This is a genomic window from Methylobacterium sp. ARG-1 (assembly GCF_001262595.1).
Classification (GTDB): Bacteria; Pseudomonadota; Alphaproteobacteria; order Rhizobiales; family Beijerinckiaceae; genus Methylobacterium; species Methylobacterium brachiatum.
Genome location: NZ_LHCD01000005.1, coordinates 110,547 through 165,467, shown reverse-complemented (window position 1 = coordinate 165,467; position 54,921 = coordinate 110,547). Strand labels below are relative to the sequence as shown.

At 70.1% G+C, this 54,921-nt stretch carries 56 protein-coding genes (1 of these 56 cut by a window edge); 32 read left to right on the top strand and 24 right to left on the bottom strand.

Going from position 1 to position 54,921, the window contains the following annotated elements; all coding sequences use genetic code 11:
- The 7 genes from AKJ13_RS08125 to AKJ13_RS08095 all read left to right on the top strand — a co-directional run.
- Positions 1-584 carry the 3' portion of an ABC transporter ATP-binding protein gene (locus AKJ13_RS08125; protein ID WP_050732896.1) on the top strand. The gene continues 214 nt to the left of window position 1, outside the view, so the window shows 584 of its 798 coding nt (coding positions 215-798); its start codon lies beyond the left edge, outside the window; its stop codon occupies positions 582-584.
- Positions 585-589: 5 nt separating this feature from the next.
- Entirely contained in the window at positions 590-958 is a 369-nt protein-coding gene (locus AKJ13_RS08120) for a DUF6867 family protein (RefSeq protein WP_050732948.1), read from the top strand.
- 50 nt (positions 959-1,008) lie between these two features.
- Positions 1,009-2,130 carry a branched-chain amino acid ABC transporter substrate-binding protein gene (locus AKJ13_RS08115; RefSeq protein ID WP_050732947.1) on the top strand — a complete coding sequence of 374 codons (1,122 nt, stop codon included), beginning with the start codon at positions 1,009-1,011 and terminating at the stop codon, positions 2,128-2,130.
- A 380-nt stretch (positions 2,131-2,510) separates the two neighbouring features.
- Entirely contained in the window at positions 2,511-3,434 is a 924-nt protein-coding gene (locus AKJ13_RS08110) for an amino acid ABC transporter substrate-binding protein (protein ID WP_007562547.1), read from the top strand.
- Between the two features lie 77 nt (positions 3,435-3,511).
- Positions 3,512-4,234, top strand: a complete 723-nt coding sequence (locus AKJ13_RS08105) for an amino acid ABC transporter permease (RefSeq protein ID WP_050732895.1) — start codon at positions 3,512-3,514, stop codon at positions 4,232-4,234.
- A 63-nt stretch (positions 4,235-4,297) separates the two neighbouring features.
- The gene (locus AKJ13_RS08100; protein WP_050732894.1) at positions 4,298-4,990 is read left to right on the top strand and encodes an ABC transporter permease subunit; all 693 of its coding nucleotides are present in this window, start codon (positions 4,298-4,300) and stop codon (positions 4,988-4,990) included.
- A gap of 152 nt (positions 4,991-5,142) precedes the next feature.
- Positions 5,143-5,871 carry an amino acid ABC transporter ATP-binding protein gene (locus AKJ13_RS08095; RefSeq protein ID WP_039902772.1) on the top strand — a complete coding sequence of 243 codons (729 nt, stop codon included), beginning with the start codon at positions 5,143-5,145 and terminating at the stop codon, positions 5,869-5,871.
- Positions 5,872-5,919: 48 nt separating this feature from the next.
- Here AKJ13_RS08095 and AKJ13_RS08090 read toward each other — a convergent pair whose 3' ends face one another.
- The 3 genes from AKJ13_RS08090 to AKJ13_RS08085 form a co-directional block, all read right to left on the bottom strand.
- Positions 5,920-6,252, bottom strand: coding sequence for a BrnA antitoxin family protein (locus AKJ13_RS08090; protein WP_050732893.1), 333 nt, complete (start codon positions 6,250-6,252; stop codon positions 5,920-5,922).
- A gap of 100 nt (positions 6,253-6,352) precedes the next feature.
- Positions 6,353-6,523, bottom strand: coding sequence for a hypothetical protein (locus AKJ13_RS32580; protein WP_244471544.1), 171 nt, complete (start codon positions 6,521-6,523; stop codon positions 6,353-6,355).
- Between the two features lie 107 nt (positions 6,524-6,630).
- Positions 6,631-7,650: a gamma carbonic anhydrase family protein gene (locus tag AKJ13_RS08085; protein ID WP_050732892.1), complete on the bottom strand. Its 1,020-nt coding sequence runs from the start codon at positions 7,648-7,650 to the stop codon at positions 6,631-6,633.
- 150 nt (positions 7,651-7,800) lie between these two features.
- Between AKJ13_RS08085 and AKJ13_RS08080 the strand changes: the two genes are divergently transcribed.
- Positions 7,801-8,268, top strand: a complete 468-nt coding sequence (locus tag AKJ13_RS08080) for a molybdenum cofactor biosynthesis protein MoaE (protein ID WP_050732891.1) — start codon at positions 7,801-7,803, stop codon at positions 8,266-8,268.
- A gap of 6 nt (positions 8,269-8,274) precedes the next feature.
- Here the strand turns inward: AKJ13_RS08080 and AKJ13_RS32220 are convergent, their stop codons facing one another.
- Positions 8,275-8,415 carry a hypothetical protein gene (locus AKJ13_RS32220; RefSeq protein WP_200905604.1) on the bottom strand — a complete coding sequence of 47 codons (141 nt, stop codon included), beginning with the start codon at positions 8,413-8,415 and terminating at the stop codon, positions 8,275-8,277.
- A 164-nt stretch (positions 8,416-8,579) separates the two neighbouring features.
- On the opposite strand from AKJ13_RS32220, the gene AKJ13_RS08075 reads away from it, so the two are divergent.
- Positions 8,580-9,725 carry an AI-2E family transporter gene (locus tag AKJ13_RS08075; protein ID WP_050732890.1) on the top strand — a complete coding sequence of 382 codons (1,146 nt, stop codon included), beginning with the start codon at positions 8,580-8,582 and terminating at the stop codon, positions 9,723-9,725.
- A gap of 19 nt (positions 9,726-9,744) precedes the next feature.
- Here the strand turns inward: AKJ13_RS08075 and argC are convergent, their stop codons facing one another.
- The gene (gene argC / locus AKJ13_RS08070) at positions 9,745-10,722 is read right to left on the bottom strand and encodes an N-acetyl-gamma-glutamyl-phosphate reductase (protein ID WP_050732946.1); all 978 of its coding nucleotides are present in this window, start codon (positions 10,720-10,722) and stop codon (positions 9,745-9,747) included.
- 403 nt (positions 10,723-11,125) lie between these two features.
- Positions 11,126-11,881: an SDR family oxidoreductase gene (locus tag AKJ13_RS08065; RefSeq protein WP_050732945.1), complete on the bottom strand. Its 756-nt coding sequence runs from the start codon at positions 11,879-11,881 to the stop codon at positions 11,126-11,128.
- A 111-nt stretch (positions 11,882-11,992) separates the two neighbouring features.
- On the opposite strand from AKJ13_RS08065, the gene AKJ13_RS08060 reads away from it, so the two are divergent.
- Positions 11,993-12,886 (top strand): LysR substrate-binding domain-containing protein, encoded by an 894-nt coding sequence (locus tag AKJ13_RS08060; RefSeq protein WP_050732889.1) that lies wholly within the window; start codon positions 11,993-11,995, stop codon positions 12,884-12,886.
- A gap of 39 nt (positions 12,887-12,925) precedes the next feature.
- On the opposite strand, the gene AKJ13_RS08055 is transcribed toward AKJ13_RS08060, so the two are convergent.
- Entirely contained in the window at positions 12,926-14,158 is a 1,233-nt protein-coding gene (locus AKJ13_RS08055) for an amidase (RefSeq protein ID WP_050732888.1), read from the bottom strand.
- A gap of 213 nt (positions 14,159-14,371) precedes the next feature.
- Between AKJ13_RS08055 and AKJ13_RS08050 the strand changes: the two genes are divergently transcribed.
- From AKJ13_RS08050 to AKJ13_RS08025, 6 genes are all read left to right on the top strand, one after another.
- Complete coding sequence (locus AKJ13_RS08050) at positions 14,372-15,358, top strand: extensin family protein (RefSeq protein WP_050732944.1); 987 nt, start codon at positions 14,372-14,374, stop codon at positions 15,356-15,358.
- Positions 15,359-15,520: 162 nt separating this feature from the next.
- On the top strand, positions 15,521-15,982 hold the full coding sequence (locus AKJ13_RS08045) for a hypothetical protein (protein ID WP_007562510.1): 462 nt from the start codon (positions 15,521-15,523) through the stop codon (positions 15,980-15,982).
- Between the two features lie 2 nt (positions 15,983-15,984).
- A complete protein-coding gene (locus AKJ13_RS08040) occupies positions 15,985-16,644 on the top strand; it encodes a ribonuclease T2 (RefSeq protein WP_050732887.1) in 660 nt (219 codons plus the stop codon).
- A 66-nt stretch (positions 16,645-16,710) separates the two neighbouring features.
- Entirely contained in the window at positions 16,711-17,559 is an 849-nt protein-coding gene (rlmJ, locus tag AKJ13_RS08035) for a 23S rRNA (adenine(2030)-N(6))-methyltransferase RlmJ (protein ID WP_050732886.1), read from the top strand.
- A gap of 224 nt (positions 17,560-17,783) precedes the next feature.
- Positions 17,784-19,070 (top strand): porin, encoded by a 1,287-nt coding sequence (locus AKJ13_RS08030; protein WP_050732885.1) that lies wholly within the window; start codon positions 17,784-17,786, stop codon positions 19,068-19,070.
- A 295-nt stretch (positions 19,071-19,365) separates the two neighbouring features.
- Positions 19,366-19,680: a hypothetical protein gene (locus AKJ13_RS08025; RefSeq protein ID WP_050732884.1), complete on the top strand. Its 315-nt coding sequence runs from the start codon at positions 19,366-19,368 to the stop codon at positions 19,678-19,680.
- 54 nt (positions 19,681-19,734) lie between these two features.
- On the opposite strand, the gene AKJ13_RS08020 is transcribed toward AKJ13_RS08025, so the two are convergent.
- Entirely contained in the window at positions 19,735-20,301 is a 567-nt protein-coding gene (locus AKJ13_RS08020; RefSeq protein WP_050732943.1) for a GNAT family N-acetyltransferase, read from the bottom strand.
- A 190-nt stretch (positions 20,302-20,491) separates the two neighbouring features.
- Between AKJ13_RS08020 and AKJ13_RS08015 the strand changes: the two genes are divergently transcribed.
- On the top strand, positions 20,492-21,952 hold the full coding sequence (locus AKJ13_RS08015; RefSeq protein ID WP_050732883.1) for a peptidoglycan DD-metalloendopeptidase family protein: 1,461 nt from the start codon (positions 20,492-20,494) through the stop codon (positions 21,950-21,952).
- Positions 21,953-22,024: 72 nt separating this feature from the next.
- Here the strand turns inward: AKJ13_RS08015 and AKJ13_RS08010 are convergent, their stop codons facing one another.
- On the bottom strand, positions 22,025-22,486 hold the full coding sequence (locus AKJ13_RS08010; RefSeq protein WP_280137104.1) for a YidB family protein: 462 nt from the start codon (positions 22,484-22,486) through the stop codon (positions 22,025-22,027).
- A 54-nt stretch (positions 22,487-22,540) separates the two neighbouring features.
- On the opposite strand from AKJ13_RS08010, the gene AKJ13_RS08005 reads away from it, so the two are divergent.
- The 6 genes from AKJ13_RS08005 to AKJ13_RS07980 all read left to right on the top strand — a co-directional run bounded on the left by AKJ13_RS08005 (position 22,541) and on the right by AKJ13_RS07980 (position 27,962).
- The gene (locus AKJ13_RS08005) at positions 22,541-23,425 is read left to right on the top strand and encodes an alpha/beta hydrolase (RefSeq protein ID WP_050732881.1); all 885 of its coding nucleotides are present in this window, start codon (positions 22,541-22,543) and stop codon (positions 23,423-23,425) included.
- A gap of 120 nt (positions 23,426-23,545) precedes the next feature.
- Positions 23,546-23,881 (top strand): preprotein translocase subunit YajC, encoded by a 336-nt coding sequence (gene yajC, locus AKJ13_RS08000; RefSeq protein WP_007562493.1) that lies wholly within the window; start codon positions 23,546-23,548, stop codon positions 23,879-23,881.
- Between the two features lie 57 nt (positions 23,882-23,938).
- The gene (gene secD / locus AKJ13_RS07995) at positions 23,939-25,543 is read left to right on the top strand and encodes a protein translocase subunit SecD (RefSeq protein ID WP_050732880.1); all 1,605 of its coding nucleotides are present in this window, start codon (positions 23,939-23,941) and stop codon (positions 25,541-25,543) included.
- 189 nt (positions 25,544-25,732) lie between these two features.
- Positions 25,733-26,674: a protein translocase subunit SecF gene (secF, locus tag AKJ13_RS07990; protein WP_050732879.1), complete on the top strand. Its 942-nt coding sequence runs from the start codon at positions 25,733-25,735 to the stop codon at positions 26,672-26,674.
- Positions 26,675-26,685: 11 nt separating this feature from the next.
- The gene (locus AKJ13_RS07985; protein WP_050732878.1) at positions 26,686-27,084 is read left to right on the top strand and encodes an MTH938/NDUFAF3 family protein; all 399 of its coding nucleotides are present in this window, start codon (positions 26,686-26,688) and stop codon (positions 27,082-27,084) included.
- Positions 27,084-27,962 carry a phytoene/squalene synthase family protein gene (locus AKJ13_RS07980; protein ID WP_050732877.1) on the top strand — a complete coding sequence of 293 codons (879 nt, stop codon included), beginning with the start codon at positions 27,084-27,086 and terminating at the stop codon, positions 27,960-27,962. The genes AKJ13_RS07985 and AKJ13_RS07980 overlap by 1 nt, the downstream gene beginning before the upstream one ends.
- Positions 27,963-28,141: 179 nt before the next feature.
- Here AKJ13_RS07980 and AKJ13_RS07975 read toward each other — a convergent pair whose 3' ends face one another.
- From AKJ13_RS07975 to AKJ13_RS07955, 5 genes are all read right to left on the bottom strand, one after another.
- Positions 28,142-28,789: a methyltransferase domain-containing protein gene (locus AKJ13_RS07975; protein WP_082316888.1), complete on the bottom strand. Its 648-nt coding sequence runs from the start codon at positions 28,787-28,789 to the stop codon at positions 28,142-28,144.
- Positions 28,786-29,550, bottom strand: a complete 765-nt coding sequence (surE, locus tag AKJ13_RS07970) for a 5'/3'-nucleotidase SurE (protein WP_050732876.1) — start codon at positions 29,548-29,550, stop codon at positions 28,786-28,788. Before surE ends, AKJ13_RS07975 begins: the two co-directional genes overlap by 4 nt.
- Positions 29,550-30,941 (bottom strand): serine--tRNA ligase, encoded by a 1,392-nt coding sequence (gene serS, locus AKJ13_RS07965; protein WP_050732875.1) that lies wholly within the window; start codon positions 30,939-30,941, stop codon positions 29,550-29,552. Before serS ends, surE begins: the two co-directional genes overlap by 1 nt.
- 88 nt (positions 30,942-31,029) lie before the next feature.
- Positions 31,030-31,395, bottom strand: a complete 366-nt coding sequence (locus tag AKJ13_RS07960) for a nuclear transport factor 2 family protein (RefSeq protein ID WP_050732874.1) — start codon at positions 31,393-31,395, stop codon at positions 31,030-31,032.
- 122 nt (positions 31,396-31,517) lie between these two features.
- Positions 31,518-31,961, bottom strand: coding sequence for an OsmC family protein (locus AKJ13_RS07955; protein ID WP_050732873.1), 444 nt, complete (start codon positions 31,959-31,961; stop codon positions 31,518-31,520).
- 154 nt (positions 31,962-32,115) lie between these two features.
- On the opposite strand from AKJ13_RS07955, the gene AKJ13_RS07950 reads away from it, so the two are divergent.
- The gene (locus tag AKJ13_RS07950) at positions 32,116-32,982 is read left to right on the top strand and encodes an ATP-binding protein (protein WP_050732872.1); all 867 of its coding nucleotides are present in this window, start codon (positions 32,116-32,118) and stop codon (positions 32,980-32,982) included.
- Positions 32,983-33,124: 142 nt separating this feature from the next.
- On the opposite strand, the gene AKJ13_RS07945 is transcribed toward AKJ13_RS07950, so the two are convergent.
- The 3 genes from AKJ13_RS07945 to AKJ13_RS07935 form a co-directional block, all read right to left on the bottom strand.
- Positions 33,125-35,341: a TonB-dependent receptor gene (locus AKJ13_RS07945; RefSeq protein WP_050732871.1), complete on the bottom strand. Its 2,217-nt coding sequence runs from the start codon at positions 35,339-35,341 to the stop codon at positions 33,125-33,127.
- A gap of 349 nt (positions 35,342-35,690) precedes the next feature.
- On the bottom strand, positions 35,691-36,161 hold the full coding sequence (gene dut, locus AKJ13_RS07940) for a dUTP diphosphatase (RefSeq protein ID WP_050732870.1): 471 nt from the start codon (positions 36,159-36,161) through the stop codon (positions 35,691-35,693).
- Positions 36,158-37,039, bottom strand: coding sequence for a CoA ester lyase (locus AKJ13_RS07935; protein WP_050732869.1), 882 nt, complete (start codon positions 37,037-37,039; stop codon positions 36,158-36,160). Before AKJ13_RS07935 ends, dut begins: the two co-directional genes overlap by 4 nt.
- Positions 37,040-37,142: 103 nt before the next feature.
- Here AKJ13_RS07935 and AKJ13_RS07930 point away from each other — a divergent pair, with 103 nt between their 5' ends.
- The 3 genes from AKJ13_RS07930 to AKJ13_RS07920 all read left to right on the top strand — a co-directional run bounded on the left by AKJ13_RS07930 (position 37,143) and on the right by AKJ13_RS07920 (position 39,197).
- Positions 37,143-37,883, top strand: coding sequence for a DUF429 domain-containing protein (locus tag AKJ13_RS07930; RefSeq protein ID WP_050732868.1), 741 nt, complete (start codon positions 37,143-37,145; stop codon positions 37,881-37,883).
- Positions 37,884-37,973: 90 nt separating this feature from the next.
- Positions 37,974-38,489, top strand: coding sequence for an NUDIX domain-containing protein (locus tag AKJ13_RS07925; protein WP_050732867.1), 516 nt, complete (start codon positions 37,974-37,976; stop codon positions 38,487-38,489).
- Between the two features lie 45 nt (positions 38,490-38,534).
- A complete protein-coding gene (locus tag AKJ13_RS07920; RefSeq protein WP_007562470.1) occupies positions 38,535-39,197 on the top strand; it encodes a carbonic anhydrase in 663 nt (220 codons plus the stop codon).
- Positions 39,198-39,439: 242 nt separating this feature from the next.
- Here AKJ13_RS07920 and AKJ13_RS07915 read toward each other — a convergent pair whose 3' ends face one another.
- On the bottom strand, positions 39,440-40,144 hold the full coding sequence (locus AKJ13_RS07915; protein WP_007562468.1) for a DUF4142 domain-containing protein: 705 nt from the start codon (positions 40,142-40,144) through the stop codon (positions 39,440-39,442).
- 211 nt (positions 40,145-40,355) lie between these two features.
- Here AKJ13_RS07915 and AKJ13_RS07910 point away from each other — a divergent pair, with 211 nt between their 5' ends.
- From AKJ13_RS07910 to nudC, 5 genes are all read left to right on the top strand, one after another.
- Positions 40,356-41,504, top strand: a complete 1,149-nt coding sequence (locus AKJ13_RS07910) for an acyltransferase (RefSeq protein ID WP_082316886.1) — start codon at positions 40,356-40,358, stop codon at positions 41,502-41,504.
- A gap of 27 nt (positions 41,505-41,531) precedes the next feature.
- Entirely contained in the window at positions 41,532-42,395 is an 864-nt protein-coding gene (locus AKJ13_RS07905; protein WP_050732866.1) for a universal stress protein, read from the top strand.
- A 61-nt stretch (positions 42,396-42,456) separates the two neighbouring features.
- The gene (locus AKJ13_RS07900) at positions 42,457-43,062 is read left to right on the top strand and encodes a hypothetical protein (protein ID WP_050732865.1); all 606 of its coding nucleotides are present in this window, start codon (positions 42,457-42,459) and stop codon (positions 43,060-43,062) included.
- An 87-nt stretch (positions 43,063-43,149) separates the two neighbouring features.
- Positions 43,150-43,569: an HIT family protein gene (locus AKJ13_RS07895; RefSeq protein WP_050732864.1), complete on the top strand. Its 420-nt coding sequence runs from the start codon at positions 43,150-43,152 to the stop codon at positions 43,567-43,569.
- Positions 43,570-43,575: 6 nt separating this feature from the next.
- Entirely contained in the window at positions 43,576-44,475 is a 900-nt protein-coding gene (gene nudC, locus AKJ13_RS07890) for an NAD(+) diphosphatase (RefSeq protein ID WP_050732863.1), read from the top strand.
- Positions 44,476-44,490: 15 nt separating this feature from the next.
- Here nudC and AKJ13_RS07885 read toward each other — a convergent pair whose 3' ends face one another.
- The 6 genes from AKJ13_RS07885 to AKJ13_RS07860 form a co-directional block, all read right to left on the bottom strand.
- On the bottom strand, positions 44,491-44,985 hold the full coding sequence (locus AKJ13_RS07885) for a cupin domain-containing protein (RefSeq protein ID WP_007562459.1): 495 nt from the start codon (positions 44,983-44,985) through the stop codon (positions 44,491-44,493).
- A 267-nt stretch (positions 44,986-45,252) separates the two neighbouring features.
- The gene (gene cysG, locus AKJ13_RS07880) at positions 45,253-46,767 is read right to left on the bottom strand and encodes a siroheme synthase CysG (protein ID WP_244471543.1); all 1,515 of its coding nucleotides are present in this window, start codon (positions 46,765-46,767) and stop codon (positions 45,253-45,255) included.
- Between the two features lie 177 nt (positions 46,768-46,944).
- Complete coding sequence (locus tag AKJ13_RS07875) at positions 46,945-49,641, bottom strand: nitrate reductase (RefSeq protein WP_050732862.1); 2,697 nt, start codon at positions 49,639-49,641, stop codon at positions 46,945-46,947.
- Between the two features lie 193 nt (positions 49,642-49,834).
- Positions 49,835-51,442, bottom strand: a complete 1,608-nt coding sequence (locus AKJ13_RS07870) for a sulfite reductase subunit alpha (RefSeq protein WP_050732861.1) — start codon at positions 51,440-51,442, stop codon at positions 49,835-49,837.
- Positions 51,439-53,250 carry a NirA family protein gene (locus AKJ13_RS07865; RefSeq protein ID WP_050732860.1) on the bottom strand — a complete coding sequence of 604 codons (1,812 nt, stop codon included), beginning with the start codon at positions 53,248-53,250 and terminating at the stop codon, positions 51,439-51,441. Before AKJ13_RS07865 ends, AKJ13_RS07870 begins: the two co-directional genes overlap by 4 nt.
- Positions 53,251-53,260: 10 nt before the next feature.
- Positions 53,261-54,529 (bottom strand): FAD-dependent oxidoreductase, encoded by a 1,269-nt coding sequence (locus AKJ13_RS07860; RefSeq protein WP_050732859.1) that lies wholly within the window; start codon positions 54,527-54,529, stop codon positions 53,261-53,263.
- Positions 54,530-54,921 lie beyond the last annotated feature (392 nt).

The window sequence follows — 54,921 nt, the reverse complement described above, 5'->3', positions numbered from 1 at the left end:
GCAGTCCGCAGGCGCGCACGGGGACGATCACCTATGACGGGCGCGACATCACCCGGATGCCCACCCACGCCATCGCCCGGCTCGGCGTCGCCCAGTCGCCGGAGGGCCGCCGGGTCTTCGCGCGCATGAGCGTGTTCGAGAACCTCCAGATGGGCGCCTCGCTCCACGGCGAGCGCTACTTCCAGGAGGATCTCGAGAAGGTCTGCACCCTGTTCCCGCGCGTGAAGGAGCGCCTGCACCAGCGCGCCGGCACGATGTCGGGCGGTGAGCAGCAGATGCTCGCCATCGCCCGCGCCCTGATGAGCCGGCCGCGCCTGCTGCTTCTGGACGAGCCGTCGCTCGGCCTGGCACCGCTCGTGGTGAAGGGCATCTTCGACGCGATTCGGGAGCTGAACCGCACGGACGGCATGACGATCTTCCTGGTTGAGCAGAACGCCTACCACGCCCTCAAGCTCGCCCATCGCGGCTACGTGCTGGTCAACGGCCGGGTCACGATGAGCGGGACCGGGCGGGCGCTGCTCGACGATCCGAACGTGAAGGCCGCCTATCTGGAGGGGGGCCATACCGGCCCGGTCGGGGCATGAGCATGCTGCAGGGGATCCTGTACGAGGAGCAATCGGCCTGGCTGTTCCTGCTCGTCACCGTGGTGATGGGCGGCTGGGCCGGCTGGATGGCCGCCCGCGCGATCGCCCGGGGCTGGCGACCGTTCTGGCAATGCCTGGGGGCCCTGCTCCTCGTGGCCGCAGCCGTGCGCTTCATCCATTTCGCGCTGTTTTCGGGCACGCTGGTCTCGCTGCACTACTATGCGATCGACGCGATCGTGGTCATGATCATCGGCACGGTAGGCTTTCGGGTCACACGCACGCGCCAGATGACGAGCCAGTATCGCTGGCTCTACGAGAAGACCTCTCCGCTGACGTGGCGCGAACGCACGCCCGTCTCCGGCGGGGTCGGGTGAGTTCGGCCGGATCCACCGGGGCGGACCGAGTATCGAAGGGGATGTTCGCGATGAGATCGATTCTTCTGGCCGGGCTCGCCCTCGGCGCGATGATCGCTGCGGCCCAGGCCGCGGAGGTCAAGCTCGGCGTCGCCGCGCCGATCACCGGCAACAGCGCCGCCATCGGCGCGCAGATCAAGAACGGCGCCAGCCAGGCCGTCGAGGATCTCAACAAGGCCGGGACCCTGAAGGGCACGACCCTGACCGTCACGGTCGGCGACGACGCCTCCGACCCGAAGCAGGGCGTCTCGGTCGCCAACAAGTTCGCCAGCGATGGCGTGAAGATGGTGGTCGGCGACTATAATTCGGGTGTGTCGATCCCGGCCTCCGACGTCTATCTCGACGCCGGCATCATCCAGGTCACCCCGGCCTCCACCAACGTGAAGTTCACCGAGCGCGGGATGTGGAACACGTTCCGCACCTGCGGCCGCGACGACCAGCAGGGCGCGGTGGCGGGCGCCTATCTCGTGGCAAACTTCAAGGACAAGAAGATCGCCTTCGTCCACGACAAGACCCCCTACGGCAAGGGCCTGGTCGACGAGACCCTGATGGTGCTCAAGGCCAAGGGCGTGAAACCGGTGATGTTCGAGGGCATCAACCCGGGTGAGAAGGACTACTCGGCGCTGGTCTCGAAGCTGAAATCAGCCAATGTCGATGTCGTCTATTTCGGCGGCTACTACACCGAGGCCGGGCTGATCCTGCGTCAGATGCGCGACCAGGGCCTCAAAGCTCCGATGATGGGCGGCGACGGCATGGTCGACCGCGAGCTGGTGGCGATCGCCGGCCCGGCCGCCGAGGGCACGCTGACCACCTTCCCGCCGGATGCCCGCAAGAACCCGAACGCCAAGGCGGCGCTGGCGGCGTTCAAGGCCAAGAACATCGATCCCGAGGGCTACACGCTCTACTCCTACGCGGCCGTGCAGGTTCTGGCGAAGGCGATGGCCGAGACCGGCTCCAGCGACGGCAAGAAGCTCGCCGAGTGGCTGCACCAGGGCAAGCCGGTCGACACGGTGGTCGGCCCGATCGCCTACGACAAGAAGGGCGACATCACACGGCCGGACTACGTCCTATACGAGTGGAAGAAGGGCGCCGACGGCAAGATCGACTATGCCGGCAACGAACTGACCAAGTAGTCCGACCCGCATTCCGGGCCGACGCCGTCCTGCATCGCTGTGCGGGGCGGCGTCTGTGTGTTCGGCGCAGTGGATTCGTCAGCCTTAATCGTTATTGCGGCCGCACCGCCGCGTGCGTACGCCCAAGAATTATGCATGATGCCGGCGGCACGGGAGCAGGGTGTCTCGACGGGCCGGAGGAGGCCGAATGATGGCGGAAGGGCACGCAACCGTGGACGCTCGCGCGGCGGCGGCTGGTCTTGCGTCGTTTGCCACGGTCCCGCGCGGAACCGCGGCCGCCCTCCCGGCACCATCATTGCAAAGGCCTCGCCCGAGCGGGCGGGCCCGAGCGCCGAGCCGCCAGCCGATCCCGTTCGGCCTGATCCAGGAGTTCCGTACCGATGCAGTCTGATATCGCTCGCCGCGGCCTTGCCGCGGCGCTCGGCCTGAGCCTCGCCCTGGCCCCCCTCAGCCTGCGGGCCGAGGAACTGACCGGTACCCTCAAGAAGGTGAAGGATAGCGGGGCCATCGTCATCGGCTACCGCGACGCCTCGGTGCCGTTCTCGTATCTCGGCGGCGACCAGAAGCCGATCGGCTATGCCCTCGACATCTGCTTCAAGATCGCCGACGCCGTGAAGGCCAATCTCGGCCTGCCGAACCTCGAGGTGAAGCTCAACCCGGTCACCTCCGCCACCCGCATCCCGCTGATGGCGAACGGCACGATCGACCTCGAATGCGGCTCGACCACCAACAACGCCGAGCGCGAGAAGCAGGTGAACTTCACCAACTCGCACTTCCTGACCGCGACCCGCTACGTCTCGAAGAAGTCGGCCAACCTGCACACGATCGACGACCTGAAGGGCAAGACCGTCGTGTCGACCTCGGGCACCACGAACATCAAGCAGATCAACGAGGCCAACACCGAGCGCAAGCTCGGCCTGACGATCCTGCCCGCCAAGGACCATGCCGAGGCGTTCCTGATGGTCGAGACCGGCCGCGCCGTGGCCTTCGTGATGGACGACGTGCTGCTCGCCTCGCTGGCGGCCTCCGCCAAGGACCCCTCGGCCTACGAGATCTCCACCGAGGCCCTGTCGAAGCCCGAGCCCTACGGCATCATGGTGCGCAAGGACGACCCGGCCTTCAAGAAGGTCGCGGACGAGGCCACCGCCAAGCTCTACACGAGCCCCGAGGGCAAGGCGCTCTACGACAAGTGGTTCACCAAGCCGATCCCGCCGCGCAACATCAACCTCAACCTGCCGATGAGCGCGGAGATGAAGAAGCAGTTCACCACGCCGATCGCCAGCCCCGATCCGGCCGCCTACTGAGCGTTCGCCGCGAATGATGCGCACCGCGGGACGGATCCCGCGGTGCGTGTTTGCAAGATCAGGATAGAACCGGCGCGATGAACTACAATTGGAACTGGCGGATCTTCTTCGACGCCTCGCCGGAGGGTAACGGCACCTATCTCGACATGCTGCTCTCCGGGCTCATGTGGACGATCGCGACCGCCCTCTGCTCCTGGATCATCGCGTTCTTCCTCGGCTCCCTGATCGGGGTGATGCGGACTCTGCCGTCCAAGACCGCCAACGCGATCGGCACGGCCTATGTCGAGCTGTTCCGCAACGTGCCGCTGCTGGTGCAGATGTTCCTCTGGTATTTCGTGCTGCCCGAGGTGGTGCCGACGCAGTTCGGCGACGCGATCAAGCAATTGCCCGATGCGCCGTTCTACACCGCGGTGGTGTGCCTGGGCTTCTTCACCGCCTCGCGGGTGGCCGAGCAGGTCCGGGCGGGCATCCAGTCGCTGCCGCGCGGCCAGCGCATGGCCGGCACCGCGATGGGCTTCACGGTCTACCAGACCTACCGGTACGTCCTGCTGCCGAACGCCTACCGGATCATCTTGCCGCCGATGACCTCGGAATTCCTGAATAACCTGAAGAACACTTCCGTGGCCCTGACCATCGGTCTCCTGGAGCTGACCGCCCGGGCCCGCTCGATGCAGGAATTCTCGTTCCAGGTGTTCGAGGCGTTCACGGCGGCGACGCTGCTCTACGTGATCATCAACCTCGTGGTTGTCACCGCCGCGACCTTCCTGGAGCGCGCCGTCACGATCCCGGGCCAGCGCTGAGGCGCCGGCCCGCCCCCCGACCTCCCCGCTCCGCCGGCGCACGGCCACCGCGAACAGGCCCCGATGCTCTCGAATTTCGACTTCAACGTCATCCTCTCGTCCCTGCCCTACCTGTTCGGTCAGGGCATGGTCTTCACGGTGACGCTCACCGCCATGGCGGCGATCGGCGGCGTGATCATCGGCACGCTGCTGGCGATGGCCCGGCTGTCGAGCGTGCCGGGGCTCAGCCACATCGCCAAAGGCTATGTCGAGCTATGCCGCTCGCTGCCGCTCGTGCTGGTGATCTTCTGGTTCTACTTCCTGGTGCCGTATATCGGCGCCTACCTGACCGGCGCCTCGACCCCGATCCAGGTCGGCGCCTTCCCGTCGGCCCTGATCACCTTCATGGCCTTCGAGGCGGCCTACTTCTCTGAGATCATGCGCGCGGGCATCCAGTCGATCCCCAAGGGGCAGACCGGGGCGGCCTTGGCGCTCGGCATGAACTACTGGCAGACCATGGCCAACGTCGTGCTGCCCCAGGCCTTCCGCAACATGCTGCCGCTGCTGCTGACGCAGACCGTGGTGTTGTTCCAGGATACCTCGCTGGTCTACGTGCTCTCGCTCACCGATTTCATGGGCGCCGCCTCGAAGGTGGCCCAGCGCGACGGCCGCCTCGTCGAGATGTATATCTTCGCCGCCATCGTCTACTTCGTGATCTGCTTCACGGCCTCGTTCCTGGTGCGTCGCCTGCAGCGCCGCGTCGCCATCATCCGCTGACCGACACTGGAGTCCGCGCCATGACCTCGACCCCGATGCCGGCCCCGTCCGTCAAGGAGCCCGTCGCCGACGCCGCCCACGCCCCCCGGGATGCCGGGCTGCAGCCCGGCACCCTCGTCGCCGGCGTGCCGGATGCGGCCCCCGGCGAGACGATGATCGCCATCGACAACATCAGCAAATGGTACGGCGACTTCCAGGTGCTGACCAACTGCACCACCAAGGTCGCCAAAGGCGAGGTCGTGGTGGTCTGCGGCCCGTCGGGTTCGGGCAAGTCGACCCTGATCAAGTGCGTCAACGCCCTCGAGCCGTTCCAGAAGGGCCAGATCACGGTGGCCGGCACCAAGGTCGCCGACAAGGCGACCAACCTGCCCAAGCTCCGCTCCCGGGTCGGCATGGTGTTCCAGCATTTCGAGCTGTTCCCGCACCTGTCGATCACCGACAACCTGACCATCGCCCAGCGCAAGGTCCTGGGGCGCAGCGCCGAGGACGCGAAGAAGCGCGGCCTCGACCTGCTGGCCCGGGTGGGCCTGAGCGCCCATGCCGACAAGTTCCCGGGCCAGCTCTCGGGCGGCCAACAGCAGCGTGTGGCGATCGCCCGGGCGCTCGCCATGAACCCGGTGGTGATGCTGTTCGACGAGCCGACTTCGGCGCTGGACCCGGAGATGGTCGGCGAGGTGCTCGACGTGATGGTCGAGCTCGCCAAGGAGGGCATGACCATGATGGTCGTGACCCACGAGATGGGCTTCGCCCGCAAGGTCGCCGATCGGGTGATCTTCATGGATCGCGGCGAGATCGTCGAGGATGCCAAGAAGGAGGACTTCTTCGGCAGCCCCCGCTCCGAGCGCGCCCAGACCTTCCTGTCGAAGATCCTGCAGCACTAATTTTTTGCGCTGGTCATCTTGGCGTGACAGGGGCGATGCCCGCCCGCGTCACGCTGTCCGCTTGCGACCGCGGGTGCTGGTCCTGAGGCCGGCCGCGAGAACCTCCCCCATCCGCACCTGCCAGCCTGGGCCGGTGGCCTGATAGCCCTCGATCACGTCCGGCGGCAGGCGCAGGGTCACGAGCTTCTTGCGTGTCTCCGATCTCGGACGGCCACGCTGCGTGAGTCTCGCGAAGAGTGCCGGATCCAGGGCCTCGGAGGCCGGACGTGCCTGCGCGGCCTGTTCGTCGGTGATCTCCGGTGCGTCCGGATCGCGGGCGATCGCGGCCTGGATCCGGGCCTCCTCGGCGTCGCTAATCGGGCCTGCCTTACGCTTGGTCATAGAGGCTCCTCTCCTTGCGGCTGGCCGGGCGGAGGCTGATGGCCGTCACCGCCTCCGTCCCGAGCGGCGAGAACACCAGCGCCCGCAAATGCTCGTCGAGTCAGCCGATGGCGATGAATTGCGGGCGGCCGTCCGGCCCCGGATAGGTCGGAACGATGACGGCGCTGTCCCATTCGAAACGGTCGCGGGCATCGATGAAATCAAGACCATGCCCCTCCGGCTCGGGGCGCAGGTTGATCGCGCGCTTGCGCTCATCCCAGACCAAATGCACGGTAATATCGTAGTTACAGAATAACCCGTCGGCAAGGACGTTCGCACAGCGATTCCCGTGCCCTGTCCGGGCTCATCGATCGGCCGCACAGGAGATGCAAGACGGTCTTAACCCACCCCCGCCTGCGCGGCCCGATACTCGCGGCCGTGCTGGCAATAGCCCTCGACGATGCGGATCATCATCGCGCGCTTCTCGGCGTCGAGGGGGGACAGGATCCGGGCCGGGCGGCCGCCCCAAAGATAGCCGGCCTCCAGGATCTGGCCGGGATCCGTGGTGGCGCCGGCCGCCAGCATGACGTCGTCGGCGATCAGCGTGCCGGGCGCCACCGTGGCGCCGATCCCGATCAGCGCCCGGGCGCCGATCCGGCAATCGGCGATCCGGACGTTGTGCGCGATGGTCGTGTCGCGCCCGATCACCACGCCCTCGGCCCGGGTGCGGATCGTGGTGTTGTCCTGGATGTTGGTGTCGGCCCCGACCACGATCGGCCCGACCTCGGCGTTCAGGTCGCAGCAGAACAGCACGCTGGCGCCGGCGCCGAGGCTGACCCGGCCGCGCAGGCGCGCGGTGCGGGCGACGAACACGCTGTTCTCGACCTCGGGCGGCTGCCTGGGTTCGGCGGCCGCGCCGTCGCCCATCCGCTCGCGCAGGCGCTCGGCCCGCTCGGCGACCTCGTCCGGACCCACCGGCCGGCTCGGCCGCGCCGGGCTGCCGGCATAGGCGTGGCCGCCTTCGAGCTTCATGCGGGGGAACACGGTCGCGCCGGCCTCGATGACCGCGTGGTCGCCGATCTCGGCCCCGTCGAGGATCACCACGTCGTCCTCGATCACGACGTCGGAGCCCACCGTGCAGGCATGCACGACGCTGTTGCGCCCGACCGTGACCCGGTCACCCACCTGCGTCCCGTGGGTGAGCGTGGCGATATGCACCGTCGAGCGGTGACCGAGCCAGAACCGGTCCCCGAGGGTGATGGTCTGCCCGTCGGCGCGGATCACCGCTTCGTCGCCGATCCAGGCCTGCGTGCCGATGCGGGCGGCGCCGATCACCGTGCTGCCGCGCCCGCACCAGACCGGGCGGCTCGTGAAATCCGGCAGGACGCCCGCGTAGGGCAGGATCAGGTCGGGGGTCACACGGTCATCCTTCTCCGCCGATTGCCAACCGATCGCGCCCGCGGGCGAATGCGGCTCAGCGTGCCATATAGAGGCGCGGCCGGGTGTGACAGGCGCGGGAGCATCCCGCGCCGCCCGAGGACCGCCGGACGAGGATCGTTGGACCCGACCATGAGTGCCCCCGCCCCGAGCGTCGCCATCCAGGCCGAGCCCTTCAACACCGCCGCCGAGATCGCCCGGATCGGCGCGGAACTCGGCGGCCGGGCCGGCGCGATCGTCACCTTTACGGGCCTGTGCCGGGACGAGGGCGGGCGCCTCGCCGCCCTGGAGCTCGAACATTACCCCGGCATGGCCGAGGCCGAGATCCTCCGGGTCGCCGAGGCGGCCGTCGCCCGCTGGCCGCTCCAGGCCTTGCGGGTGATCCACCGGCACGGCTTGGTGTCGCCGGGCGACGGCATCGTGCTGGTGGTGACCGCCTCGAGCCACCGGGTCGCGGCCTTCGAGGCGGCGGATTTCCTGATGGATTATCTCAAGACCCGCGCGCCGTTCTGGAAGCGCGAGCACTTGGCCGACGGCACCACCGGCGGCTGGGTCGAGGCCGCCGCCCACGACGATGCGGCGGCCGAGCGCTGGAGCTGATCCGGTCTACAGGATCGCGTTGAGCAGCACGGCCGCGAGGCCGCCCGCGATCGCCAGGCCGAGGAGAACCACGCTGCTGAGCTGGTCCCCCGTATCCACGGTCCGGCCGGGGCCGAGGGAATGGGTATGGGGCTCGTTGCTGCTCACGCGGTCTCTCCTGGGGGCGCCCGGCTCCCTGCGGGAGCGGCTGCGCGGGCGGACAACGCGCGAAACGCCGTCCGGTCTCGGCGCACCGCACACAAGCTGGTAGAGAGCCACACTTGACCATGGCCGGCCCGCGGCGTTCGTGAGCCCGCGGTACGGGAGCGGTGATGACGGACGGTCAATCTCGGGACTTGGACGGCCCGGTCGGGCCCTGGCAGGGAGCCTTGCCGCTGGCGGCCTCGGGCATCGCCGTCGTCTGCTTCGCGGCGGCGCTGGCGCTCGCCTGGATGTCGGTGGGCACGCTGCTGCTGATCTTCGCGGGCGTGCTGCTCGGCGTGTTCCTCGACGGCCTGACCCGGGGGCTCGGTCGCGTCCTGCCCCTGCCCCGGGGCGTGCGCCTGACCATCGCGAGCCTCGCGGTCGCGGTCGCGGCGATCGGCTTCGGGACCTATGGCGGCGCCACCATCGTGCAGCAGGGGCGCGACCTCGGCACCACGATCAAGGACCAGGCCGGCACCGTGTCGAGCTGGCTGTCCGAGCGCGGCATCGACGTGCCGAGCCTCGCCCCGCAGGGCGGCGGCAAGGACGGCTCCACCGACGCGAGCCAGCGGGAGGGCGGTCTCGGCGGCCTCGCCAACGGCCTGCTCAAGGGCAGCAGCTCGATCGTGTCCGATGCGGGCAGCGTCCTGGGGCCGGCGGCGGCCGTGATCCTCGGGCTGTTCGACGCGCTCGGCAACCTGCTGGTGATCGCCTTCCTGGGGCTCGCCTTCGCGGCCGACCCGGAGGCCTACCGCGACGGGGTGCTGCGCTTCGTGCCTCCGCAGAAGCGCCGCCGCGCGGCCAAGGTCCTCGACGGCGCCGGCGAGACCCTGCGGCACTGGCTGTTCGGCCAGCTGATCATCATGGCGGTGATCTTCGTCTGCACCTGGGCTGGGCTGGCCTTCCTGGGGATCGGCGGCGCGCTGATCCTCGGCCTCCAGGCCGGGCTGCTGGCCTTCGTGCCGACTGTGGGCCCGCTGGTGGCGGGTCTCGTGATCATCCTGGCGGCCCTGGCCTCGGGCCTGAAGGCGGTCATCGGCTCCATCGGCGTCTACCTGGCGGTGCAGTGCCTGGAGAGCTACGGGCTGACGCCGTTCATCCAGAAGCGGGCGCTGGACATCCCGCCGGCCACGATCTTCGCCGGTCAGCTGATCCTGGGCGTGATCTTCGGCCTCTGGGGCATCGCCCTCGCGCTGCCCCTGATGGCGGTGATCAAGGTCTTGCTGGAGCAGCTCTACGTGGAGGACACTCTCCACGAGCAGCCGAGCAGTTGAGGCGCGCGGCGCGCCGCGGTCACGGCCAGATCGGCGCGCCGTCCAACCCCGCGGTTTCCGGCAGGCCGCAGATCAGGTTCGCGTTCTGCACCGCCTGACCGGCGGCGCCCTTGCCGAGATTGTCGACCACGCCCATCGCGATCACCAGGTTGCGCGCGGGGTCGGCCGCATAGCTGATGAAGGCTAGGTTCGAGCCGGTCGCCCATTTGGTCTGCGGCGGCCTGTCGGTCACGCGGACGAAGGCCCGACCGGCATAGAAGCGCCGGGCCGCGTCCAGGCACTGGCTCGCGGTGGCCTGGCCGCGGCCATAGATCGTGACGAGGATGCCGCGGGTCATCGGCACCAGATGGGGCGTGAACACCAGTCCGGCCGCGCTTCCGCCGCTCAGCCGCTCGATCGTCTCGGCGATCTCGGGCATGTGGACATGGTCGAGCAGGCCGTAGGGCACGAGGTTCTCGTTGGTCTCGGCGTAGCCGAACCGGCTGTCGGCGCCACCCCGGCCGGCTCCGGAGAGACCGGTCTTGGCGTCGATCACGATGTTGCCGGGCTCGATCAGCCTGTCGGCCAGCAGCGGTGCCAGCGCGGTCAGCGTCGCCGCGGGGAAGCAGCCTGGGTTGGCGACGCGGGTCCGGCCCGCGATCTGAGCTGGCCAGACATCGGCCAGGCCGTAGACCCAATTCCCGACGTAGCGGTGGTCGCCGCCGATATCGACGATCTTCACATCCGTGGGGACGCGCGCCAGCGCCGCTTCCGACGTGCCCGTGGGCAGCGACGCGAACAGCACGTCGAGTTTTGGCAGGGCCTCGGGGTCCCATGGCTCGATCCTCAGCTGCGCGAGCCTGGCCGGGACGCCGGGAAAGCGCTCCACCAAGCGGCTGCCGGCGCTGCCCTCGCCCGCGGCGTAGACCAACTCGAAAGACGGGTGGCTCGCGATCAGGCGCATCGCCTCGCCGCCGCCAAACCCGCTGATCCCGACAATGCCGACGCGGAAGCTCATGGTGGTGTCCTTCTGGAGTTCGGGCAAAAGAAAACCCCCGGAGCCGAGGGCTGCGGAGGTTCAGGAACGCGGGCCTGGGCCGGTCCGGCGGGCGGGGCTTACGGTGAGGCCGTCACGACGCGGAAGGACACGGATCGACGCGCAGCCCGAGGAGCCGCCGGTTGGGTGCAGCGACGTCGGCGTCGGTTACAGAGGGGCCGGTTCCTGGGCATGGGGGGCGAGCATGTTGCCGCCCGCCTGCCTCGTCAACCGGAATGTCGGCCCAGCGCCCGGGCAGGACTCGGGCAGCGGCCGCGCCAGGACCCCTTCTGGGAGGCCCTGGCAATCTTCGGGATGCCAGGCGGGGGTTGGAGCCGGCGACCGGACCAGTGGGAGCGATCGCCCCGGGCCTCGCCCGGTTCGGTCAGACCTGCGCTTGGCCGCCATCGACAAAGAACTCGGCGCCGTTGACGAAGCTCGCCGCGTCCGAAGCCAGGAAGAGAACCACCTTCGCGATCTCCTCCGGCTCACCGACACGCCCGAGCGGGATCCGCGAGCCCAGGGCGTCGAGAAGGCCCTGCTGCTTCTGCGCATCCTCGCCGGCCAGGCCGACGAGCCCCGGCGTGCGCGTCGCGCCGGGGCTGACGACGTTGACGCGGATGCCGCGATCCTTGAGGTCGAGGATCCAGCTGCGGGCGAAGTTGCGCACCGCCGCCTTGCTGGCCGAGTAGACGCTGAAGGCGGGCGTCCCCTCGATGCCCGCGGTCGAGCCGGTCAGCACGATCGCGCCGCCATCCTTCAGGAGCGGAAGGGCTTTCTGGACGGTGAAGAGCGTGCCCTTCACGTTGGTGTCGAAGGTCTGGTCGAACTGTTCCTCGGTAATGGCACCGAGCGGGGCGAACCCGCCGCCACCCGCATTGGCGAAGACGACATCGATCTGCGCGTGCTTCTGCTGGACCGCATCGTAGAGGCGGTCGATATCGGCGAAGTTCGCCATGTCGCCGCGCACGCCCGTCACGCGGCCGCCGATCGCCATCACGGCCGCGTCCAGCGCATCCTGACGGCGTCCGGTGATGAAGACGGACGCGCCTTCCTGCGAGAAGGCCTTGGCGGTCGCGAGGCCGATGCCGCTCGTGGCGCCGGTCACCACCACCACCTTGTTCTCAAATCGGTTGGTCATCGTCATTCCCTTGGGTCCAGCGGCGCTGCGGCCGATGCCGAGAGAGATGCGCCGACAACGATGATCCTTGCAGAAGGCAAAACTGGCACTTAGCGTTCCACTTGGGGAACGATGATGCGCCACGATCTCAACGACTACGTCTACTTCGCGGAGGTGGTGGCCCATGGCGGCTATGCCGCGGCCGGCCGGGCGCTGCGCGAGCCCAAATCGAAGCTCAGCCGCCGCATCTCGGCGCTGGAGGCACGGCTCGGCGTGCGGCTGATCGAGCGCTCCAGCCGGCGCTTCCGCGTGACCGAGGTCGGGCAGAGCTTCTACGAGCGCTGCCGCGCGATGATGCTGGAGGCGGAGCGGGCTGAGGCGCTGGTCGCCGAAGCGCAGGCCGAGCCGCATGGCCGCATCCGGATGAGCTGCCCGGCGAATCTGGCGAAGGTGATTTCCGCGATCGCGCGCGGCTTCCTCGCCCGTTACCCGAAGGTTCAGCTCCAGCTCGTCGTGACGGATCGGGCCGTCGATCTCATCGAGGAGCGGGTCGATCTCGCCCTGCGCGTTCGCCGCGCGCTGACGAGCGATGCCTCGCTCACCATGCGCGTGCTCGGCAACTCGCGCTGGATACTCGTCGCCAGCCCGCAGACAGCGAGCCAGCTCGGCGCCGACATCGCGGATCTTGCGTCCTTCGCGACGCTCGGCACCAACGACGAGGCGGGCGAAGTCACCTGGACCCTCGAGCGCGACGACGGGGCCGTGCATGTGCTGCGCCACGAGCCGCGCATGGCCTGCGCCGATTACGCCGTTCTCTGCGACGCGGCCGCGGACGGGCTGGGCGTCGCCTTCCTCCCCGACCATGCCTGCGCGGCGCATATGGCCTCCGGCAAGCTGGTCCGCATCTTCCGGGACTGGCGGAGCAAGGACGGCATCGTCCACCTCGTCTTCACGACGCGGCGCGGCCTGCCGCCCGCCGTACGGGCCCTCATCGACCACGTCGCGAAGGAGTTTCCCGAGCTGTGAGCGAAGGGTTTCGGACGTGCGCTCCCAGCTGGCGACCCGTCAGCCGCGCAGGGCGTCCTCGATCATCCGGGCCACCGCCAGCGCGCGGCCGTCGTCGCCGAAGCGGCCGATCACCTGGACGCCCACCGGCAGGCGTTCGCCCGGCACCGGCACGTTCACGCAGGGCACGCCCATCAGGGTCCAGAGCTGGTTGAAGCGCGGATCGCCCGTGGAGGCCAGGGTCGCGGGGGCCGGGCCCGGGGCCGAGAAGGTCAGGATCGCGTCGTACGCGGAAAACAGGCCCTTGAGCACGCGGCGAGCCCGGTGGGCGTGGCGGCGGGCGTCGTCGTATTCGGCAGCCGCAATCGCCGCGCCGGCATCGAGATGCTCCCGGACCCGCGGCGGCAGCGCGTCGCGGTGGCCGTCGTATTCCCAGGCCAGCGCCAGCCGGCCCTCGAAATTCTGGATGATGCGGTGGCGCTCCCAGGCGAGCGCCAGCTCCGGCGGCAGCGCGAGGTCGGTGACCTGCGCCCCGGACCGCTCGACCGCCTGACGGGCGCGGGCCAGGGCGGCCTCGGCTTCCGGCTCCGGCGCCTCGGCGAAATCCTGCCGCACCAGGCCGATGCGCGGCGCCGAGCCGGGCTCGGCCCGGGCGATCTCCGGACGGCCGGTGACCAGCGCCAGGGCGTGGGCGACGTCCGCGACCCCGGCGGCGAACAGCCCGACCGTGTCGAGTGCCCAAGAATAGGTCTTCACCCCGACCGTCGGGATCAGCCGGAAGGACGGCTTCACCGCCGCGCAGCCGCAATAGCTCGCCGGCCGGATCACCGAGCCCGCCGTCTGGGTGCCGAGCGCGAGGGGCAGCAGCCCCGCCCCTACCGCGGCGGCCGAGCCCGCCGAGGATCCGCCCGGGCTGTGGCCGGGATCGTGCGGGTTGACCGTCGCGGTCGGGTCGCTGCTGGCAAACGCCGTGGTTGTGGTCTTGGCCAGGGCCACCGCGCCGAGGCCCTTCAAGCGCGCCACCACCGCGGAATCGCCCCGGGGCCGCCAGCCTTCATAGAGCGCGGAGCCCATCTGGGTCGGCAGCCCGGCGCTGTCGATGATGTCCTTCACGCCGACCGCGATGCCGGCGAGCGGCCCGGAATCCGGGATGGCCGGGTCGTCGTCCAGGGTGACCAGCGCCCGCAACTCCGGCTCCCGTGCGGCGAGGGCCGCGCGGCACAGGTCGATCGCGCCCGCGGGCGTCAGGGTGCCGGCTTCGATGCGGGCGCGGAGGTCGAGGATTGACAGCATACTGTATTCAGTCCCTGGGCCGGGTCGCTGTCAACTCAAGCGCTCGCCGCCGAAGTGGAGGCCGGTTCGGCCTCAGCGAGCGCGTGACATCGAGGATTGAGAACCGCCCCCGATCGCACGGCGACCGGGGGCGGTTCTCGAAGGCCACAGGCCGGGCCATTCGCGAATCGGCGTTGACGAACGCTTTACGCGACCGTGCGCATCGTCTGGGTCATGTGGCGTGGCGTATCCCTGTTCTCCGCCCTGGCGCTGTTCGGCGCGGGGCTCACCGCTTGCTCGATCAACCGGTTCGAGCGGCGCGACCCGTGGCGCGACCAGGCGGAGCAAGTCTGCCTGGCCAAGAAGCTCGTCGAGCCCACCGAGTTCATCACGCCGATCGCGGCGATGGACGGGCCCGGCCCGTGCGGCATGCAGCAGCCCTTCCGGGTGACGCGGCTGGCCGGCGGCACGGTTGTGATGAAGCAGCGGATGACCCTGGGCTGCCCGGCGCTCGCCGAGGCCGAGGCCTGGCTCGCCGACACGATCCAGCCCGCCGCGAACCTGTATTTCGGCGTCCCGGTGGCCGAGATCAACGCCGGCTCCTATTCCTGCCGGGGGCGCAACAACCAGCCCGGCGCCAAGCTCTCCGAGCACGGCTTCGGCAACGCGATCGACGTGATGTCGATCAAGCTCGCCGACGGCCACGTCATCACGATCAAGGGTGGATGGCGTGGCACGGAAGCCGAGCAGGGCTTCCTGCGTGAGATCTTCCTGGGCGCCTGCCAGCGCTTCACCACGGTGCTGGCCCCGGGCTCGAACGTGTTCCACTACGACCACATCCACGTCGACCTCGCCCGGCACGACCCGCGCGGCCTGAAGCGGATCTGCCAGCCGCTGATCAAGTTCACGCCCCAGCTCGGGACCGGCGCCGAGCGGCCCCTGTCGCGCCCGCTGCCGCCGCCGCGCCAGCCGGCCGCCCCGCAGGCCCCGGTGGATATCGAGGAGGACGATCCCTACGGCGTCGCGCCGATGTCGAAGGCCGCGAGCCCGACCCAGGTCGCCCGCGCCCCGGCCCGCCTGCCCGCGGCCTCGGCCTATACCGCCGCGCCGCCGGTCCGCCCCGCCCCCCGGATCGCCGCCGCCCCCGAGGAGCCGGCGCAGGATTACGACGAGCCGCTGCAGCTCGGCGCGCCGCCGCCGAGCACGGGGCCGATCTACTGAGACGGTCGGTCTTCGGCGACCCGAAAAGAGGTCCGGACCTGTAGCGGCCGAGCCGCACAGATCGGCTAAAGCGTGCCTGTTTGCATGCGGGAGCTTGACTGGCGCCCCGGCGGGGCCATCGTCTCGCGCATGCAGGACAGCACCCCCGCCGAGGCACGCGCCATGCGCCCGATCCTTCACAGCCTGGCCCTCGGGCTGGCCCTCCTCTCCGTCGCGCAGCCGGCCCTGGCCCGCTCGGCCCGGGAGGATATCGAGCCCGCCGAGGAGCGGATTTTCCCGTTCGACGCCCAGATCCCGGGCTGCCAGGATCCGAGCGTCCTGGAGCGGGTCTCGACCAACTTCGCCGAGAAGGAGGCGAAGTACTGGAATTCGTCGATGACGATCCGGTCCTTCGACACGATCGAGCGCACCGCCTGGCGGCCCTGGGGGCTGGACACCTATCCGCGCCGGTTCTGCTCGGCCACCGTCACCACGTCGGACGGCGTGCGCCGCAAGGTCGATTACTCGGTCCGCGAGAGCCTTGGCATCATCGGGGCGACCTGGGGTGTCGAGTTCTGCGTCCACGGCCTCGACCGCGACCTGGCCTACGCCTACGCCACCGCCTGCCGGATGGCGCGGCCCTGATCATGCGCGTCGGCGCCGCCTGCCTGGCCGGCCTGCTGCTCGCGGGGCCGGCCGCCGCCCAGGATTATGGTGGCTTCAGCCGCCGGGGCGAGCCTGGCGCGTTCGATTTCTACGTGCTGGCCCTGTCGTGGTCGCCGACCTACTGCGCCGGCGTCGGCGAACGCCGGAACGACGTGCAATGCACCCCCGGCCGCGGCCTCGGCTTCGTGGTGCACGGGCTCTGGCCGCAATACACCCGCGGCTACCCGCAGAACTGCTCCGCCGTGGAGCGGGCGCCGACCCGGCAGGCGCTCGAGGTGGCCGGCCAGGTCTATCCGAGCGAAGGCCTCGCCCGGCACGAGTGGCGCGCCCACGGCACCTGCTCCGGCCTCGACCCGGCCCGCTACTTCCAGGCCGCCCGCGACGCGCGCCTCGCCGTGACGATTCCCGACGGCCTGAAGGGCGGCGCCCCGCAGAGTCTGGCGCCGATCGAGATCGCCCGGCAATTCGTCGCCGCCAATCGCGGCCTGCGCCCGGACATGATGGCGGTGACCTGCACCCGCGGGCAGCTGCAGGAGGTGCGGATCTGCTTCTCCAAGGACCTGCGCGGCTTTACCCCCTGCCCCGAGGTCGCCCGCGGCAATTGCCGCGCGCCCGAAATCACCCTCGACGCCGCCCGCTGACTTTTTTGACCGTTTTCGCGGTTCGAGGCTGGACCCGGACCGCGGGATCCGCTTGAGGGCGACGCCATGAACTATCGGCACGCCTTCCACGCCGGCAACCATGCCGACGTGCTCAAGCACCTCGTCCTGGCGCGGGTGCTCGCCCATCTCTGCCTCAAGGACAAGCCGTTCCGGGCGCTCGACGCCTTCGCGGGCCTGGGCGTCTACGACCTGACTGCCGACGAGGCCTCCCGCACCGGCGAGTGGCGGGACGGATGGGGCCGCATGGACGAACCCTTCGCGCCCGAGGTCGAGCTGTTGCTCGCGCCCTACCGGGAGGCGGTGGCGGCGGTGCAGGCCCGCTATGGCGCCACTGCCTATCCCGGCTCGCCCGCGGTGATCCGCGAGGCCCTGCGGCCCGGCGACAAGGGCGTGTTCGTCGAGCTCCACCCGGAGGACGCCGCGACCCTGCGGGAGCGCTACGAGCGCGACGGGCGCACCAAGGTCCTGAGCCTCGACGGGTGGACGGCGGTGAACGCGCAGATCCCGCCCCCGGAGCGGCGCGGCCTCGTGCTGATCGACCCGCCCTACGAGGTGCCGGGCGAGATCGAGCGGCTCGGGACCCACCTCGCCCGGGCGGTGGCGAAATGGCCGACCGGCCTGTTCCTGGCCTGGTACCCGATCAAGGATGCGGCCGCGATCGACCGCATGGTCCGGGATCTCGACGCCGCCCTGCCCCGCCCGGCCCTGCGCCTCGACCTCCTGATCGACCGGCCGGACGACCCGACGCGGCTGTGCGGCAGCGGGTTGATCGTGGTCAATCCGCCCTGGCGTCTGGCCGAGGAGGCGCTGCTGTTCTTGCCGGCCCTAGCTCAGCGCCTGGCCCGCGGGGAGTTCGGCGGGTTTCGCTGCGATCCGATCGGCCCGCGGGACTGATTCGTTACTATTGATCCGGGCCCGCGTCGGCGTCACACTTCCTTAAGAGGTTTCGCGCAGGCGCCGGACAAGCTGTTGTGGCGACAAAGCCACATTTCTCTGCAGACCCGCGGCGGCCCTGCAAGAATGACTAAAAACTAGGCAAGTGCCATTTGTTTGCTTTTGTGTCATCGGCGGGCCGGTGTCAGCTTAACCGGGAACCAATTCCAACGAGCTGCGACACCATGCTGAAGCGATCCACCCTGGCCGGCTTGGCCACCGTGCTGCTCTCCTCGACCGGCATCCTCGCGGCCGACCTGCAAGCCTCCGCCCCCGTGCCCGTGCCGCCCCCGGCCGAACCCTGCAAGGCCACGCTGATCGGCCCGGCCTATGGCGGCGTGATCAAGGCCAACCCGAACCCGACCTGCTTCTCGGCCGGCCCGCTGGGGGATCTCTATGTCGGCGGCGCCGTCACCGGCTACGCCTACACCCAGACCAACCCGTTCGCGTCGTTCTCGACGCCCGCCGCCCCGAACGACCGCGACCGCTCGGCGCGGGTCGACTTCTCGAATCTCCAGGGCATCATCCAGAAGCCCGAAGGCGCATTCCAGTTCTACGTTCAGGCGGGCGCCTACTCGATCCCGCAGCTCGGCTTCCCGACCCTCGGGACGTTCACCCAGACCGATCTGCTGTTCGGACCGGTCCCGGTGGCCTTCGGCCGGATCCAGATCAACGATGAATGGTCGGTCCAGGGCGGGCGGATGTTCACCCTGATCGGCACGGAGCTGCTGTTCACCTACCAGAACCTGAACATCAACCGCGGCCTCCTGTTCGTGCAGGAGAACTTCATCAACCACGGCGTGCAAGTCAATTACAGCAGCGGCCCGCTCTCGGTCTCGCTCGCGGGCACCGACGGCTTCTTCTCCAACGAGATCAGCTGGCTGACCGGCAACGTCGCCTACAAGCTCGACGACTACAACACGATCGGCGTGAACGGCGGCCTCAACCTCGGCCGCACCAACGCCCTCGACCGCAGCCCGCGCTACCAGTTCGCCACTCCGAACTTCCAGCAGAATAGCGGCATCTTCAACATCAACTACACCTACGCGAACGGCCCATGGATCGTCTCGCCCTACTTCCAGTTCACCAACGTCGAGCGGGATGAGCGCGTCGGGATCACGAGCAGCGCGTCGACCTTCGGCGGCGCGCTTCTGGCCGCCTACTCCTTCAACGACATCTTCTCCCTGGCCGGGCGCGTCGAGTACACCGAGCAGACCGGCGTGCGCGGTGGGACCACCCCCAACCTGCTCGGCTTCGGCCCCGGCAGCAACGCCTTCTCGGTGACCGTCACGCCGACCTTCACGTTCGACCGCTACTTCTTCCGGGTCGAATACGCCCATGTCGAGCTCGGGGGCATCACGCGCGCGTCCGTCTTGGACGGCGGGACGATCGCGCCCGGTACCGGCTTCGGCCGCTACGGCAACCGCACCTCGCAGGACCGCTACATGGTCGAGACCGGCATCACGTTCTGATCCGATTCTCCGGACCGGCCTCCGGGCTGGGCTTTTCGACGACCCCCGGGCACCCGCCCGGGGGTTTTTTCATGCGCGACGACACATTCGGATGCCTGGCGGGGAACGGATCGAATTCCGGCTTCCTCTGTGAGTTAAAGTATAGAGTATCTTTATCGTCATAGATGCCGGGATGTAGATCTCCGATAACGGAAGGGGTTATCCGTGCCGATGAGCGCGCGGAACTTGCGATGTGGGCGCGGAGTCACGTATTGTCCTTTGCTGTTGTGCATGAGTGGGTTGGGGGCATCTGGAAATGCCGCAGATCAAGGCTTTGTCGGACACGTTGCGGAGTGTTGCCGCGCCCGGCATGACGCCGAAGGCGTTGCGCGCGGCCGTCCGCGAGAAGCATCCCGATGCGACCAAGAAGGATATCGTGCGGGCCGCCTTCTATGCCTTGACCGAAGAGCACTCGAAGGATCTGGCTTGCCTCGCCGAGCTGCACGGCTTCGCCCTGGTCGAGCGCGTGTCCGAGGATGAGCGGACGATCAAGGTCGACGGTCACAAGAAGAAGCGTCGGCAAAAGCCCGTCGAGGCGGCGCCCGTTGAGGCGGTTCAGGCCGCGAGTTAACGGTACCTGCCGGGAGGCTGCCCGCCGGGCCGGCGTGATCGCGCCGGGTGCCGCTCAGCCCCTCTGGAGCAGGCGTCGGCCGGGACGATGCCCCTCCTCCCCGGTGTCGCGGAAGCCGAGCTTCTGCAGCAGCCCCCAGGAGGCGACGTTGCCGGGGCGGCATTCCGCCACGATGATCCGCGCCGGGAAACGCCGGACGAGAAGCCCGATGATCGCCGAGACCGCCTCGAAGGCGTAGCCGCGCCCGCGCGCCGCTCCGCCGATCCAGTAGCCGATCTCGATCGCCCCGGGGCCGCGCAGATGGGTGCCGACCACGCCGACGAGGTCGGGTCCGGCTAGGTCCGGGGAGGTCCCTTCGCCCGTCTGCAGCACCCCCGCGGGGCGCGTCCAGGCCCCGAGGAAGTGGTCCTGGCCGCGCGAGCCGCTGCGGATCAGCTGCTCGGCATCGCGCACCGTGAACGGGGCCGGCAGGAAATCGACCGCCGCGGTGATCGCCGGGTCGTCGGTGAGCCGGCGCAGATCCTGGGCATCCTCGGGCCGCAACGCCGCGATCGACAGGCGCGCGGTCTCGATCCGGGGCAGGTCGGCGAGGCTGTCGCGGGTGGCGCGAATGGTAAACATCGCTGCGATGTGGGGTCGCGGCCGGGCCGGGAAAGGTACGGTCATACCCCCGCGTTTCATCCCGCGAAGACTTTGACGACCTGTCGAACAGAGCGCGGCGGCGTCACGGATATGCCGGACGGGAACGGTTGCTTAACCTGAATCCGTCTTCATTGGGGCATCAAGTTGCGTCAGGCAAACGGGTGCGTCGATGCGGGTGCGTGGTACGGGTCGAGGGTTACGGACGCTGTCGCGCGTCGCCCTCATCGGCATCATCGGCGGCGGTGCCGCCGCCTGTTCCTCGGACGCATCGCGCCTGAGCAACCCATTCTCCAACCCCTTCTCGTCGGAGCCTGCCGCCACCGGCAGCCTGCCGGAGGGCGGCCTCAAGCCGGCGCCGGCGATCCGCACGGGCCGGATCCAGTCCGAGGCGCTCGGCGCCCCCGGTGCGGCTCCCCGCCCGGCCGCCACGGCGATCCCGGCCCCGACCCCGGCGGCCGCGCCGGCCACCCGCGTCGCCTCCACCGGCACCCCCGGCTGGAGCGCGCAGGGCGGCACGCAGATCACCGTGTCGAAGAACGACAGCCTGAACCAGATGTCGACGCGCTTCGGGGTGCCCGCCTCCGCGATCCTGTCGGCCAACGGCCTGTCCAATGCCAGCCAGATCACCCCCGGCCGGCAGATCGTGATCCCGGTCTACAATGCCTCCGGTCTGAACCCGGCCGCCGCCCCGATGACCGCGCGTCCGGCCCGGGCCGCCGAGGAGAAGCGCGAGGACGCGCGCCAGGTCGAGGCCAAGGTCGCCTCGAAGCGCGAGGAGGCCAAGGAGGCTGCCAAGCGTGAGGAAGCCAAGCGCGAGGAGGCCAAGGAGGCCGCCAAGCGTGCCGCCGCCGAGAAGGAGGCGGACCGCAAGGAGGCGCTCGCCCGGGATACCGCCGCCCGCAAGGCCGCGGACGAGAAGTCCCGCAAGGAGGCGTCCGTGAAGGAGGCCGACAAGAAGCAGCATGTCCGCCCCGGCCAGGTCGCCAAGGCGGACGAGAAGAAGGCCGATCCGAAGGCGGACGCGAAGGCCAAGGCCGAGGCGAAGGCCCAGGAAGCCAAGGCCGAAGCCAAGGCGGCCGCGAAGGCCGAGGCCGCCCAGAAGCTCGCCGAGGCGAAGGCCGCCAAGGAGGCGGCCCAGAAGGCCGCCGCTGCCGAGAAGCCCGAGAAGGTCGCCGTCAAGGAGACGCCGAAGCCGGTCGCCGCCGCAGCGCCCGCCAAGCCCGAGCCCGCCGCCACCGGGTCGGTCGCCGACGCGACGCCGTCGGAGAGCTTCCGCTGGCCCGCCAAGGGCCGGGTGATCTCGGGCTATGGCACCTCGGGCAACGAGGGCATCAACATCGCGGTGCCGGAAGGCACGCCGGTCAAGGCCGCCGAGGAGGGCACCGTGGCCTATGCCGGCTCGGACGTGAAGGGCTACGGCAAGCTGGTTCTGGTGCGCCACGCCAACGGCTTCGTCTCGGCCTACGCCCATAACGGCGAAATCGACGTGAAGCCCGGCGACAAGGTCAAGCGCGGCCAGACCATCGCCAAGTCCGGCGCCTCCGGCAACGTGACCTCGCCGCAGTTGCACTTCGAGATCCGCAAGGGCGGCTCGCCCGTGGACCCGATGTCCCAGCTCGCCAGCAACTGAGACGATACGACGAGGGTTGAGGCGGCGGTCCCGGGAGGGGCCGCCGTTTCTTTGTCAGCGCGTCGGCGCGGCTCAGCGCACCTGCATGCTGAAGTTCGGCTGCGGTTTCAGGCGGCCATCCTCGCTCTGGGCCGCGACCGCCGCGGGCAGGAACTCGGCGAGCGCCGTCGCCACCCGCCCGGCGGGCAGGTTAAGATCGTAGGCCAGCCGCTCGGTGACCGCATCCGGCAGGCACGCCGCGATGGCGTTGACCGGGACCGGGCGGTTCTCCCCGGGCCCGATCCAGGACTCGACGGCCTCGCCGTGACCGGACTCGCGCAGCCGGTCCAGGAAGGCGACCAGGCCGCCCGGGTAGAACTTGGCCAGCGCCAAAGCGAGCTTGCCGCTGCCGGTGCTCACGACCGCCCGGTCGGCCGCCGCGACCACGTCGCCGATCATGGTCTTCACACCGTCGAGCAGGCCCATCGCGTCGTGTCCCCCGGTTCCGTCAGCGCGCCCAAGGTCGGGCGGATCGGGCCGCCGGCAAGAGCGCATGCGGCAATTGCGCGGGGGTCGTATAGGGTGGCGTCGTCATCGAGGGCGTGATCTATGAAGCGCGTGCAGGCCGGTGTACTCGACGTCGCCTACCGGGAGGTCGGCCCCCCGGACGGCAAGCCGGCCGTGCTGCTCCACGGTTTCCCCTACGACATCCACGCCTACGACGCGGTGGCCGAGCGCCTCGCCGCGGACGGCGTGCGCTGCCTGATCCCGTATCTGCGGGGCTACGGGCCCACCCGGTTCCGCGACGACGCCACCCTGCGCTCCGGCGAGCAGGCAGCCCTCGGCGCCGACCTCCTGGCCTTCCTGGACGCCCTCAGGATCGAGCGGGCCGTGCTCGCCGGCTACGATTGGGGCGGCCGGGCGGCCTGCGTGGTGGCCGCGCTTTGGCCGGCCCGGGCGGCCGGGCTGGTCAGCGGCGGCGTGGCCTACAACATCCAGGATATCCCGGCCGCGGGCAATCCGGCCCCGCCGGAAATCGAGCACAGGTTGTGGTACCAGTACTATCTCCACGGCGAGCGCGGCCGCGCCGGCCTGGCGGCCAACCGCGCGTCATTCTGCGCCTTGTTGTGGCGGCTCTGGTCCCCGACCTGGCAATTCTCCGAGGAGATGTACGCCCGGACCGCCCGATCCTTCGAAGATAACCCAGATTTTGTGGACGTGGTGGTCCATTCCTACCGCCACCGCTTCGGATTGGTCCCCGGTGACCCGGCGCTCGTCGAGATCGAGGCCCTTCTGGCGGCCCAGCCGGAGATCACGGTCCCATCGGTCGCGCTGCTCGGCGCCGATGACGGCGTCGGCCCGCCCCCGGCAGAGGATACCGATGCCCGGCACTTCACCGGGCCCTACCGGCGCGCCATCGTCGCGGGGGTCGGCCACAACGTTCCCCAGGAGGCGCCGGACGCCTTCGCGGAGGCCGTGCTCGGCCTGCTGTGACGGCCTGAGCGCGGGGCGTTGCTTTCGGGAAGCCCCTGGCTATAGTCCGCGCGCTTTCAGACAGGTCTGCGGACGCCGTATCCGGCGGCAGGCCTGCGTGCCAATCGCAGGAGACGCTCGTTGATCACCCCCGCCTTCGCGCAAGGGGCCGCTTCGGCCGCTGGCGGAGCGGAGATCGCCTTTCAGGTGATCCCGTTCGTCCTGATCTTCGTGATCATGTATTTCCTGATCCTGCGACCGCAGCAGAAGCGGGTCAAGGACCACCAGGCGCTGATCCGGGCGGTGCGCCGGGACGACACGATCGTCACCAATGGCGGCCTGGTCGGGCGCGTGGTGAAGGCCGTGGACGACCAGCCCGAGATCGAGGTCGAGATCGCCCCGAACGTCCGCGTGCGGGTCGTGCGGACGATGATCTCCGAGGTCCGCGCCAAGGGCGGGCCTGCCAAGGCCGCCTGACACCTTCCATGAAGCGGCCGGCGTAACCCGCCGGCCCGAAAGAGAAAACTCCGGCCGATGCTGCGCTTCTCCCGTGCGAAGATCATCACGACCCTCGCGGCGATCCTGATCGGCCTGATGCTGGCGGTGCCGAGCTTCTTCACGCCCGAGCAGCGCAAGGGCTTCGTGGCGAGCCTGCCGTCCTGGTTCCCGACCTGGATCGTCCCGACCCGGGGCATCGTGCTCGGCCTCGATCTCCAGGGCGGCTCGCAGCTGCTGCTGGAGGTCGATCAGAATGAGCTGATCGCCTCCCAGGCCAAGGCCCTGCGCGACGACGTGCGCCGCACCCTCCAGCAGGAAAATGTCCGCGCCGACGGCGGCATCGGCCTGCTCCAGCGCGGCGTCCAGGTGAAGGTCGCGGACGACGCGGCCCGGGCCAAGATCCTGCCGAAGCTGCAGGAACTGTCGCTGCCGATCACCAGCGCGATCGGCCAGACCGCCGCCCGCACCCTCGACATCACCGAGCAGCCCGGCGGCGTGATCCGCCTGACGCTCACCGATGCCGGCATCACCGACCGTACCCGCCGGGCGGTCAGCCAGGGCATCGAGGTCATCCGCCGCCGGCTCGATTCCACCGGCACCACCGAGCCCTCGATCCAGCAGCAGGGCGCCGACCGGATCCTGATCCAGGTCCCGGGCGAGCAGAACCCGGAGCGGCTGGAGAAGCTGCTGGGCTCCACCGCCAAGCTCGAGTTCCGCATGCTCGCCGACAGCCCGTCGGGCGACGTCGACATGCTGCCCTCCAAGGACGAGAAGGGCGCCAAGGTCCCGGTCGAGCGCCGGGTCATGGCGGATGGCGGCGAACTGACCGACGCCCAGCCGGCTTTCGACCAGCAGTCGCATGAGCCGATGGTCAGCTTCAAATTCAACCTGCGCGGCGCCCAGCGCTTCGGCCAGGCGACCTCGGAGAATGTCGGCCGGCGCATGGCGATCGTGCTCGACAACGAGGTGGTCTCCGCTCCCGTGATCCGCTCGGCGATCACCGGCGGTTCGGGCCAGATCACCGGCAACTTCACGGTTCAGCAGGCCAACGACCTGTCGGTGCTGCTCCGGGCCGGCGCCCTGCCGGCGAAGTTCACCGTGGTCGAGCGCCGCGTCGTCGGCCCCGGCCTCGGCCGGGACTCGATCCAGGCCGGCAAGCTCGCGACCCTGGTGGCGGCGGGCCTCGTCGTCTGCTTCATGTTCGCCACTTACGGGACCTTCGGCTTCATCGCCAACATCGCCCTCATGGTCCATGTCGGGCTGATCCTGGGCCTGATGTCGGTGCTGGAGGCGACCATGACCCTGCCGGGCATCGCCGGCATCGTGCTCACCATCGGCACCGCGGTCGATTCCAACGTGCTGATCTACGAGCGCATGCGCGAGGAGAGCCATGCCGGCCGCTCGCTGATCTCGGCGCTCCAGGCCGGTTTCGACCGGGCGTTTGCGACGATCATCGACTCGAACTCGACCATGGCGATCGCCGCGCTGATCCTGTTCTTCCTCGGCTCCGGGCCGGTGAAGGGGTTTGCCGTGGTGTTCATCCTCGGCATCCTCACCACCGTCATCACCGCCGTGACGCTGACCCGGATGATGATCGCGGTGTGGTATAAGACGTTCAGGCCGAAGGCCCTGCCGTTCTGATTATTTGGAGATCGTCGAAGGAAGCGCGGGTGGCGCGACAGGCCCCCTCTCCCGTGCGGGAGAGGGTTGGGGTGAGGGATCAGGTCTCCCCGGACAGGTCGCACCCCTCACCCTATCCCTCTCCCGAACGGGAGAGGGGACCCGCGCCCCGGCTTCCTTCGTCGCGGCTCCTGTAGAAGAGACCCGACCATGCGCTTGCTTCGCCTCTGGCCCGATGAATCGCATTTCGACTTCATGCGCTTCCGGCGGCTGACCTTTCCGCTCTCGGCGGTGCTGTCGCTCGCCACCGTGGTACTGTTCCTCACCATCGGGCTGAACTTCGGCATCGACTTCAAGGGCGGCACCCTGGTCGAGCTGCAGGCCAAGTCCGGGACCGCCGACGTGGCCGCGATCCGGCACACCGCGGTGGGCTTCGGCTTCGGCGAGCCGGAGGTGCAGGAACTCGGCAACCAGGGCACCGTGCTGGTGCGCCTGCCGCTTCAGCCCGGCGAGCAGGGCCAGACCGCGGTGATGAACAAGGCGCACGCCGCCTTTGACGCGGATTACGACTTCCGCCGCACCGAGACCGTCGGCCCGCGCGTCTCGGGCGAGCTGGTCCAGTCCGGCACCCTCGGCGTCGTGCTGTCGGTGGTCGCGGTGCTGCTGTACCTGTGGTTCCGGTTCGAGCGGGAGCTGGCGCTCGGTGCCATCGTCGGCACGCTCCACGACATCGTGCTGACGGTCGGGGTGTTCATCATCACCCGCATCGAGTTCAACATGACCTCGATCGCCGCGATCCTGACCATCGTCGGATACTCGCTCAACGAGACCGTGGTGGTGTTCGACCGAACCCGCGAGCTGATGCGGCGCTACAAGACGATCCCCACAGTCGACCTGCTGAACCTGTCGATCAACTCGACCATGTCGCGCACCGTGATGACCTCGATCTCGTCGGGCCTGTCGCTCCTGGCGCTGGTCCTGTTCGGCGGCGAGGCGATCAAGGGCTTCGCCATCGTGATGCTCTGCGGCGTCGTGATCTGCACCTATTCGGCGATCTTCGTCTCGACTCCGGTGTTGATCTATCTGGGGCTGATGCTCTCGGGCGCCCGGGCGGCGACCGAGCGCTCCGGCGTCCCGCAACCCGCCGAGTAATTTTTGACGCGATGGCCGAACAGGCGACCCCGAAGAACTTCGACGCCGGCTTCGTGCCGGGGCGCCACATCATCGACACCTACGGCAATGGGGGCTTCCGCTTCGCCGGGATGTCGCATCGCGGCTCGCTCCTGCTCCTGCCCTCGGGGGTACGCGCCTGGGACGTGACCTCCCCGAAGGCGATCGACCGCACCTCCCTGCGCCCGGTCCAGGCCGAGGCGGCGGGGATCGAGTTGCTCCTGATCGGCACCGGCCTCGACATCGCGGCGATCGACCCGTCGTTGCGCGGCTGGCTCAAGGATGCCGGCGTCGGGCTGGACGTGATGCAGACCGGGGCGGCGGCCCGGACCTACAACATCCTGGTGGCCGAGAACCGCAAGGTCGCGGCCGCCCTGATCGTGGTCGATTGATGCCGGAGGTCGATGACAAGCCCGCCGAGACCGGCCTGCCCTTCGCGCAGGCCCATTGCGAGCAGCTGGTCCGGGAGGGCGACCCCGACCGCTACTACGCGACCCTGTTCGCCCCGGCCGCCGCCCGCCCGCACCTCTTCGCTCTCTACGCGTTCAGCCTGACCATCGCGCGGGTGCGCGAGGCCGCCTCGAACCCGATGGCCGGGGAGATCCGGCTGCAATGGTGGCGCGATGCGCTTCAGGGCGAGGCCCGGGGCGATGTCCGCGCCAACCCGGTGGCGGCGGCCCTCGAGGAGGCGATCCGGGTGAACCGCCTGCTGCGGCAGCCCTTCGTCGATCTGATCGACGCCCGGGTGTTCGACCTCTACGAGGACCCGATGCCCCGGGTGAACGACCTGAAGGGCTATTGCGGCGAGACCGCCTCGGCCCTGTTCCGTCTGGCGAGCCTGGTGATCGGCAACGGTACCGAGCCGGGTGGCGCGGGCGCCGCCGGCCATGCCGGCGTGGCCTACGGCCTCACCGGCCTGCTCCGGGCCCTGCCCTGGCACGCCCGCTCGGGCCAGGTCTACCTGCCGGCCGACGTGCTCGGCCGCTACGGCGTCACCCGCGAGGACATCACCAGCGGCCGCGGCGGCCCGGGTTTGCGCCGGGCCTGCGCCGACCTGCGCGACCTCGCCCGGACCCATCTCAAGGCCTTCGAGGCCGCCCGCCCGACCATCGCGCCGCTCGCCGGCACGGCGTTCCTGCCGGTGGCCCTGGTGGAGCCCTATCTCGCGACGATGGAGCAGGCGAGCTACGACCCGCTCAATACGATCACCGACCTGCCGCGCTGGCGCAGGCTGTGGCGGCTGTGGCGGGCGTCGCGACGGATCGGGTGAGCACCGTCGGGTGTGCCGTTCTCGCCCGAATCCTGAGGTCGTTCGTCTCTTTCAGTTGACGGACCCTCACCGTCATTGCGAGCGCAGCGAAGCAAGCCAGTGCAGCACGCGATCACAAAACGTGGCGCATCACTGGGTTGCTTCGCTGCGCTCGCAATGACGGCGTGGAACAGTGAACGTCACAGCACCCGAGCCAACCCCGGCACCAGCGCCGCCAAGCGGGTCGGCGGGCCGAGGTCCGGCTCGGCCTCGGGGGTCGCCAGGGTCGCGATCCGGCACTGGCCGTCCTGGATGAGTCCGGTCACCAGGCGGCCACCCGGTTCCAGGGCCGCGCGCCAGTGCGGCGGGATCGCGTCGACGCTGCCATGGACCAGGATCCGGTCGAAGCCGCCATCCGGCAGTTCGGGCGCGAGGCCGTCGGCCTGGACGACATGGACCTCCGATTGGGCGGTGAGCCGGGCGGCGGCCTCCCGGGCCAGCGTCGCGTAGCGCTCGAGGCTCAGGACCGCGCCGGCCCCGAGCTTGGCCAGCAGCGCCGTGGCGTAGCCCGAGCCGGTGCCGATCTCCAGCACCCGGTGCCCGGGCTCGACCCGCAGCAGCGCCAGCATCTGCGCCACTAGGGTCGGCGCGGTCATCGAGGCGCCGCAGGGCAGCGGCAGGGCGATATCGCGCCGGGCCTGGGCGCGATGGGCGGCCGGGGCGAAGGGTTCCCGCGGGACCTGCTCCATGGCCCGCAGGATCGCGGTGTCCCGCATCCCCCGGCCGCGGAGCGCCATGACGAAGGCCGCGTTGCCGGCAGCCTCCTCGAGGCCGCCCAGGTCGATCACGCCGAGAAGGCCTGCGCGAAGCGGGTCAGGGTGGGCTCGTCCGTGAGGTCGAGGCGCAGCGGCGTCACCGAGATCCGCTTCTCGGCGATCGCCTTCAGGTCCGAACCGTGGCCCGGCTCGAACCGGGCCTTGGCGAAGGCCAGCCAGAAATACGGGTTGCCGCGCCCGTCCACCCGGGCATCGATCGACAGCAGCGCCTGGTTGCGGAAACCCTGCGCCGCCACCGCGACGCCCTGCACGTCCGCCGGCTCGCAATCCGGGAAGTTCACGTTGATCAGGATGCCGGGCTCGATGCCGGTCTCCAGGATCTTGCGGACGACCTTCGGGCCGTGCTCGCGGGCGCAATCCCATTTGAGCGCGCTGCGCCCGCCGGCCCCGTAGGCCTGGCTCAGCGCGATCGAGCGGATGCCGAGGATCGTGCCCTCCATGGCGGCCGCGATCGTGCCCGAATAGGTCACGTCCTCGGCGACGTTCTGGCCGCGATTGACCCCCGACAGGATCAGGTCCGGCCCGTGATCGCCCAGGATGTGGCGCACGCCCAGGATCACGCAATCGGACGGCGTGCCCTTCACGGCGAAGCGCGTCTCGGAGACCTGCCGCAGGCGCAGCGGGTCGTTCAGCGAGAGCGAGTGCGAGACGCCGGATTGGTCACTCTCCGGCGCAACCACCCAGACGTCGTCGGACAGCTCCCGGGCGATCTCCTCCAGGGTGGCGAGCCCCGGCGCGTGGATGCCGTCGTCGTTGGTGACTAGGATGCGCATCAGCGGGCCCCTTCGATCCGGTTGAGCCCGCCCATATAGGGGTGGAGCACCGACGGGATCGTGATGCTCCCGTCCGGGTTCTGGTAGTTCTCCATCACGGCGATCAGGGCGCGGCCGACCGCGACGCCCGAGCCGTTCAGCGTGTGGACATAGGCCGGCTTGCCGTCCTTGCCCCGGTAGCGAGCGTTCATCCGGCGGGCCTGAAATTCCCCGCAGACCGAGCAGGAGGAAATCTCCCGGTGCGTGCGCTGGCCCGGCACCCAGACCTCGATGTCGTAGGTCTTCTGGGAGGCGAAGCCCATGTCGCCGGTGCAGAGCGTCATCACCCGGTAGGGCAGATCGAGCTTCTTGAGGACCGCCTCCGCGCAGGTGAGCATCCGCTCGTGCTCGTTGTCGGACTCGTCCGGCGTGGTGATCGAGACCATCTCCACCTTGTTGAACTGGTGCTGGCGCAGCATGCCCCGCGTATCCCGCCCCGCCGCCCCGGCCTCGGCCCGGAAGCAGGGCGTGAGCGCGGTGAAGCGCAGGGGCAACTCTTCTTCGCGCAGGATCGACTCGCGCACGAGGTTGGTCAGCGGGACCTCGGCGGTGGGGATGAGCCAGCGCCGCCCCTGCTCCATTCCGGCGCGGACATCCTCGCCGAGGGCGTCGCCATTACGGTGCGCTTCCGTGGGCTCAGTGGCGGACAGAGCGTCGTGGACCTTCCTCAGGGAGGAGCCATCGACAACAGCGAACTGATCGTCCTCGAACTTTGGCAGCTGCGCCGTCCCGAACATCGCGTCGTCCTTGACGAGCACCGGCGGCGCGACTTCCAGATATCCGTGCTCCTGCGTGTGCAGGTCGAGCATGAACTGGCCAAGCGCCCGCTCCAGCCGGGCGAGCTGGCCTTTGAGTACCACGAAGCGCGAGCCGGAGAGCTTGGCGGCGGATTCGAAATCCATCAGCCCACAGGCCTCGCCGAGCTCGAAATGCTCCTTGCCCTCGGTCAGGCGCTCCCGGGTTGAGGCGTGGCTGCGGTAGAGCACGTTGCCGTGCTCGTCGGCGCCGTCCGGCACGTCGGGCTTGGGCCGGTTCGGGATCGCGGCGAGCTTTTCCGCGAGCGCCTTGTCGGCCGCGCCTTCCGCCGCCTTCAGCGCGGGTTCGGCGGCCTTGAGGGCGGCGACCTCCGCCATCAGGGCGGCGGCGCGATCCTCGTCCTTGGCCTTCTTGGCGCCGCCGATCTCCTTGGCGAGCGCGTTGCGCCGCTCCTGGTTGGCCTGGGCCGCCGACACGGACGATTTCCGCGCCTCGTCGAGGGCGATCAGCTCGGCCGAGAGCGGCGCGAGGCCCCGGCGGGCGAGGTCGCGGTCGAAGGCGTCCGGGTTGTCCCGGATGGCGCGGATGTCGTGCATCGTGTCGGCTCGGATCGGCGCGCAGGCTCGGGGCGCGCGGCCCCCGCTTTGCCGCATCGCGTCCGGTGGGACAAGCGCGGGGCCGCCCTCAGGCTTTCGGCGGCGCGATCTTCAGCTGGTCGATCGCCCAGAGCCAGGTGCCGTCCGGCTGCGCGCGGGCGACCTCCACCGAGAGCGTGCCATTGGGTAGACGGGCGAAGGTCAGGGCGAGATCGCCGTTGCGCACGGGCTCGAGCGCCTCGGCGGCCGGGAAGTCGGATTTGCGCCCCAGCAGGTTGGCGTAGAAGGCCCGGATCTCATCATGCCCGGTGGCGACCACCCGCCCGGCGGCCAGGACCGCCCCCGGCTCGTAGAGCGCCACCAGCCCCTCGACATCGCCGGCATTGGCGCGTTGGTTGAACAAGTGGGCCAACGCCCCCGGCTCGGTTGCAGCGTCCCGGTTGTCTTGGGCCATGCGTCGCTCCTGTGCAGGCAAGGGGATAACGGTCTCGGGGCGAAGGGCGGATCATCCCGGCCGCAGAAACGAGGCGTGGCGGTCTCCGCCCGCGGGACATTCGAGATCCGTCCCGGGGCCGGTCATGCGAGCCGGCGCCCGGCGCCATCCTCGACCGTGACGGCGACCGGGATCCCGGCCTTCACGCTCTCCGAAACCGTGCAGAAGCGCTGGAACTGCTCCAGCACCCGGTCGATCCGGGGCATCACCGCGGCCTGCGCGCCGAGCCGGATATGCACGTCGATCCCGCTGATCCGCAGCCGGCCCTCCGCATTGCGCGTGACCCGGCAGGCGGCCTCGGCGGCGACGCCCTGAGCGTCCTGCCGGAACTTGCCCAAGGCGAAGACCAGGCTGGCGCACAGGCAGTTCGCAACCCCGGCGATCAGCATCTGCTCCGGGACCGGGCCGGTGCCGCCGCCGATCGGGGGCGCCTCGTCGGTGAGGAGGCCGGGCAAAGCGGCGCCGAAATCGACGGTGAAGACGTAAGCCCCGACCTGGGCGATCCGGATCGTCGGTCCCGCTTCCATCCGCGCCCTCCCGGGGTCGACCTGGGCCGCCCTCGCGGAAGGTCCAACGCCCGATTCGGCTTCGCGTTCGGAACGCCCCGAGACGGATGATTTCCGTAACCGAACGCCGTAGTACGGTTGCTTCGCCGACCCGGCAGCCAAACCCCCCGATCCGATGACGAGCCTCGAGACTCTGATGCCGCTCCTGGAGCGGATCGCTACCGCGCTGGAGCGGGCCGCGCCGCCCGCGGCGCCGGCCTTCGACCCGAACGCCGCCGACGCCTTCCTATGGGGGCCCGAGCGGCGGCTGACCCCGGTGCCGCAGGTGGCCCGGGTGGAGATCGGCCTGCTCACCGGCATCGACCGGGCCCGCGACACGCTGATCGAGAATACCGAGCGCTTCGCCCGCGGCCTGCCGGCCAACAACGCCCTACTGTGGGGCGCCCGCGGCATGGGCAAGTCCTCGCTGGTCAAGGCGGCTCATGCCGAGATCAACGCCCGCCGGCCCGCGGGGACGCGGCCGATGAAGCTCGTCGAGATCCACCGGGAGGATATCGAGGCCCTGCCCGACCTGATGGCGCTCCTGCGACCCGATCCACATCGCTGGCTGGTCTATTGCGACGACCTCTCCTTCGACGGCGACGACACCTCGTACAAGTCGCTCAAGACCGCGCTCGACGGCGGCATCGAGGGCCGGCCCGGCAACGTGCTGTTCTACGCCACCTCCAACCGCCGGCACCTGCTCGCCCGTGACATGGTCGAGAACGAGCGCTCCACGGCGATCAATCCCGGCGAGGCCGTGGAGGAGAAGGTCTCCCTTTCGGACCGGTTCGGTCTCTGGCTCGGCTTCCACAAATGCAGCCAGGACGAGTTCCTGGCGATGATCCGCGCCTATGCGGAGCGCTACGGCCTCGACCTGCCGCCCGAGCGCCTGCGCGCCGAGGCGCTGGAATGGGCCACCACCCGCGGCTCCCGCTCCGGCCGCACCGCCTTCCAGTTCATCCAGGATCTCGCCGGGCGGATGGGGAAGGTGCTGGATTGAGACGGTCCGGCGCCTGAAGCATCCGGCCCACGCTTGCCCCCGTCATTGCGAGCGGAGCGAAGCAACCCAGGGCTACGCACCCTCCTGGGATCGCGCGCTGCGCTGGGTCGCTTCGTTCCGCTCGCGATGACGGCTTGGCATCTTAAAAGTCGATGGAAGCCGACAGCCAAACCGTGCGCGGGGCGCCCAGGATGAGGGCGCCGTTCGGGTTGGCAATCCAAAAGTGGTTGTCGGTGACGTTGGACATCGTCGCGCGCAGCGTGACCGGCCTGTCCTGCAGGAGCGTGGCGTAGCGCAGGCCGAGATCCAGGGTCGTCCAGTCCGGGATCTTCGAGAAGGGCAGGTTGGTGAACGTCGTGCCGGCATAGGACGCGCCGGTATAGACAACGGTGGCGATCGCCGTGAGGCCGCGCATCACCGGCGTGTCCCATTCGAGGCCCGCGGTGGCCTGGAAGCGCGGCGCGCCGGTGGCGGGATTGCCGTCGTACAGGCCGCCCCGGGTCCGGCGCCAGCGGGCGTCGAGCAGGGTCGCGCCGGCGATGACGCGCAGGTCCGGGACGACCTCGCCGAAGATCGTCCCCTCGAAGCCGCGGTTCCGCTGCGTGCCACCGACGCTGAAGACGTGGGTCACGGGATCGACATTGCCGGCCGGCTGGGTGATTTGGAAGGCGGCGAGCGTCGCCCCGAAGGTCTTGAAGTCGAGCTTCGTCCCGATCTCGTATTGCCGCGACCGGGCCGGCGGGAAGGTCTGCGCGGTGTTGACCGCGGAGCCGGGCGGCTTCAGCGCCGTCAGGCCCTGGACCGCGTTGGCGTAGACCGACAGCACCTCGGTGGGCCGCACCACCAGGCCGAAGGCCGGAGTCGTCGCACTCTTGTCGTAGGTGCTGGTCAGGAGGCCCGTGACCGGGGCGTAAGTGCCGAGCTCGATCTCCTGCCGGCGCGCGCCGACCATCAGCTCGACCAGCCCGTCGGCGACCGACATCGTGTCGGCGACGGCGTAGCTCGTCATCCGGTCGTAGCTCGCCCGGCCCCGGGGGAAGGCAGCCTTCGGTTGCCCCGGCCAAGCCAGGCGGACCGGCGCGTAGAGGTTGGAATCATAGTTCGGGTAGGTGATCTGTCCGAGCGTCAGATCCTGGTCGAGATACGTCGTGGTGAACACGGCCTCGTGCTTGATCCAGCCCGTATCGAAGCGCGCCCGGGCCCCCGTTTCGCCCGACAGCGTCGCGGTGTCCCCGGTCTGGAAGATCGAGTTCACCTTGGTTCGCCCGGTCCGGTCCAGGAGGGTGAAGGCGGGGTTCTCCTGCTTGTCGTAGGTGAAGCGGTTGCCGCCGAGCGCCGCGAACAGCGTGATGTTCGAGGTGAGGTCGAACTCCGCCCGGCCGAGGGTGGTGAGGCTGTCGGCGCGGGAGAAATCGAAGGTCTGGGACATGTTCCGGCGCGGGTCGGGCGCCCTGGGCACGCGCAGGCCCTGCGCCGGATTGCCGCCGCGGGTTTGGGCGTCATAGGCGTCGTGCTGGTAGATGACGTCGAGGAACAGCCGGAGCCGGTCGCCGTCATAATCGAGGGCGAGCGAGCCGACGCCGTTGCGCTGGGCCGTGCGGTCGATCGGCGTCGCACCGCCCAGGCCCGCGCCGTTGATCCGCACGCCGATCTGCTTCGCGTCGCCGTAGCGCCGCGCCACGTCGAGCTCCGCCCCGCCCCGCGTCGTGGAGGCGTAGTCGACGGTCGCCCGGTTCAGTGGCTCCTCGCCCGCGCGCTTGGTGACGACGTTCACCGTGCCGGCGATGCTGCCGGAGATCGCGGTTCCGAACAGGAACGCCGCCGGACCCTTGAGCACCTCGATCCGTTCGAGGGGGGCGGGGTCGATCCGGTAATCCGGCACGAGGCCGTACAGGCCGTTCAGGGCGAACTCGCGGTTGTCGACCCGGAAGCCGCGGATCGTCAGCGCGTCGTAGCGGTTGCCGCTGCCGATCGAGGCGCGCACCGACGGGTCCGTGCGCGTCAGGACATCGCCGACGCTGACCGCCTGGAGATCGCGGATCGTCTTTTCGGTGTAGCTCGCCGTGCTGAATGGCGTGCGCATGTAATCCCGGTTGCCGAGAATGCCGAGCCGGCTGCCGCGGGCGACCTGGCCGCCGGAAAATGCTTTCGGCAGGCCGCCGGCCTCCCCCTGCCCGACCCGCCCCGCGGCCGGATTGCGCGACTCGACTGACAACGTTTCGAGTTGGACCGAGGTTGTCGCGGGCTGGCCCGAGCTTTCCTGCGCCAGAGCGGCATGGTGCGTCAGAAGGAGAAGCGTTGCCAGAGGTGCAACGTGGCGGACATGCGTGCAGGTCATGACGAAGCGGACGCCGATCAAGTCGTGAAACCATGCCGGCGATCGATTCTTCTCTCCGCAGAGCGGATCGGCATGGGAATCATTGTTGAGCCAACACATCGCCGCTAGCAGCGACGAAAGTTTAAGGCAAGAAATAAAACCTAGATTTTATAAATTATAAGCTAGTGGAACGATATACTATAGAGTTTTATCTTCGACGATGGAATGTACTGCACGCTTGAATTGATTTATCGAAACAAAATATTTCACATATTCGTTGGATAAACTTCAATCCTCGCTCGCATCCTCAGGCGTCGGGATGGGACCGGCGGAGACGCGGGATGGGGCGGCGATCCGGATATCCCGCCGTCCCGGATCCGATGCGCGTCGCCTACCGTCCGCTGGACCCGAACCCGCCCGCGCCTCGGCCCGAGCCCGAAGCGGACTCGTCCTCCAGCACCGTCAGGACCGGCCGGGTCACCCGCGTGAAGACCAACTGCGCGATCCGGTCGCCGGGCTCGATCCGGACCGGATTGGCGTCGTCGCGGTTCCAGGCCGAGACCATCAGGGGGCCCTCGTAATCGGCATCGATCACCCCGGTGCCGTTGCCGAGCACCAGCCCGTCGCGGTGGCCGCGGCCGGAGCGGGGGAAGATCAGGCCGCACCAGTCGGGGTTTCGGATCGAGACGCAGAAGCCCGCCGAGATCAGGACCGGGGCGCGCCGCGGCGGCAGGACCAGCGGGGCGTCGAGGCAGGCATGGAGGTCGAGGCCGGCGGCGGCCGCGGAGCCCCAGCGCGGAAACCCCCAGCCCGGCAGCCGAGGGTCGAGGAGGCGCAGCCCGACTTCCGGCAGCGCGCTCACGCGCCGAGCCGCGCGATCGCCTCGGCCAGCGTCAAGGTGCGCCGGGCGGCCTCGACATGCAGGCGCTCGACCATGCGCCCGTCCAGCGCGATGACTCCGTGGGCCTGAGTCTCAGGGGCGTCAAAGGCCGCCACCACCCGGCGTGCTTCGGCGATGTCCGCCGGGTCCGGCGCGAAGGCGGCGTTGGCCGGGCCGATCTGGCTCGGATGGATCAGCATCTTGCCGTCGAAGCCGAGATCGCGGCCTTCGGCGCATTCCGCCGCGAAGCCGGCGGCATCCCGCAAGTCCGTGAAGACGCCGTCGATCGCCTCGATCTCGTAGGCCCGTGCGGCGGCCAGGACGGTCATCAGCCAGGGGCGTAGGGCGGCCCGTCCCGGGGGGCGGATCCGGCTCGCCTTCACCAGGTCGTTGGGGCCGATCACCAGGGCGGCGAGCCGTCCGTCCACGTCCCGGGCGGCACCGGCGATCTCGGCGGCGTTGACCACCGCCATCGGGGTCTCGATCATCGCCCAGATCCGCGTCGCCAACGGAGCCCCCAGCCGGCGCAGCCGCGAGCCCACCGCGATCAGCGTGTCGGAGCTGCGCACCTTCGGCACCAGGATCGCGTCGGCCCCCGCCCCCGCGAGCGCCGCGAGATCGGCCTCGCCGTCCTCCATCTCGGGCGGATTGATCCGCACCACCACCTCGCGCGGGCCGAAGCCGGCTCCCGAGACGGCGGCGGCCACCATCGCCCGGGCCTCGGCCTTCTTCCCGGGGGCGACGCCGTCTTCCAGGTCGATCAGGATCACGTCGGCGGGGAGCGTGCGCGCCTTCTCCAGGGCGCGGGCATTCGAGCCGGGCATCGCCAGCACGCTGCGGCGGGGACGGATCTCGCTCATCACGCTTCTCCCGGGCCGGCGGGACGCCCTTCGGGTCGCCGATAGCTTTCCGCCGCGTCCCGGGCAAGAACGCATCGCGGGGCGAGATCGATACGGGGACGGGATGGCGCGCTGGGTCGCGGGGCTCGATGGCTGCCGGGGCGCCTGGGCGGGGGCCTTGCTGGATCTCGACGATCCCGGCCGGCACCGCTGCGCGCTGTTTCCCGACGTGGCGGCGCTGCTCGAGGCGCCGGAGCAGCCGCTGATCGTCGGCATCGACGTGCCGATCGGCCTGCCGGACCGGATCCTCGGCGGTGGCCGGGCCGCCGACCGCGCCGCCCGCGCCCGCCTCGGACCCGCGCGGTCCTCGGTCTTCCCGATGCCGCCCCGGGCGGCGGTCTACGCGCCGGACTACGACGCCGCCAAGGCCGCCTCGCGGGCGGCGAGCGAGCCGCCCTTCGCGCCCTCGATCCAGGGCTACAACATCTTCCGATATGTCCGGGCCGTGGACAGGCTGCTGCGGGCGCGACCGGATGCGCTGGCGCGGCTGTACGAGGTTCACCCGGAGGTGGCCTTCCACGCTCTCAACGGTCTGCGCCCCCTCGGGCTGCCGAAGAAGGGCGTCCGGGCCCGGGAGGGCCTGGCCCTGCGCCGGAGCCTGCTCGCGGCGGCGGGCCTGCCGGCCGCCCTGCTCGACGCCCGGGCGAAGGGCGTGGCCGCCGACGATCATCTCGACGCGCTGGCCGCCCTGGTGGTGGCCCGGGACATCCTCGACGGGCGCGCGGTGCCCCTGCCGGACCCGCCGGAGCGGGATGCCCACGGGCTGCCGGTGGTGATCTGGGCGCCGGCCGTGCGGGTGGCGTGATCGGCCGCCTCAAGCTCTTGTGACCCATCAAATCTTGCTGATCGACCGTGACCCGTGTCCGTTCGGGTCGGTGCGCTCTAGCTCAGTCCCATGAGCGAACCGACCCCCCTCCCGATCCGCCACATCGCCCGGGCGATTGTCCTCGACCCACAGGATCGCATCCTGCTGATCGCCTACGCGTCGGTCCATACCAAGGGGCCGGATGGCGAGCCGCTGCGGTTCTGGTTCATGCCCGGCGGCGGGCTGGAGCCCGGCGAGGATCACGTCACCGCCTGTCGGCGCGAGCTGGGCGAGGAGATCGGCCGCGACGATGTCGAGATCGGCCCCCAGGTCGCGGTTTGCGATGGCCCGTTCCACCTGTTCCGCCAGTCACGCAACGCGCGCGAGCGCTACTTCCTGGTCCGCCTACCCGACGACCGGATCGATACCAGCCGGCTCGCCGAGACCGAGGACAACCCGGTGATCGGGACGCGCTGGTGGCCCCTCGCCGAGCTCCGGGCCAGCGGCGAGCGCGTCGAGCCGGCCGGTCTCGCCGACCTGGCGGCCGATCTTGCCGCAGGGACTATTCCAACCCGGCCGCACGTTCTGACTTGGCACGATCACTGACCCGCATCTCGCACCTGCGAGATCGCCCAAACTCGAGGAGACTGCATGTTCCCTGAATTCCTGACCGAGGGCTACCGCGCGTTCCTGGCGGACCGGTTCCCGACCGAGCGCCGGCGCTTCGCGCAGCTCGCCCAGAGCCAGGAGCCTCAGATCCTGGTGATCAGCTGCTGCGACAGCCGCGTGGCCCCCGAGGCGATCTTCGATGCCGGCCCGGGCGAGCTGTTCGTGATCCGCAACGTCGCCAACATCGTGCCGACCTACGAGCCGGACGGTGCCTATCACGGCACCTCGGCGGCCATCGAGTTCGCGGTCCAGGCACTGGAAGTGAAGCACATCGTCGTGCTCGGCCACGCCACCTGCGGCGGCATCAAGGCCTTCGCCAACAAGGCCGCGCCGCTTTCGAGCAGCAACTTCATCGGCAAGTGGGTCTCGCTCGTGGCTCCCGCCGAGGCCAAGGCCGGGGATTCGAGCGCGCCCGACTACCTGACCCGGATGGAGCACGCCATGGTCAGCCAGAGCATGGAGAACCTGCTGACCTTCCCGTTCATCAAGGAGCGAGTTGAGGACGGCCGACTCAACATCCACGGGGCGCATTTCGGCGTCGCCAACGGCGTGCTGCTGGTGCGCGATCCCGAGACCGGCGATTTCCACCCCGCCGTGGACCAGGCCGGCCGTAAGGTCCTGCCGACCGCGGTGGCCTGCGACTAAGGGACGGCCGCAAGGCGAAGCTCCGGGCTCGATCGCGATCCGGTCGAGCCCGGCTCATGGGCCGGTTTGACGAGAAGGGGCTCCGCGGGACGACCTATCCGCGCGCCGGATATCAGAACCTCCCCCTCATCCTTCGAAGCCCTCTGGCGTGGGGTCGTCGCGACCAGACACGAAAAAGGCGGCGGGCTCGCACCCGCCGCCTCTTCCTGTGCCGCCCGGCCGGGGCCGGGCAATATTCGAACTTACATGGCGCCCGGCAGACGCTGGGCGTGGTCGTAATGCATCTGCAGGGCCGGCAGGGCCTGCTGGGCGTAGTTGCGCAGGGCCGGGTTCGGGCCGCCCTGGGCATAGGCCTGGGTCATCGCGATCGACATCTGGTGCGCCTGGATCTGCTGGCTGGCATAGAGGCGATCGAAGCGCGGGCCGGCCGGGGTCGCCGACAGCTCGGCGAGCATCGCCTGCTGCTGCGCATTCGGCGGGACGAGCGTGGAGGCACCGGTGGCGGTGGCATCGCCGCGGCCGAGGCGGCTGCCCGCCTGCGCGCCGTTGGCGGCGCCGGATCCGATGCCTTCGAGGCCGCCGACCGGGCCGCCCGCCAGGGTGCCGCCGACCACGCCGGTCGCCGCGCCGACGCCGGCGCCGACGGCGCTCCCGGCCACCGACAGCGGCGCCGTCACGAGGCCGCCGAGGCCCGGGTCACGACCCGCCATGGAATTGGTCTCGCCGCCGGCCAGCGCCACGTTGGCGGCGCGGTGATCGCGGATCGCCTCCTGGGCGTAGGACCGCACCTTCGGGTTGCGCGACTTCGACAGGGCGATCTGCGAGGACTGGATCTCGAAGGAATTCGCCTGCATCGACTGGAGGCGGAAATCGTTCGCGTCCTGCGCGAAGGCCGGGGTCGACACAGCCAGGACGAGCGCGGACGCGGCAGCGTAATTCTTCAGCATTGTGACCTCAGTACCTGATGGAAACGCGAGCCGGAACGCTGGGCCGGATGGTGCAGCCTAGACCTCTCCCGAGGGACAAGACCTCGCAGCCGAGACCATGCGGCGACATGCTCGCGAATTGGTTCGTCAACGGGGCTATGGACTTATGGTTCCTGCTGATTTTTTGCTTAGCCCGCGGGATTGAGGAGATTCTACTGATGCCGGCAGCGCCGTGATCCTGTTCGAAGTCCAGATCCTGCGCGCCGCGGCCGCCCTGATGGTGGTCTGGCACCATGCGCGCCACGAGGCCGGGCTGATGGCCGCCCGCGGCGCGGGGCCGGCCCTCGATCCCGGTACGGTGCTGCCGTGGTGGGGCGGGGTCGACCTGTTCTTCGTGATCTCGGGCTTCGTCATCGTGCATGCGAGCGGACGGCTGTTCGGCGCGCCGGGCGGACGCGCCCGTTTCCTGGCCCACCGGGCCGCCCGGGTGGTGCCGCTCTACTGGCTGGTGAGCCTCGTGTTCCTGGCCATCGCCGTGGTTCGACCCGATCTTCTCGGGGATGCGGCGGCGCTGCTGAGGGCGCCCGGCACCATCCTGGCCGGGTTCCTGTTCTGGCCGGCGGCCCGGCCAGACGGCACCATCCAGCCCCTCTACGGGCTCGGCTGGACCCTCAACTACGAGGCGTTCTTCTACGGTCTCTTCGCGATCGGGCTCGGCTTCGGCCGGCGCGGCGCCGTGGCCTGGCTCGCCCTCGCCCTGGTGACCTTGGTGACCCTCGGCATGCTGGTACCCGGGCTGCCGGTGCCGATCCGGTTCTGGGCGAACCCGATCGTGCTGGAGTTTCTGCTGGGGGCAGGGCTCGCCCTCGCCTACCGGGAGGGATTGCAGCCGAGGGGGACGCTCCGTCTCGGCCTCGCCTTCGCAGGGCTCGTGGGGCTGGCCCTGGCCGCCCGCCTGCTCGTCGGCGACGGCGCGGGCGACGGCGTCCTGCGCCCGCTCCTCGTCGGTGTGCCGGCCTGTCTGCTGGTGGCCGCGGCCCTGGGCCCGGAGCGTGCTGCCGCGCAGGTTGCGGCGTTGTCGGTACCGGTGCGCGGACTCGTGGTCCTCGGCAACGCCTCCTACGCCCTCTACCTTGTGCATCCCTTCGCCCTGCGGCTCGGGCGCGAAGGGCTCGTGCGGCTCGGCCTCGCCCCGGCCCTGCACCCGTGGGGCGGCCTCGCCGTGATGGTCGCCGCCAGCGTCGTGGCCGCTCTGCTGGTGCATCGCTTCGTCGAGTGGCCGCTGACCCGATGGGCGAGAGCCGTCCTGGATCCGCGGGGCGCGCAAAACCGTGTGCGCGCTGCCCCGACCCCGGTTCCCCCCGGGCCCCGGGCGGATTAGCCTCACGCACCGGAGGAGGAAGCCGCGATGAAGACCCTGCTCGTTCCCGTCGCGATGCACGACGGCCTGACCTCCGTGTTCGAGACGACGCGGCTCGCTGCGACCCGCTTCGGCAGCCTGATCGAGGGCGTGTCCCTGCGCCCGGCCCTCGCCGAGTACGTGCCGGTCGACATGGTCGGCGGCATGACCTGGCTGCGCGACGAGGAGGCCGACCGGGCCGAGGCCGAGGAGGCGGGCGGGCGCTTCGTCGCCTTCATGGACGGGGCCGGTATCCCGCGGCACGCCCGCGACGGGCTGTGCATCCCCGAGAAGGTCGCGGATGCCGGGCCGCGCTACCGTTGGCGGCAGGACGTGCCCACCGGCGACGCGTTCCTCGGCCAGTATGCCCGGCTGTTCTCGGCCACCGTGGTCGGCCGGCCCGGGACGACCGACAATGCCCCGCGCATGACCACCTTCGAGACCGCCCTGTTCGAGGGCGGCCGCCCGATCCTGCTGGCGCCGCCGACCGCCCCCGCCACGCTCGGCGACGCGATCCTGATCGCCTGGAACGGCTCCACTGAGACCGCCCGGGCGGTGGCCTTCGCGATGCCGTTCCTGCGCCGGGCCGAGCGGGTGCTGGTCCTCAGCGTCGAGGGCGGCATGGTGCCGGGGCCGAGCGCCCAGGACCTCGCCCAGGCGCTGGCATGCGAAGGCGTGGCGGCGTCGCACCGGGCCCTCCCGGCCGGCCGCCGGGCGCCGGGCGAGACGTTCCTTGCCGAGGCCAAGGCGTTCGGCTGCGATCTTCTGATCAAGGGCGCCTATACCCAGAGCCGCCTGCGGCAGATGATTTTCGGCGGCGTCACCAGCCACGTCCTGGCCCATGCCGACATGCCGGTTCTGCTCGCGCACTGAGCTTGACGGGAACCGTCGCCCGCCCCTGGCGTTCGGCCCCCGCAGCCGGACCAGGATCCCCGTGACGACATCCGTAACCCGCTTCCTCCTCGCCGCCCTGCTGATGGTCGTTGCCGCGACCGCGGTTCGGGCGCAGCCGACCACCGCCCGGTTCCGCGGCATCGTGGAATGGGCGGAGGCCGACCGCATCCAGATCCGCCGCCCCGGCGGCAGCACCCTGACCCTACGGATGAATCCGCGGACCCGCGTCTTCGCGGTGACCGAGGCGGCCCTGCGCAACATCAAGCCCGAAAGTTACGTCAGCGTGCTGGCCGCGTCCGGGCCCGAGCCGCGCCGCGCCAAGGCGGTGACCCTGTACTCGCCCTCCGAGCGCGGCTTCGAGGCCGGCGCCCAGCCCTGGGATACCGATCCGGGCGCGACGTTGACGGCGGGCTGGGTTGCCGACCTGAAGGGCGGCCGCCCGCTCCGGCTGACGCTGGGCTATGGCGGTGGCCAGTCGAGCTTCGAGATCCCGGCCGGAACCCCGGTCACCGCGATCGCGCCGGGCGAGAAGGCGCTGCTCGAACCGGGGGCCGCCGTCACGCTGTTCGCCCAATCCGGGCCGGACGGCGCCCTCTCGGTCGGCACGATCGCGGCGGGCCGTCAGGGCGCCGTGCCCTCGTTCTGACGGAACCGAAGACGCACCGGCCTTGCGTCATCGATCCGCGGCCGAGGGAGGCGCGCAGCGGCGCAAGCTGCGCTACATCGTCTGTCCATGACCGAGTCCGCCTTCGCCCTCGATCCGCGCCTGGCCGCCGACACCGTCGAGGTGGGCGACCTCGCCCTCTGCCGCGTGCTGCTGATGGACGATGCCCGGTTCCCCTGGCTGATCCTGGTGCCGCGCCGGCCGGACGTCTCCGAGATCACCGACTTGTCCGAGGCCGATGCCGCGGATCTGTGGCGCGAGACCCGCATCGCCACCGGTGTGATGCAGGCCCTGTCGAAGCCCGACAAGGTCAATGTGGGCGCGCTCGGCAACGTCGTGGCGCAGCTCCACGTCCACGTGGTCGGCCGCTTCCGCTCCGACCCGGCCTGGCCGGGGCCGGTCTGGGGCTTCGAGACCCGCAAACCCTACCCGTTCCATGCCCGCGCCCAGCTGATCGAGCGCGCCGGCGCCCTCTTCTCCGCGGCCTGAACCCGAATGACAGATCCCCGCGACACTCTCGGCTTCGTCCGCAACCGCCTCGACCGGCACTCGGCCGAGCAGCCCGAGGAGGCGGTGCCCGCCTTCGATGCGCCGGATGCCCGCCTCGTCCTGATCTGCGGCGACCGAATCGTGCTGCGCGGGCCGACCGCGCTGATCACCCCCGCCGACGCATCCGAGCTTTCCGGGACGCGGATCTTCCTGGGGCACCGGGACGGTCGGCCGGTCTTCGCGGCCTCCGCGCCGGCCGAAGCCGCGGAGCGGTTTTCTGCCGGCGAGACCCGCACCCTCGACCTGCGCAGCATCGCCACCGAATCCGCCGTGGAGGCCGAGGAGCTGGGCCTGCTGGCGGTGGCCAAGTCGATGCTCGACTGGCACGCCCGGCACGGCTTCTGTGCCAATTGCGGCACCGCCACCGTCGCGAAGGCCGGCGGCTTCCGGCGGGAATGCCCGGCCTGCAACGCCCATCATTTCCCCCGGGTCGATCCCGTGGTGATCATGCTGGTGCGCCGGGGCGAGACCTGCCTGCTCGGCCGCGGCCCGCATTTCCGGCCCAACATGTATTCCTGCCTTGCCGGCTTCCTGGAGCCCGGCGAGACCATCGAGGACGCCGTGCGCCGGGAGGTCTTCGAGGAGACCCGGATCCGGGTCGGCGCGGTCACCTACCGGACCTCGCAGCCTTGGCCGTTCCCGTCCTCGCTGATGCTGGGCTGCGCGGCCGAGGCGCTGGACGGCGAGATCGTGACCGACCCGAGCGAGCTGGAGGATGCCCGCTGGTTCGACCGCGCTTCCGTCGCCGCCATGCTGGAGGGGACCCATCCCGAGGAGATCCAGGCCCCGCCGCCCATGGCGATCGCCAATTACCTGATGCGGGCCTTCGTGGCCGGCGAGACCTGATCGAGCCGCAAGGGCTCATCCCTTTCCGCCGCTCGGCCGGCTCGGGTCGTCGGCCGGGTTGATGTAGTTCAGCCCGAACGGGCCTGAGCCGTTGACCTGCAGCTCGACCGGCTCGTCGGTGGTCCAGAGGGAATGGGGCATGTCCTCCGGCAGGTAGACGAAGCCGCCGGCCTTCAACGCCGCGCCCTGCGCCTTGTCCAGGGTCCGCCCGTGCGCGTGGTGGATCGAGCCGGACAGGATCGTCAGCGTCTCCGGCTTGGAATGCGTGTGCGGGGCGATCACCGTGTTGGCCGGAAATTTCAGCCGCAGCACGAACGGCCCGGGCTTGGCCGGATCCCCGGCGACCTGGCTGATCTGCGTGCCCTTCGGCAGGTTCGCCGGCCCCGGCCCGTAGACCACCGACGCCGCATCGGGCTTGACCACCATCCCGGGCGCGTCGTGCTCCGCGGCCAGGGCAGGCCCGGCCATGATGAGCATGGCCGCGACACCGAGCCAAGAACCTGTCGTCATGAAGCGCCTCCCGGAACCCGCGGACGTCTTTCGCCTCGCAGGCCTTTTCTGGGGCCGGCCTGGCGGTTTCCCAGGCACGGGCGCTGGCGCAGATCGTCGCGGCCTTTCCCGTCATTGCGAGCGCAGCGGAGCAATCCAGTGCTGCGCGCGATCCCCGGAGGTGGTGCTTCCCTGGGTTGCTTCGCTGCGCTCGCAATGACGGACCGGAACGCCTGACGAGATCCGGACCAGCATGAGGCAGGCGAGAGCGTGAGATCGAAGAAGCGCTCAGATCGCCAACCGCGCCGGTCCCGCCTCGACCGGCACCGCGGCTCGCATCTCCGAGAACGCCTCGCCGACCATCAGAAGCGCCGGGCCGTCGAGGCCGGCGGCTTCGACCCGATCGGCGAGGTCGGCAGCGGTGCCGCGCAGCGAGGCCTGGTTCGGGCGGCTGACGTTGAACACCAGCAGGGCCGGAGTCGTCGGCGCCAGGCCCTCGTCCACCGCCCGGGCGAGCAGCGCGCGCAGGGTGCGCTTGGGCATGTAGACCACCGTGGTCACGCTCGGATCGGCCAGCGCGCCCCAGTTCAAATCGTCCGGCAGGGCGCCGCGGCGGTCGTGACCGGTGACGAATTGCAGGCGGCGGGCGGCGTCGCGATGGGTCAGCGACAGGCCCAGCGCCGCTGCCGCCCCCTGTGCGGCCGAGATGCCCGGCACCACGGTCACCGGGATGCCGGCGGCCCGGCAGGCCTCGATCTCCTCGCCGGCCCGGCCGAAGACCAGCGGGTCGCCGGATTTCAGCCGCACCACCTGCTTGCCGGTGCGGGCGAGCTGAACCATCAGGGCGTTGATGTCGTCCTGCCGGCAGGACGGACCGTGACCGGTCTTGCCGACCAGCATGGTCCGCGCCTCGCGCCGGGCATAGTCCAGGATCTCGGGGGCGACGAGGTCGTCGTACAGGATCACGTCGGCGTTGCGCAGCGCCCGCAGGGCCTTGAGGGTCAGGAGCTCCGCGTCGCCGGGGCCCGCTCCAACCAGCGTCACCGCGCCGCCCTTCGGGGCCGCCTCTGTGTCACCGAGCAGCTCGGCCAAGTCCTGCTGCGTCGGCGCCCGGTCGGGCTCGGCGAAGGCGCGGTCGGTGAAGCGTTCCCAGAAGCTGCGCCGCTCGGCAAAGCCGTGGAACCGCGCGGTGACGCCGTCGCGCCAGTCGCGGGCGGCCCCGACCCAGCGGGCGAACCCGCGGGGCAGCATCGCCTCGATCCGCGCGCGCACGGTCTGGCCGAAGACCGGGGCCGCGCCCTCCGTGGAGATGCCGACCACCAGCGGGGAGCGGTTGACGATGGCGCCGAACTTTACGTCGCAGAGATGCGGCCGGTCGACCGCGTTGACGATGGCGCCGGCGCCCCGGGCCGCGACCACGAAGGCGACGCAGTCGGCCTCGTCCTCCATGGCGCCGATGCAGAAGGCCGCGCCCCAGAGGTCGTCCGGCGTCCAGGCGCGCGCGTGCAACGCGACGCTGCCGTCGACGATCTCGCCCGGCACCGCGCGCAGCTCGTCGCTGGGCTCGGGCGCGTAGACGTCGACATGGGCGCCGGCCGCGGCCAGGACCTTCACCTTCCAGGGCGCCCCGCCCGAGGAGCCGGCGAGCACGACCCGCTTGCCGCGCAGGGGTACGAATACCGGCAGCACCGCCAGAGGCTCGAGGCCGGCGGATTGGGTCTCGCGGGGGGCGCGGGCTGCGCGCAGGGGGGCCTGTGTCTCGGTCACGAATCTGTCCTGGGTCGTCCCTGTCGGCCGTCCCATCCATACCCCTCTCATCCTGAGGTGCCCGGCGATCGACGATCGCAGGGCCTCGAAGGAGATCTCCAGGGGGCGCGGCGCTGGCTGGAGGGCTCCTTCGAGACGGCTTCGCCGCATCTCAGGATGAGGGTGTGGATGGGATCGACCGGTCCGTCCTCAAGGTGGCATCATATCAGAAAATCACGCGGCGCGGGCGGTCTGGCCGGGGAGCATCTTGCGGATCTCCGGGATGCAGGAGCCGCAATTCGTGCCCGCCTTGCAGGCGGCGCCCACCGCCTCGACCGAGCCGGCCCCCGCCGCAATCGTGGCTGCGATCACGTCGGCGCCGATGCCGTGGCAGGCGCAGACCACCGGGCCTGCCGAGGCGGTTGCGGCGCGGCCCGAGAGCAGGGCCCGGCGCTCTGCCGCCTCGGGCTCCGCGATGGCGAACAGGGTCTTGGCCGCCTCCCAATCGGGGCGGGCCTCCGCGGGGGCGTAGGCGAGGCAGGCGACCAGCCGCGCGCCGTCGTAGACGGCGCAGCGGTAGCGGTCACGGGCGTGGTCGGCATATTCGGCGAGTTCGAAGCCGGCCAGCGCCTCGCTCTGGATCAACCCGCGGACCATCAGCGCGACGGCGCTGGAACTCGCCGCGGTGGCGAATTGCACGCCCCAGCCGCCGATGATCGCCGCCCGCGCCCACCACCAGCCGTCCGGCAGCGCCACCTGCCGGCGCGACAACAGGTAGCCGCGGGCGCGATACACGACGGGCTCCAGCGCGGCCGGGGTCGCCTTCAGCTCGGGCTGGCCCGAGACCGGATCCGGCACGCCGCGCACCAGGGCGCCAACCCGGGCCTTCGACGCGTAGGCGCTGCCCCAATGCATCGGCATGAACAGGCTGCCCGGCACCACGCTGTCGGTGATCATCACCTCGAGCTCGGCCTCGCCGTGCTCGGTGCGCAGACACGCGATGCCGCCCTCCGTCAGGCCGAGGCCGGATGCATCGTCGGGATGCACCTCGACGAACGGCACCGCCCGGTGGGCCGAGAGGCGCTGGCTCTTCCCGGTGCGGGTCATCGTGTGCCAGTGGTCGCGCACCCGGCCGGTGTTGAGCACGAAGGGGAAATCCTCCGAGACCGCCTGCGCCAGGCCCGGCGGCTGCACGGCGACGAAGCGGGCGCGCCGGTCGAAGGTGTAGAACTGCCCGTCACCGAACAGCCTTGCCTTGCCCTGCGGCGCGCCCCGGGGGCCGGAGCGCTTTGGGATCGGCCATTGCACCGGCAGGTTGATGTCGTAGGCGGCGTCGCTGATGTCGGTCAGCGCGCCGAGATCGAAGTCGCGGGTGCCGTTGTTCTCGTAGGCCGAGAGGCCGGCATGCTCGCGGAACACCGCGGCGGCCGAGGGGAACGCGAAGGCCTTGTCGTGGCCGAGCCGGCGGCCCACCTCGGACAGCACCGCCCAGTCGGCGCGCGCCTCGCCGGGGGCGGCCAGGAACCGGCGTTGCCGGGAGATCCGCCGCTCGGAATTGGTGACCGTGCCGTCCTTCTCGCCCCAGGCCAGCGCCGGCAGCAGCACCGTGGTCTTGCCGAGGCCCCGCACCGTGTCGGAATCGGCCATCACCTCGGAGACGACGTAGAGGTCGAGCCCCTCGAGGGCTTGGCGGATCAGGTCGGCCCGCGGCATCGAGACCAGCGGGTTGGTGCCCATCACCCACAGGGCCTTGATCTTGCCGCGGCTGACCGCCTCGAACAGCGCCACCGCCTTCATGCCTTCGCCGGTGATGATCCGGGGGGCACCCCAGAACCGGCGCACCCGGTCCACCTCCTCGGGGGCGAAATGCATGTGCGCGGCCAGCATGTTGGCCAGGCCCCCGACCTCGCGCCCGCCCATGGCGTTGGGCTGGCCGGTGAGCGAGAACGGCCCCATCCCGGTCTCGCCGATGCGGCCGGTGATCAGGTGGCAGTTGATGATGCTGTTGCCCTTGTCGGTGCCCTGGGCCGACTGGTTCACCCCCATCGAGAAGGCGGTGACCACCCGGCGGGTGCCGGCAAACAGGTCATAGAAGACGGCGATGTCGGATTCCGGCACGCCGGTGGCCGCCGCGACCGCGGTGAGATTCGGCGCGATGCTGCGGGCGCGGTCGAGGGCCGCGTCGAGCCCGGCGGTGTGGGACTCGACGAAGGCCCGGTCGCGGAAGCCGTTATCGGCCAGATGCACCAGCAACCCGGAGAACAGCGCCACGTCGCTGCCGGGCCGGATTCCGAGGAACAGGTCGGCCTCCTGGCCGGTCTGGGTCCGGCGCGGGTCGATCACCACGAATTTGGTGCCGCGCCGGGCCTTCGCGTCGGCCATCCGGCGGAACAGGATCGGGTGGCACCAGGCGGTGTTCGACCCGACCATGACGATCAGGTCGGCCTCGTCCAGGTCTTCGTAGCAGCCCGGCACCGTGTCGGAGCCGAAGGCGCGCCGGTGCGCCGCCACCGCGCTCGACATGCACAGCCGCGAATTGGTGTCGACATGCGGCGTGCCGATGAAGCCCTTCGCCAGCTTGTTGGCGACGTAATAATCCTCGGTGAGGAGCTGCCCCGAGAGGTAGAAGGCGATCGCGTCCGGTCCGTGCGTTTCGGCAACCGTGCGGAGTTTGTCCGAAACCGTGCCGAGCGCGGCGTCCCAGGAGACCCGGGCCCCGTCGACATGCGGGTGGAGCAGCCGGTTCTCCAGCGACACGGTTTCGCCGAGGGCCGAGCCCTTCGAGCACAGCCGGCCGAAATTGGCCGGGTGCTCGGTATCGCCCGCGATGGCCACGCCGCCGGCCCCGTCGGGGGTGGCGAGCACGCCGCACCCGACCCCGCAATAGGGGCAGGTCGTCCGCACCGTCAGGTCTGCCACGGACAGGGTCATGGCTCGGTCCTTGAAAGTTTTTTGTTCGATATCCGCCGCAAGAGGTGGGCCGCGCTTCCTGTCACCCGACAGCGTGTGGATCGTCCCCGTTACCGGATGGGCGCGGGTCCCCTCTCCCGTGCGGGAGAGGGAGCGCGTCGCGTTCCGCATGGGCTGCGGTGTGACCACCGCGGCCCGCACGGAGAAGGCGCGGCTAGTACACGTCGGCCTGGTAGCGGCCGGTCTTCTTGAGGGCGGCGAGGTAGGCGACCGCATCCTCGGGGCTCTTGCCGCCGAACTGGGCCGCCACGTCGATGACCGCCCGCTCGACGTCCTTGGCCATGCGCTTGGCATCGCCGCAGACGTAGAAATGCGCGCCGCCTTCGAGCCACTTCCACAGATCGGCGCCGTTCTCGCGCATCCGGTCCTGGACGTAGGTCTTCTCGCTGCCGTCCCGGGACCAGGCGAGCGACAGGCGGGTCAGGATCTTGTCGTCCTTCAGCTTGGTCAGCTCGTCCTTGTAGAAGAAGTCGGTGGCTTGGCGCTGGTGGCCGTAGAACAGCCAGTTGCGGCCTGGCGCCCGGGTGGCGGCGCGCTCGCGCAGGAACGACCGGAACGGCGCGATGCCGGTGCCGGGGCCGCACATGATCACGTCCTTGGAGAGATCCGCCGGCAAGCCGAAGCCGTGGGCTTTCTGCAGGTAGATCTTCACCTTGGTCTGCTCGGGCAGGCGCTCGCCGAGATGGGTCGAGGCCACGCCCAGCCGCAGCCGGGAGCGGTGGTTGTAGCGCACCGCGTCCACGGTCAGGGACACGATCCCGGCATCCATCTTCGGCGAGGACGAGATCGAGTAGAGCCGCGGCTGCAGCTCGTCGAGCGCCTCCAGGAAGACCTCCGCGTCGGGCCGGGCGCCGGGGAACTTGTGCAGGGCGCCGAGCACGTCGAGATAGGCGGCGTCGCCATCCGGGTCCTCGCCGGAGGCCAGGGCCTGCGCCTTCTTGCGGGCCGCGCCCGAGGTGAGCAGCGACAGCAGCTGGTAAAGGTTGTCGGGCGCGGCGCCGAGCGCGTAATCCTTGAGCAGGTGGTCGCGCAAAGTCTTGTCGCCGATCATCCGCTCGGGCCGGGCGCCGAGTTCGGCGATCACGGCGTCAACCAGCGCCGGGGCGTTGGCCGGGAACAGGCCGAGCGAGTCGCCGGCCTCGTAGGTGATCGGCGTGCCGTCCAGCCCGATCTCGATATGCCAGGTCTCCTTCTCGCCGCCCGGATCGTTGAGGCGGCGCCGGGACAGGAACAGCGCCTCGACCGGGTTCTCCCGGCAGAAGCCCAGGGGGCCGAGATCGGCCGCTTGCTTGGGCGTGTCGCCGTCGGCCTTGGCGGCGGCGGGCGCGCCGGACGAGGCGCCGAACTCCTCCTCCAGCTTCTTGAGCATGCGCAGGGTCTCCTTGCCGCCGGGCTGGCAAAGATTCAGGCGCTCCTCGTTCTTCAGGAAGATCGCGTTGGCGTAGTCGGCGCAATTGTAGCCGCACTGCCCGCAATCCTGCTGGGCCATGGCGGCCATCAGCTTCTGCGGCTCCGGCCGGTCCTTGGCCATGGCCATCCGGTCGCCGATCGGCACCGAGGGGTCATGCCAGGGCGCGTCGTCGTTGTCGGCGAGTTTTTTGGACTCGCCGCCTGGCGCCTCGCCCGGTGCGAGCGCGGTCGCTCCCGTCACCGTGGGGCCGAGCAGGGCCGCAAAGTAGCCCGAGAGCCACGAGCGCTGGTCGGCGTCGAAGGGCGCGGTCTCGGGGATCAGGACGAGGGGGGGCGCGACGTGCTCGCTCATGCTGCGGCCTTCAGGGCTGGCTGTTCCTCGGCGGCGTCCCGAAGGGCTTCGGCGCCGGTGCGGGCGGTGAAGGCCTGGAAGCTCTCATCCGGGCCTTGCCGGCAGGCCAGGTAGGTGCGCAGCAGCGCCTCGACGCGGAAGGGCGCGTCCTCGGCCCTGACGGCCTTCCAGATCTCGGTGCCGATTTTCGGGTTCTCGGCGAAGCCGCCGCCGACCACGATGTCGTAGCCCTCGACGGTATCGCCCTCCTCCGAGACAACCACCTTGGCGCCGATCAGCCCGATATCGCCGATGTAATGCTGGGCGCAGGAATGGTGGCAGCCGGTGAGATGGACGTTCACCGGCACGTCGAGCTCGGTGACGGCTCGCTCGACATGGTCGGCGATGATCAGGGCGTGGCCCTTGGTGTCGGAGGCGGCGAACTTGCAGCCCCGGGCGCCGGTGCAGGCCACAAGGCCGGAGCGGATGCCGGCGGCCTTGATGGTGAGCCCGAGCGCATCCACACGGCTTTCGACCTCAGCGACCCTCGCATCCGGAACACCGGAAAAAATAAAATTCTGCCAGACGGTGAGGCGGATCTGGCCGTCGCCGCACTCCCGGGCGATCTCGGCGAGCGCCCGGACCTGGTCGCTGGTCATCTTGCCCACCGGCAGGACGACACCGATCCAGTTGAGGCCGGGCTGCTTCTGGGCGTGCACGCCGACATGGGCGAACCGGTCGGTGGGCCGGCGCGGCGCGACATGGGCGGGATCGACCCGGTCGAGCTTGCGGCCGAGCTTGTCCTCGACGGCGGCGAGGTACTTGTCGAAGCCCCAGGCGTCGAGCACGTACTTCATCCGGCTCTTGTTGCGGTTGGTCCGGTCGCCGTTCTCGATGAACACCCGGATGATCGCGTCCGCCACCGCGTTGCAATCCTCGGGCTTGAGCACGATCCCGGTGTCGCGGGCGAGATCCCGGTGGCCGGAGATGCCGCCGAGCACGAGGCGCATGTAGATTCCGGGCGCCACTGCGGCGCCGTCCAGCACCTCGATCGCCTGGAAGCCGATATCGTTGGTCTCCTCCAGGGTCGGCATCACGCCGCCGCCGTCGAAGGCGACGTTGAACTTGCGCGGCAGGCCGTAGAGCGAGCGGTCGTTGATGATCCAGTTGTTCCAGGATTTCGCCAGCGGGCGGGTATCCAGCAATTCCTGGGCGTCGATGCCCGCGGTGGACGAGCCGGTGACGTTGCGGATGTTGTCGGCCCCCGCGCCGCGGGCGGTGAGGCCGATATCGACGAGCCCGTCGAGGAACGGCTGGGCGTGCTCGGGCCCGATCTCGCGCACCTGGAGGTTAGCCCGCGTGGTGACGTGGACGTAGCCGCCGCCGTGCCGGTCGGCGAGGTCGGCGACGCCCGCGAACTGCCAATGGTGCAGGATGCCGTTGGGGATCCGCAGGCGGGCCATGTAGCTCACCTGGTTCGGGGCGACCCAGAACAGGCCGTGGTAGCGCCAGCGGAAATTGTCCTCGGGCTTGGGCTGCTTGCCGGCGGTCGCGTCCGCGATCAGCCGGTTGTGGCTGTCGAACGGGTGCTCGGCGCGCTTCCACTTCTCCTGCTCGCAGAGCTTGCCGCCGTCTTTGACGGTCCGGTCCTGCGCCTTGATGTGGATCGCGTCCGGCCCGGTCGGCTCCGCCGGTGCGGCCGGGCCCTGCCCGATCGCCAGGCCGCCGGTCAGGCGCGCCGCCGCGATGCCCGAGGCGAAGCCTTCGAGGTAGCGCTTCTGCTCGGCATTGAAGCCGTCCAGGGCGGTCGGTGTGGTGGTCTCGGCCATCTGCGCCTCCCTAAGCCGCCAGCGGCTCGGGCGCTGGGCGCCCGAACATCAAATCTTCGACGCTCTCGACCGGATCGCCGGAGCGGATCAGGCCCTTGCACGCGCCCTGCTCGGCGATGTCGCCGACGAACACGGCCCCGATCAGCCGGCCGTCCCGCACCAGGAGCTTGCGGTAGAGGCCGGCCCCGGGATCGGACAGGACGACGGCCTCGGCATCCTCGGGGCTGTCCACGAGGCCGGCGGAAAAAACCGGCAGGCCGGAGACCTTGAGGCTGGTGGCGAGCGAGGTGCCGGTATAGGCGGCGCTCCCGCCGGCCAGATGCCGGGCCAGGGTGTCGGCCTGCTCGTAGGCCGGCTCGACCAGCCCGTAGATCTGGCCCCGATGCTCGGCGCATTCGCCGAGCGCGAAGATGCGCGGGTCCGAGGTGGTCATCCGGTCGTCGACTTGGATGCCGCGGCCGATCTCAAGCCCCGCCCCCTGCGCCAGGGCCACGGAGGGGCGCACGCCCACCGACATGACCACGAGATCGGCCGGCAGCACGGTCCCGTCTGCGAGGACCAAGCGCTCGACCTTTCCGTCGCCCTCGACCCGAGACGTGTCGGCCTTGAGGATCACCCGGACGCCGCGGGCCTCCATGGCGCGCTTCACCAGGGCGGCGGCATGGTGATCGAGCTGGCGCTCCATCAGCCGGTCCATGACGTGGAGCAAAGTCGTGTCGACCCCCAGTCGCGCGAGGCCGACCGCCGCCTCGAGCCCGAGCAACCCGCCGCCGATCACGATCGCCCGGGCGTGCTGCACGGCCGCCCGGCGGATCGCCGCCACGTCGGCGAGGTCGCGGAAGGTGATGACCCCGGGAAGGTCCATGCCGGGCTTCGGCAGGCGGATCGGCAGGGAGCCGACGGCGAGGACCAGCTTGTCGAAGGGCAGGACGTGGGTCTCGCCGACCAGGACGAGGCCGTTCTCGCGGTCGATCTGGGTGACCGGAGCGCCGGTGATCAGGCGGATGCCGTGGGCCGCGTACCAATCAAGACCGCGGAATTCGCAGGCCGCCTCGTCGACCTCGCCGCCGAGCAGCGAGGAGAGCAGGACCCGGTTATAGGCGGCCTTGGGCTCTGCGCCGACGCATGTGACATCGAAGCGGCCGGGCGACCCTTCGGTCAGCCGCTCCAGAAACCGGAGCGAGGCCATGCCGTTGCCGACCACGACGAGCCGCTCGCGCGGCAGACCGGTTTCGGCGCGCGCATCCTGTGCGCTGGTGTCGAACGGGGATGTCGCCATTTCTGGATCGCGTCTGGGACCTCGATTGCAGGATCGTCGGCGGACCGCCCACGAAAAAGCCGCTGCCGGTCATCCCCCGAAGCAGGCTTGAAGCCGCAGGAGAACCGGATCAGCGGCCTCGCTGACGGCGCTGCCCGTCGTCGTTGACGGACGCGTTCAACCAAGCAGGTTGCGTGCCAGTTTCGGGGTGCCGCGCTTAAATGTTGGGGGAATCGATCAATCGGCACCGCCACCGAGGTGCGATGGCGCTAGAGACGTCGAGAATGCGCTGCACAAAAAGCAGGCGGACAATCGATTAAACGGTCAGCGGGGACAGGCGCCGGATCGGCGTTCGGCTGCGCGCGGCCGGATCGCGTGACGGCCTCATCGCGATCGCAGCGTGCCCGTGAGAC

Bases quoted from the DNA above. Each gene is read 5' to 3' on its own strand.
- rlmJ (WP_050732886.1), top strand. From the start codon at position 16,711: ATGAACTATCGGCACGCCTTCCACGCCGGCAACCATGCCGACGTGCTC.
- AKJ13_RS08110 (WP_007562547.1), top strand. From the start codon at position 2,511: ATGCAGTCTGATATCGCTCGCCGCGGCCTTGCCGCGGCGCTCGGCCTG.
- AKJ13_RS07955 (WP_050732873.1), bottom strand. From the start codon at position 31,961: ATGGAAGCGGGACCGACGATCCGGATCGCCCAGGTCGGGGCTTACGTC.
- AKJ13_RS08015 (WP_050732883.1), top strand. From the start codon at position 20,492: ATGCGGGTGCGTGGTACGGGTCGAGGGTTACGGACGCTGTCGCGCGTC.
- AKJ13_RS07950 (WP_050732872.1), top strand. From the start codon at position 32,116: ATGACGAGCCTCGAGACTCTGATGCCGCTCCTGGAGCGGATCGCTACC.
- AKJ13_RS07895 (WP_050732864.1), top strand. From the start codon at position 43,150: ATGACCGAGTCCGCCTTCGCCCTCGATCCGCGCCTGGCCGCCGACACC.
- AKJ13_RS08095 (WP_039902772.1), top strand. From the start codon at position 5,143: ATGATCGCCATCGACAACATCAGCAAATGGTACGGCGACTTCCAGGTG.
- AKJ13_RS07905 (WP_050732866.1), top strand. From the start codon at position 41,532: ATGAAGACCCTGCTCGTTCCCGTCGCGATGCACGACGGCCTGACCTCC.
- AKJ13_RS07875 (WP_050732862.1), bottom strand. From the start codon at position 49,641: ATGACCCTGTCCGTGGCAGACCTGACGGTGCGGACGACCTGCCCCTAT.
- serS (WP_050732875.1), bottom strand. From the start codon at position 30,941: ATGCACGACATCCGCGCCATCCGGGACAACCCGGACGCCTTCGACCGC.
- AKJ13_RS08080 (WP_050732891.1), top strand. From the start codon at position 7,801: ATGAGTGCCCCCGCCCCGAGCGTCGCCATCCAGGCCGAGCCCTTCAAC.
- AKJ13_RS07885 (WP_007562459.1), bottom strand. From the start codon at position 44,985: ATGACGACAGGTTCTTGGCTCGGTGTCGCGGCCATGCTCATCATGGCC.
- cysG (WP_244471543.1), bottom strand. From the start codon at position 46,767: ATGGGACGGCCGACAGGGACGACCCAGGACAGATTCGTGACCGAGACA.
- AKJ13_RS07930 (WP_050732868.1), top strand. From the start codon at position 37,143: ATGGCGCGCTGGGTCGCGGGGCTCGATGGCTGCCGGGGCGCCTGGGCG.
- AKJ13_RS08060 (WP_050732889.1), top strand. From the start codon at position 11,993: ATGATGCGCCACGATCTCAACGACTACGTCTACTTCGCGGAGGTGGTG.
- AKJ13_RS08045 (WP_007562510.1), top strand. From the start codon at position 15,521: ATGCGCCCGATCCTTCACAGCCTGGCCCTCGGGCTGGCCCTCCTCTCC.
- AKJ13_RS08090 (WP_050732893.1), bottom strand. From the start codon at position 6,252: ATGACCAAGCGTAAGGCAGGCCCGATTAGCGACGCCGAGGAGGCCCGG.
- AKJ13_RS08065 (WP_050732945.1), bottom strand. From the start codon at position 11,881: ATGACCAACCGATTTGAGAACAAGGTGGTGGTGGTGACCGGCGCCACG.
- AKJ13_RS08050 (WP_050732944.1), top strand. From the start codon at position 14,372: ATGTGGCGTGGCGTATCCCTGTTCTCCGCCCTGGCGCTGTTCGGCGCG.
- AKJ13_RS08105 (WP_050732895.1), top strand. From the start codon at position 3,512: ATGAACTACAATTGGAACTGGCGGATCTTCTTCGACGCCTCGCCGGAG.
- AKJ13_RS08115 (WP_050732947.1), top strand. From the start codon at position 1,009: ATGAGATCGATTCTTCTGGCCGGGCTCGCCCTCGGCGCGATGATCGCT.
- secD (WP_050732880.1), top strand. From the start codon at position 23,939: ATGCTGCGCTTCTCCCGTGCGAAGATCATCACGACCCTCGCGGCGATC.
- AKJ13_RS07935 (WP_050732869.1), bottom strand. From the start codon at position 37,039: ATGAGCGAGATCCGTCCCCGCCGCAGCGTGCTGGCGATGCCCGGCTCG.
- AKJ13_RS08005 (WP_050732881.1), top strand. From the start codon at position 22,541: ATGAAGCGCGTGCAGGCCGGTGTACTCGACGTCGCCTACCGGGAGGTC.
- AKJ13_RS07915 (WP_007562468.1), bottom strand. From the start codon at position 40,144: ATGCTGAAGAATTACGCTGCCGCGTCCGCGCTCGTCCTGGCTGTGTCG.
- AKJ13_RS08030 (WP_050732885.1), top strand. From the start codon at position 17,784: ATGCTGAAGCGATCCACCCTGGCCGGCTTGGCCACCGTGCTGCTCTCC.
- AKJ13_RS07860 (WP_050732859.1), bottom strand. From the start codon at position 54,529: ATGGCGACATCCCCGTTCGACACCAGCGCACAGGATGCGCGCGCCGAA.
- AKJ13_RS07865 (WP_050732860.1), bottom strand. From the start codon at position 53,250: ATGGCCGAGACCACCACACCGACCGCCCTGGACGGCTTCAATGCCGAG.
- AKJ13_RS08025 (WP_050732884.1), top strand. From the start codon at position 19,366: ATGCCGCAGATCAAGGCTTTGTCGGACACGTTGCGGAGTGTTGCCGCG.
- AKJ13_RS08010 (WP_280137104.1), bottom strand. From the start codon at position 22,486: ATGCGCTCTTGCCGGCGGCCCGATCCGCCCGACCTTGGGCGCGCTGAC.
- surE (WP_050732876.1), bottom strand. From the start codon at position 29,550: ATGCGCATCCTAGTCACCAACGACGACGGCATCCACGCGCCGGGGCTC.
- argC (WP_050732946.1), bottom strand. From the start codon at position 10,722: ATGAGCTTCCGCGTCGGCATTGTCGGGATCAGCGGGTTTGGCGGCGGC.
- AKJ13_RS07870 (WP_050732861.1), bottom strand. From the start codon at position 51,442: ATGAGCGAGCACGTCGCGCCCCCCCTCGTCCTGATCCCCGAGACCGCG.
- AKJ13_RS07985 (WP_050732878.1), top strand. From the start codon at position 26,686: ATGGCCGAACAGGCGACCCCGAAGAACTTCGACGCCGGCTTCGTGCCG.
- AKJ13_RS08055 (WP_050732888.1), bottom strand. From the start codon at position 14,158: ATGCTGTCAATCCTCGACCTCCGCGCCCGCATCGAAGCCGGCACCCTG.
- secF (WP_050732879.1), top strand. From the start codon at position 25,733: ATGCGCTTGCTTCGCCTCTGGCCCGATGAATCGCATTTCGACTTCATG.
- nudC (WP_050732863.1), top strand. From the start codon at position 43,576: ATGACAGATCCCCGCGACACTCTCGGCTTCGTCCGCAACCGCCTCGAC.
- AKJ13_RS08040 (WP_050732887.1), top strand. From the start codon at position 15,985: ATGCGCGTCGGCGCCGCCTGCCTGGCCGGCCTGCTGCTCGCGGGGCCG.
- AKJ13_RS08020 (WP_050732943.1), bottom strand. From the start codon at position 20,301: ATGTTTACCATTCGCGCCACCCGCGACAGCCTCGCCGACCTGCCCCGG.
- AKJ13_RS07960 (WP_050732874.1), bottom strand. From the start codon at position 31,395: ATGGCCCAAGACAACCGGGACGCTGCAACCGAGCCGGGGGCGTTGGCC.
- AKJ13_RS07925 (WP_050732867.1), top strand. From the start codon at position 37,974: ATGAGCGAACCGACCCCCCTCCCGATCCGCCACATCGCCCGGGCGATT.
- AKJ13_RS07920 (WP_007562470.1), top strand. From the start codon at position 38,535: ATGTTCCCTGAATTCCTGACCGAGGGCTACCGCGCGTTCCTGGCGGAC.
- AKJ13_RS08100 (WP_050732894.1), top strand. From the start codon at position 4,298: ATGCTCTCGAATTTCGACTTCAACGTCATCCTCTCGTCCCTGCCCTAC.
- AKJ13_RS08075 (WP_050732890.1), top strand. From the start codon at position 8,580: ATGACGGACGGTCAATCTCGGGACTTGGACGGCCCGGTCGGGCCCTGG.
- AKJ13_RS07980 (WP_050732877.1), top strand. From the start codon at position 27,084: ATGCCGGAGGTCGATGACAAGCCCGCCGAGACCGGCCTGCCCTTCGCG.